This window comes from Treponema porcinum (assembly GCF_900167145.1).
GTDB classification, from domain to species: Bacteria; Spirochaetota; Spirochaetia; order Treponematales; family Treponemataceae; genus Treponema_D; species Treponema_D porcinum.
Genome location: NZ_FUWG01000014.1, coordinates 1 through 57,671 on the forward strand (window position 1 = coordinate 1; position 57,671 = coordinate 57,671).

Sequence of the window (57,671 nt, forward strand, 5' to 3'; positions counted from 1 at the left end):
CTGCACGGCGCGCTTCTTTATCTGACTCCGGAAGATTATTTTGCAGGAAGAAAAGAAGAAAGACTTGCAGACAGGAGAAATAAGCTTCATAATGCAGATATAAAAAGAAGAGCTTATTGGTTAGCTCAACAGGCTTAAACCACCTTATTAGCTTTTATAAAAAAGTCCAAGTTCACTTTGGGCAGAACACTTCTGAGTTCTCATAATTTTCCGTATATCCATAATAATTTAACGCTATGCTGCTTCTGTTTACGTTATATGAATAATCCCATACATTTATTCCGTGCAATGTAAAATCATAGTTGCCTGCATTTCCTTCTATTTCATTTTCTAGCGAGCCGTCAAGAACGCTTTTTCCCCATTTATAAAATGCCGTATAAAAATCATCATTTTTGCCTGTTTGTTTTAGTGCGAAAGTTACAGCCTCCTCATTTATTTTTCCGCACTGTGCAAGCGCCCGTATAAAATCAATACCGCCGTATGAATGCGCAAGATAAGAGCCGAAAAGGTAAGCATTTCCATATCCTGCAGATTCATTATTGTTCCAGTCATAAAAACCTAAATTATGATACAGATTGCACCAGCTCATTCTTCCAGGAAGAAAACTATCTTCATATTTTATTCCTAGATAAGAAATAAGAATATCCTCTGCAAGCTGCGACATCATTTCCGTATACCACGTTTCATAAACAGCAGCACCTTCATTCACGGCAGTATTTATAAATCCAAGCAGATGCTGAAACTCATGCACCAAAGTTTCATATATTTTATCTGGTCTGTTTTTCAAAAAATATGCATCAATGTAAAAACATTCAGCCTGATTCGTCCTGTATCCGGCAGATTCTTTTTCATTCAGTCTGTTTACAGGCTCTTCCGTATAAATGTCAACTATATTGAAAAAGCCGTATGTTCCGCCGCCGTTCGCAGAAGAACGGGCATCATTTTCAAGGTCAAAAATAAGAATGTCGATTTTTTCAGGCGTAGAAATAAACGCACCGTTTTTGTTTTCTATTTCATAGCTCCCAAAAACAGTCTGTTCTACATAAAAAACAGAATCAAATTTTTCTGCAAGTACGTCAAAAGTTTCATCCAGAGCGGATTCACTTACGTCTAAAGAAACATCACTTATATCGTCATAATACCAGATATTGCAGTTTTCGCCTGACGCTTCAAGCGTAAACTCAACTTCCTGATACGTTCTTTCGTCATAGCTGATATAAAAAGCGGCTGTTTCTCCAACAGTACAAGTTCGTCTCAATTGCACAGCTTCTACAGAACGTATACCTGCTGTCTGTTCCAGAGACAGATTCTGAAGTTTCCGGGCAATTTCACAGTTCTGCTGAATATAAAAATCTGAATTATTTTCCTGAATGCCAGTGTAATGTTCACTATTTGCGCAAGTCTGGAATTCATTTTCTACTTCTGCAGAAAGTGAAGAAATATTATAAAGATACGCACCGCCTGTATTTTCAGAAGAAATAGATTCCGCACCTGTGTTATAGGCAATAAGATATGCAGTTTTTTCTACGTTACTCTCAGAAATTCGCGTAAGGTCAGCGGAAACAAGAAGAAAATCATCGCCGGAAACCTTACAGGCGGCAGCATCAGATGACGTCGCCTCAAAAACAGTTTTTTCAGAAGATGAAGATTCTTCAAAAAATCCACAACCGGTAATAATGCAGACTGCAGCAAAAATAACAGCATCTGTTCTTATTTTATTTTTTATCGTCTGCATAATTTTCTACTTGCTTGTAAGATTCATAATACCGTCCCAGTCTTCAGGAACGCCTTTCTGCATATAACTCTTGCACCGATCTGCAAAAACAAGAGCCGCCTGATCTTCCGGAAGCATTGCATTTGCCTGAACGAACATCTTTCCTGCCTCACTGAATTTCCTGTTAAGATACAAGTCCAGTGCTTCATGGAACAGTTCGATTTCTTCAAGCTGATTTGAACTTACTTCAGAACGGAAACCGATAACGTTATACAGCTGAACAGGAACTGTTTTTCCCACAACACGAACCCTGTCAAGTTTACGCACGACAATTTCTCCTTTATGCTCGCCGTAATCGGCTTCCTTCCACGTCTGCTCGGAACACAAAATCCAGGTACCGTATACTTTGTTTACGCCCTCAAGACGGCTCGCAAGGTTTACGTTGTCACCCATCATAGTGTAGTTCTTTTTAAGCGAAGTACCCATATTACCGACAATCATATCGCCGGTGTTAATGCCGATTCGCGTATATAGTTCACGCGGAACATCTCCCGTCAGCATATGATTTCTATTGAATTCGCCCTCAGTCTGTTTCATTCTGATTGCCGCCGCACACGCCGCATACGCATGATTTTCAATGCGGATAGGCGCACCGAACAGGCTGACAATTGAATCACCAATGTATTTGTCAATAGTTCCGCTATGTTCAAGAATATTATCGCTCAAAGCACCCAGATATTCGTTCAGAATATTTACAAGCTGCTCTGGCGTTACAAGTTCACTGAACGATGAAAACGATTTTATGTCGCTGAATAATGCCGTTATATGTTCGTTTCTTCCTCCAAGATTAGCTTTTTCCGGGTCTTTTATAATCTCATCAACAACTTCTTTTGCAACGAACTGCGAGAATGTCCGGCGGATAAATTCTTTTTCCTTTGAACTGTTGAAAAAGCGGATTACGACTCCGCCAAGATAATTAACAAGAACAAATAATGCAAGTCCTACAAACGGAATGTATATTTTAAAGCCTGCCATAAGAATCACAGGAACAAAAATTACAATTCCGCCGAAAACACCGTTTAGAATATTCTGGCATTTGTTTCCAGTCCTGTGAACAAGCAGAAGGATAACGCCGGTAAAGAGAATTGCAACGGCATATCCGTAATACCATGCAACAGGCGTAATAAAATCTTTCTGCAATATTGTATTGAGAACATTTGCATGCGTTCCTACATTCGGATAAATTCTAACGAAAGGAGTAGCTCCGTTATCCGTAGTACTTGACGCAACGTTTCCTATAATGCAGATTGCGCCGGCACAATTTTCCTTCATATCAGACATATACGTTTGATATGTTGAAATGTTTGCCGCAATTTTTTTCATTTCTTCCGTGAATAATGAAAGAAATTCCTCACGCTGCTCCTCTGAAAAATATGACTGAAGTTCATCTAGCCTTTCTTCTACGTCAGAAATAAAGTCAGTAGCCGAAAATTCTGCAACATAATCAAAATATTCAGAACGCATTGTAAAGTAAGATTCATACTGTTCCTCAGAAATTCCGCCGAGCAGTACGCCGTCACTGTCATACCCCTTGCATAAATCAAGAAGATTTTTCCTTTCTTCGCAAATATTCTGATACATCTCCACAAGTTCACGTGCGGCAGAATAATAAGGCAGCGGATATCCTTCGCTATCACGCAACTCAAGAACAAGAAAATTTTTCAAATTCGTTTCAATATCATCTTCAAGAACATCAAGCTGCTTGAAAAAAGACATTGATTCGTGCCTGAAAGATTCTCCGAAAGGACAGTGAAGCCAGTTAATTAGCATACGTCCGTGTTCGTCAAGAGGAATGACGACATCTTCCGGTGCAGAAGCTCCCGGATAAAATGCGTTGTGAAGAATAAGCCTGTTTCGTTCGCGCACAAACGATTCCACATTCAGATAGTCCATAAGAGGAGCAAATACAAGCTGCCCCAAATAATTACCGTTGTGGTTGAAAAGCAATTCTACCCTGCGCCGGCTTCCGTCAGAATCAATGATAACGTTCGTAAAACCAACGCCTTTTGCGCGCTTTAAAAGCGTATGAAGTGCAGGAGAAAAGCCGGATTCATCGCCGTTATACTGTTCGTTTGATGTAAAAACATTATTCGCCGTTATATAATTTTTGGGATCAGAAACGTTTTTTAAAAGAAAACGGCTGTCTACATACGCAATGTCTTCCGGTGATGTCTTTATCTTTACGTCACGCGTATTCACCGTAAGCCACGCATTCCCGAAAAACTGAAGCGCCTTTCCAAAATATTCATCATTATCCGTAGAAACGTTTTCAAAAACGGTGTTCTTGCAGTTGTCAATCGAAGGATATACATAACCTGCCATAAGTTCTTCCTTGAATGCAGGAACTTCTTTTGGCAGAATATAGCCTTTTTCTATAGAACCAGCAAATTCTTCTATCAATCCCTGAAGTTCGGCTTCCTGAACAGCAAATGCCTCTCCAATATTTTGAAGAGAATCAGAAGGAACTCCAAGAGCCGAAGGAGAAAGATACTCAACATCGAATACAACTCGTTCTGCTCCAAGTTCCTTAAGGCGGATAATGTTATCGGCAATAATGTTGCGGCTCCAAGGCCATTCACCAAATTCTGCGATGGAATCATCGTCAATATTTATGTGAACTATATTTTCCGCACGCGCAGGTTCTTTTACACACCCAAGCAAAAAATCATACAAACGAAAATCAAGTTTCGTAAACACTCCGGTTGCAGTAAAAACAAAAAACAACAGTCCGAGTGCTGCAAACACGATATAATCGGCTTTCTTTAAAATACCATTTTTTTCCATAAATAATATTATATCACAGGATTATAAGACTATCTATTGAAAAAAATTCTGTTTTCAACGGATTGCCTCATAGGCAGCTTTTGCAACATTTTGTTCCGCTTCTTTTTTTGACTTTCCAGATTCCGGTCCGTATGTAACGCCGCCTAATTCAACGCAAACCTTAAAAGTCTGATCGTGATCCGGCCCTGAAACTTCAACTGTTTTATAGACAGGACACTGCTTTGATTTTTTCTGATACAGTTCCTGAAGGAGCGTTTTATAATCTTTTCCGCCGTCGTGCTGAACTTTCCGGACGGCAGGAATAATGAAAGACAGAATGTATTTTTCCGCAGCCTCAAATCCCTGGTCGATATAATAAGCTCCGATAATCGCTTCCATACAGTCGGCAAGAATGGCAGGCTTGTTCCGCCCTCCGCTAAGTTCTTCGCCGCGACCTAAGACAAGCATTTTGTCTATTCCAAATTCAAGGGCAACAGGGGAAAGGCTTTTTTCCGAAACTACGACAGACTTTATTTTTGCAAGATCCCCTTCCTGATTTTTCCTCATATCATTATAGAGAAAAGATGCCGTAGCAAGACCAAGAACGGAATCGCCAAGAAATTCAAGGCGTTCGTTGTTATAATGCTTATGAGAAATATTTTCATTTGAATATGAACGGTGATGAAAAGCCAGATCAAGCAGCTCAAGGTTCTTGAAATGGAGATTTCTTTCTTTACAGAATAAAACAAGCTGACGCTTTCGCTCATTTGAAAATGTATTGCTCATACAATAACTATAATCAAACAAAAAAAAAACACAAGCCTTTAAGCTTGTGTTTTTTCATCAGATTGCAGAAAATTATTTAGACTGTTCTGACTTGATGAAGTCGTATGCATCACGAACTGTCTCGAATTCGTTAGCTTTCTCATCAGGAATGCTTACGCCGAGATTTTCTTCGATTGCATACACAAGTTCATACGTATCAAGGCTGTCTGCGCCAAGATCGCCACGGAAAGAAGAATCCAAAGTAATCTTGCTTTCATCGATTTCCAGTTTTTCAGCGATAAGCTTCTGGATTTTTTCAAACAATTCGTCCATTTCGATTGCTCCCTTTTATTAGCCGTTTGATTCTGGTGTGATAATCTGACGTCCGCGATAGAAACCGCATTTAGGACATACTCGATGAGACTGAATAAGGTTACCGCAGTTGCTGCATTCAGTAAGCTGCGGAGCTTTCAATTTCATATTGATGCTCTGACGCCTTTTTGTAACGGCTTTAGATGTTTTCGATCTAGGTACTGCCATGTATAAAACCTCACTATATTAGATATTCTATCTGATTTACTGCGGTTTATAATACAACAGTTCCAATCAGTGTGTCAATTATTATAACAGAATAATCCTTTTTGTCAAACACTTTTAACAAAAATGTCAAAATCAAAATGTTCCTGCAAAGAACGCAATTCCGCCGCCCCTGCTCCGCACGGACAAAAAAACTGCGGTCAGCCCTGCCTGTACTTTCGCTCAAGGGCCTTCTTTACGTTCTCTGGAACCATTCCCGAAACATCTCCGCCAAGCTTTGCAAGTTCCTTGATTGCGCTTGACTTTAAAAGAAGAAATTTCTGGTCAGTCGGAATGTAAAGCGTTTCCACCTCCGGATTAAGATTATGATTCATAAGCGAAAGGTCAAACTCATAGGAAAAATCGTTCATATTCCTGATTCCGCGGATAAGGACTTTTGCCCCGGTCTGTTTTGCATACTCAACAATAAGACCATCCCACGTGTGGACAGCAACATTTCTGAACGGCATTATAAGTTCCTGAACGAGAGAAAGCCGCTCCTCTGTTGAAAAAAGATATTTTTTGTCGTCATTTACGGCAATTACAACGTCAATCTCATCAAAAAGCTTTGCCGCCCTCTGAATGATATTTATGTGTCCGTTCGTCATCGGATCAAACGAACCGGGAAAAACAGCTTTTGTCATAAAGCCAATATTACTTTGTTTGACGAAAAGACTCAAGCATTGTATATTAGAAGAATGAAGAAGTTAATTTTTACCCTGTTATGCTTCATTACGATTTCTGCATTCTCATGCAAATCAACGGAAGTAAAGAACGCTACGGACGAGATAAAGACGGAAGAAGCCCTTGCCGAGGACGAAGAATTTTCACGCTCAACGCAGGACGTTCTCATTACAAAGGAAACTTTTTATGCGGACAAAGCCGCAATACTCCAGATTATATCGGAACTTTCGGATGTAATGGCAAGACACGACTTCAACGCCTGGCTTACCTACATTGAACCGGAATCCATAGAATACTGGTCTTCGCCGCGCAATCTGCTGCAGGCATCAAAACGGCTTCCGTACAAGAACAAGCGCCTTAATACGCTGAACGATTATTTTGACCTCGTATTCGTTCCGTCAAGAAAAGGCAGGCAAATAGATGAAATCCGCTACATTTCGGTAGATTCGGTAAAAGCAGTCCAGATGCAGGAAGAACAGGACATCGTTTACTATAATTTCATCAAAATGAACGGAAAATGGATGGTAAAAATTCCTCCGCTCCAGCAGCAGTAAAAACAGACTGTTTTATGCAGATGCGGCACAAGAAATATTAAGTTGATTTTTTACCATAAGTATTCTATAATTAGTCATTACATTATTTCTTTTATAAAAAGATATGTTTCACGGAGGAACATTCAATGAAAATGACAAAAAAGATTGTATGTGCTTTCAGCTGCATTATGCTGAGCGCGGCTCTTTTTGCTCAGGAACAGGCAGTTCAGAAACAACAGACATCTTCCGCAAAATCAGAAAGTTCTGTTGAGGACGAATATCTCAGCGACGTAGACGGAATAGTCATTCTTGGTCTTGCAGCCTCTGACGAATATGAGAATAAACTGTATGCCATGCAGATGCTTGAAGCTGCTGTTGATGGCGGAAACACAAATCCAGACGTTATGAAGGCGCTGAACCAGCTTGCCGGAGAAGGCATCAATACACAGTCCCGTACAAACGGAAGGCTTATAAACAACTTCCCGGACATTCGCCGTCGTGCCTGTCTTGCACTTGGAAAAGTAAAGACAGAAGAATCAAAGAATTATCTAATGCAGATAACTCTTGCAGAAAATGAGCCGATGGTTATTGCCGCAGCCGTAAATTCACTCGGCGAAATAGGAATCAATAACAATGATGAAGTCGTAAATGCAATTGCATTTGCAAACAGACGCAATCAGATTCTGAATCCGACAAGTTCCCTTGCTGCCGAAGTAATTGATTGCTATGCAAAACTTGCAGAATCAACAGAAAACAAGAAATCTTTAATAGATTCACTCACGCAGATTGCAGCAGACTATCATTACAACAAAACAGTTAGAAACAATGCGCTGAAACTCCTGAAGACAATTTCCAGTTCATCAAGTTCTTCAAGCAGCGAAGCAAAATAATTTTATTTTGAAAGAAGGGATTGTTTATAAAGCGGCAGTTTTTTTTTCTGCCGTTCTTCTAAGAACAATTCCTTTTTTTATAAATTTCAGAGACTTCTATGGAACCAATAATTTTAGCATCTTCCTCACCGCGCAGGCAGGACATTCTTAAAATGCTCGGCATTCCGTTTCAGGTAATAATGCCTAATATAGACGAAGCTATTGCCGCTGCAACCGTTGATACGGAAGAGATGCCGGAACTGCTTGCAAGGGAAAAGGTTGCGGAAGTACTGCACTCCCTGCCGCCGGCGCAGAAAATCCCGTGGATTTTAGGAGCAGATACCGTAATCGTAAAAAACGGGAAAATATACGGAAAGCCGGAAAACCAGGAGCAGGCAGAAGAATTCCTGCACGATTTTCAGGGAAGCACTCATACGGTAATTACTGCACTCGCCCTTTACAACGGGCGGACAAAGACAACTACATCAAAAACAGCACACACAAAAGTCACGTTTGCACCGATGAGCGATGCGGAAATTCAATGGTATCTTGATACCGGAGAATGGCACGGAGCTGCAGGCGGCTACAGAATTCAAAGCCTTGCTTCTATATTTATCAGTAAAATAGAAGGCTCGCAGAGCTGTGTAACGGGGTTGCCTATTTCTGAACTTTATGCTATTTTGAACGAACAGGGCTATACAATTTTGGAATAGCCTTGCAAAGATATTTTTATATCTTTATCTTCCGTGCACGCCGCGTATGCGTCCGTGTATCGAGAAAAAGAGTACGGGGTAAGAAAAAATCTTACCAGTGAAGGAGTCAATCATGGCAGTTGTAACCATGAAAAACCTGCTTGAATCAGGAGTACACTTCGGTCATCAGGTAAAACGCTGGGATCCGCGTATGAAGAAGTATATCTTCGCAGAACGCAACGGAATCCACATCATCGACTTGCAGAAAACTATTGCTGCAATCAAAGACAGCTACGAAGCTGTAAGAAAAATCACTGCTTCTGGCAAATCAGTGCTGTTCGTAGGAACAAAGAAGCAGGCTCAGCAGGCGATTCAGAAAGAAGCTGAACGCTGCGGAATGTTCTATGTAAACAACCGCTGGCTTGGCGGTATGCTTACAAACTTCGCTACAATTAAAAAATCACTTCTTCGTCTTAAGAAAATCGAAAAGATGGAAATTGACGGAACTTTCGACAATCTTACAAAGAAAGAAGTTTCTTCCCTTCAGAAAGAAAAATCAAAGCTTGAGAAAAACCTCGGCGGAATCAAGGAAATGAAAGAACTTCCGGGCGCTGTATTCATCATTGATACGCACAAGGAACAGATTGCCGTTGCAGAAGCACGCAGAATGGGTATTCCGATTATTGCAGTTGTTGATACAAACTGTAATCCTGAGGGAATTGACTACCCTATTCCAGGAAACGATGATGCTATCCGCGCTATTTCTCTGTTTACTTCAATCATTGCAAATGCTGTAATTGAATCAGACAACGAGAACGGTCTTAAAATTCTTGACAATCTTGATGATGATGATTCTGTTCAGACAGATGCAGCAAACAAGAATGAAGACGAAGAAATCGTAGATTATTCTAACTATCAGCCGACTGAAATAAAGGAAGAAGATGCTGAGGCTGACGAAAAGGATGCTCAGGATCAGCTTGTTGATGAAGACAAAATCTACAGCGACAAATAATTTTTTTTTACTAAGGAATAAAAAATGGAAATCAAAGCATCAGACATCAAGGCATTGCGTGATACTACAGGTGCAGGCCTGATGGATTGTAAAAAAGCCCTTACGGAATGTAACGGCGATGTTGCCGCAGCAGAAAAATACCTGCGTGAAAAGGGTCTGGCTGCAATGGCAAAACGCTCTGACCGTGCAACAGCAGAAGGCCGTATCTTTGTAAAACAGGACGGCAACAAGGTTGCAATGGTTGAAGTTGTATGCGAAACAGACTTCGTTGCAAAAAATGATGATTTTATTGCACTTGGAAACAAGCTTACTGAACTTACTCTTGCAAAAGGTCTTAAAGAAGTTACAGAAGAGCACACTGCCCTTCTTAACGAACTTGCAATCAAAATCCGCGAGAATATGTCAGTCCGCCGCCTTGCATACATTGAAGTTCCGGCAGGCTGCGTTGTATCAACATACGTACACCACAACTTCAAAATCGGTTCTCTTGTTGTAATAAAGGGTTCTGAGGATGAAAAAATAAAGGATTTTGCACACGTATGCTGCCTTCACCTTGCTTCAAAGACACCTTCTTACATTACAAAAGATGAAGTTCCGCAGTCTTATATCGACGAGCAGAAAGAAATCTTCAAGGCTCAGATGGATCAGGATGAAAAAATGGCATCAAAGCCTGACAATGTAAAAGAAGGAATCCTTCAGGGTAAAATCAACAAGCATCTTGCAGAAATCTGCTTTATGGATCAGATGTACCTTGATGACGAGAAAAAATCAGTTACGGCAGTTCTTTCTGAAATGGGAAAATCTGTTGGCGCTGAACTTTCTTTTGAAAAAGTCGTTCTTTTCCTTCTTGGAAAATAAAAACGCAGCTGCTGCCTGAATAAACAACGGAATGCAGCAACTGACTGTCAGCTGCTGCATTCCGTATTTTCAGGCAGACTGATTTACACCGTGGAGGTAAATATGGCAGAAACATGCGAAGTTAGAATGGAAAAAACAATTGCCGCTCTTAAAGATTCATATAATGCAATCAGAACAGGACGTGCCTCTGCGGCGATTTTTGACAAAGTACGCGTAGACTATTACGGCACAAAAACACCTTTAAATCAGGTTGCGACAATTTCTATTCCGGAAGCACGGACTGTAGTCATACAGCCGTTTGACAAGTCGCTTATTACAGAAATTGAAAAGTCAATTTTAACTGCTGATTTAGGATTAAATCCTTCAAATGACGGCAAAGTCATCAGAATTTCAATTCCGCCGCTCACTGCTGACCGCAGAAAGGAACTTGTAAAACAGGCAAAAGCCATTGCAGAGACATCTAGAACTGCAATCAGAAATATCCGCCGCGACGGAAATGACGAACTGAAAAAACAGCAGAAAGCCGGAGAACTTACCGAAGACGGTCTGAAACAGGAAGAAGACAAACTTCAGAAACTGACTGATTCATTTATCGCAGAAATCGGTAAAGTATACGATTCTAAAGAAAAAGAAATATTAGAATAATGATAGATGTATCTGCACTTCCCGTTCATATCGGAATTATTATGGACGGGAACGGTCGTTGGGCAAAACAGCGAAATCTTCCCAGAACTAGCGGACATAAAGAAGGTCTGACTGCCGCAAAGGCTGTTGTATCTGCTGCTGCGGAACTGGGAATAAAGTTCGTTACGCTCTATACATTTTCTACGGAAAACTGGAAACGGACGGAAGAAGAGGTCGGGTATCTTATGGGACTTATCCGCCGTCATCTTAGGGCAGAATTTGATTTTTACAAGAAAAAAGGAATAAAAATAAAACATATCGGAGATATAGACGGTCTTCCGGATGACGTCCGGGCAGAAATTATAAAAGCATCGGAAGAAACTGCTCATTTTACGGGAATGACCGTTGTCCTTGCAATAAATTACGGCGGGCGAAATGAAATTGTCCGCGGCGTAAAGAAAATGATTGCAGACGGAACTTCAGCTGATGACATAACGGAAGACAAGCTCTGTAAATCATTTGATATACCAGATTTACCGGATGTTGATTTGATGATACGAACCGGCGGAGAACTGCGGCTGAGTAATTTTCTGCTTTGGCACGCAGCGTATGCAGAATTGCTGTTTACAGATACTCTATGGCCGGATTATAATAAAGAAGAATTTTTAAGTGATATAGAGAAATTCCAGCATAGAACCAGACGGTTTGGCGGAGTTCTTAATCCATAAATCAGGTTTATATGAATAAAGTAGCGCAAAGATTATTAGTATTTTTTATCGGAATTCCAATTGTACTCGGTATAGTCCTGCTGGATTTTTATAATTATCTTCCTCTTAATCTTATTCTGGTCATCTGCTCTGCAACAGCGGCCGCAGAACTGTACAAACTGTTTTCTGCAAAAACAGAGCTGCTACCGAAATTTCTTGTATGCACCCTAAGTGCGCTCCTTCCGCTGTTATCATACCTTCTAGTTTTTTTGAAAAAAGACATTGACTATTCAAACTGGGCTTTTCTTGTTGCCGCAATGATTCTTATGGCAGCAGAAGTATTCACGCATAAAACATTTGAAACTTCAAATGTCCGTATTGCATCAAGCATTTTCATTGTCTTTTACAGCGGTTTTCTGTTCACTTTCATTACAAGAATGACAATTCAGGAAAATGCAACTGTTCTTATCTGCGTTTTTCTTTTTACTGTTTTTATAACAGATTCCCTTGCCTGGCTTTTCGGAGTCCTGCTTGGAAAAAATAACCGCGGTGTCATTGCCGCAAGTCCGAACAAAAGTATTGCAGGATTTGCCGGTGGCTTCATCGGTGCTATTGCAACCTGTATTCTGGCACAGTATTTATGGCCGGCTGTTTTTTCCGGCTCTTACGTAAAGGGACTGGTTCTGGGCATTTTGTGTGCGGCAAGCGGAATTACTGGAGATTTAATAGAATCAGTTTTCAAGCGCTCGGCAGAAATAAAGGACAGCGGTTCTGTCATTCCGGGACGCGGCGGCTTATTGGATTCAATCGACTCGATTTTGTTTACTGCACCAATATATTACGTAGCAGTTTATTTTCTTTTTTAATCAGTAAAACTACAGGACTGCTATAGAGGCGCTTATGAAAAGAATTTTAGTTTTAGGGTGCACCGGCTCAATCGGAACAAGCACGCTTGAAATCGTACGGAATATGGGTGATGATTTTCAGATTTGCGGACTTACAGCCCATTCGAACAAAGAACGTCTTTCTGCCCTTACTACTGAATTCAACTGCAAAAGCGTACTCACCTCAGAAAACAATCCTGATGCAATAAAGAACTTACTGGAAGAAACAAAACCTGACATTGTTGTAAACGGCATTGCAGGAGCGGCAGGACTTCTCCCCTCTAAAACAGTTCTTGATGCAGGAATTAACCTTGCCCTTGCAAACAAGGAAACTGTAGTAATGGCGTGGCCGCTGATAAAACAGCTTGCTGAAAAAAACAATGCTGCAGTTATTCCGGTAGATTCAGAACATTCCGCAATTTTTAATCTTGTTCATCAGGTAAATCAGAAAAATGTAGATAAAATCATCATAACGGCAAGCGGCGGACCATTCAGGACATTCACCAGGGAGCAGCTTGAAAACGTAACGGTTGAACAGGCGCTAAATCACCCTACTTGGAAAATGGGAAGAAAAATAACCATTGATTCCGCATCGCTTGCAAATAAAGGGCTTGAAGTTATTGAAGCCGTACGACTGTTCGACATAAGTGCGGATGATATTCAGGTTGTCGTTCATCCGCAAAGCCTTATTCATTCACTTGTACGAACAAAAGACGGAATGCTGTATGCACAGATTTCTGACCCGGATATGAAACATCCGATTTTTTCTGCACTTACCTGGCCGGAAAACAAAGAAACGTATCTTTCACCGTTTGATTTATTTGACAGCACGATGACGTTTTTCAGGCCGCGAATAAATGATTTTCCGATGCTTGGCTATGCTTTTGAAGCAGCAAAAAAATCAAAATCATATACAATTGCCTATAATGCGGCAAATGAAGAAGCCGTTGCGGCTTTTCTTGATAAAAAAACAGGCTTTACGGCTATACCGCGCATTGTCCGTTCAGTACTCGACAAAGACTGGACTTATGAACCTCGTTCATTTGATGACGTCTTTGAACAGGACAAAAAAGCGCGTAAACTGGCTCAGGAAATGATATGAACATTGTCTACGGATTTTTATGCCTGTTTTTTCTGATTTTGTTTCACGAATTCGGACATTTTCTTGCCGCAAAAAAATTCGGAGTAAAAGTAGAAAGTTTTTCCATCGGATTCGGACCTGTTCTGCTTCATAAAAAATATAAAGGAACGGATTATCGTCTTTCTCTTATTCCTCTTGGCGGCTACTGCGGTATGAAAGGAGAAAAAGATTTCCAGAAATCGCTTGAAGCAAAACTGGATCACATAGAGGCAGAAGAAGATTCCCTGTATGGAATTCACCCTGTAAAGCGCGCAGTAATTGCATTTGCAGGACCGTTCTTCAATTTATTCTTCACTTTCTTCGCATTTTTTCTTATAGCGCTCATTGGTTACACCTACTATTCATATTCTGCAAAAGTCATTATGGCAGACGAAGTTTACGAAAACGTAAAAAGCGCGGCAAAACAGGCAGGAATGCAGACCGGAGATGTCATAACAAGAATAAACGGCAAAGAAATCCTTAATTTTTCAGATATCGTGACAGAAATTTCTTCCCGTCCTGATGAATACGTTATAATTGAAGTAAACAGAAATGATACGCCGCTCAAGTTCACCGTCCGCACAGAGCTTGACAAGGCTTCCGGAACAGGAAAAATCGGAGTTACGGCAGATACGGAAACTGCCGCACAATATACGGTGGAAAGCCTTTCTTTTTTTCCTGCGATATGGAAAGGAATTACGGAAACGGCAGATGCACTCAGGCTTACCGTTACAGGTCTCTCCACCTTATTTAAAGGCGTTGACATTAAGGAAACTGTTTCCGGACCTGCACGCATTGCAGATATGCTTGGAACGACGGCAGTCCAGAGTTTTTCAGAAAGTTTCATAACAGGAATAATCAATATGTTCAGTTTTCTTGCGTATATAAGCATTTCGCTTTTCATTATGAATCTTCTTCCTGTTCCGATTCTTGACGGCGGATTGATTTTATTCGCATTGATTGAACTTGTTACCAGAAAAAAAATTCCTCCGAAAGTCCTGTACTACATTCAGTTCATTGGGCTTGCATTTCTAATCGCCCTCTTTTGTATCGGTTTTTCGGGGGATATGGCATATTTTTTCAATAATTTCAGAGGTATTCAAAAATGAAAAAAGCTCTTGTTTCAATTCTATTGATTTCTGCATCAGTATGCAGTATAAGCGCTCAGTCACATATTTCAACGCAGGCGCATCAGGAAGCTGTTTCTGCAATAGCGACGGTAAGCGACAGCGCAGGTCTTGAAAAATCTTATTTCAGCGCAGGAAAAGACGGTTTTCTTGTAAAGTGGACAGACGACAATCAGGGCGAACATTACCAGATTTCCGACCTTGAGATAAAACTTGTAGCCGTTGCGCCGGGCGGAGATGAAATTGCCGTTTACGAAACGGACGGCGGTCTTGTAAACAGAATAAGCGTATGGAACTGGAACACGCTTTCCAGAAAATTCGCGCGTCGTTTTTCAGATTCAATAACATCACTTTCTTATTCGGAAAAGGGAACTTACCTGATTGTAGGAACGGCGACTGTCGACGGAGCAGTTTTTATCCGCGCCGCAAACGGAACTGTAGTCAACAAACTGTCCGACAATACAGGCATTGTTTCTATGATTCAGACAAGCGCAACTGAAAAAACAGCCGTTATGTACTCGCCGGCAGGAAACCTGAGCTACTATAATCTTCTTACGGGAAAAACAAAGCAGCGCTTTTCTGTGGAGCAGGGACTTGAACAGCCGGTTATGTTCAGCAATTCGCTTTTTCTTGCCGGAGTGCGCGACAACATCATATATATTATTCACGCCCTTACGGGAAAGACGATTGCAACTGTAAAATGCGAAAATCCGATTCTGCTAAATGAAAAAAATCCGCAGAATTTGCATTATCTTTCAAATGACGGAAAAGGCACGTACGTTCTTAATATGATTGAGAACGTTAACAATAATTCTGTTTCTACGCCGAAAATACTAAAAACGCTGAAAGGTCCTCGCGGAAATGCGGCGATTGTCTGCGGAACAAAAAACGGTGCAGAAATTATGCTCGGCTCAAAATCAGGCGCTCTTTTCAAAACAACTGCTTTCGCAGAAACAGAAGCAGTTGCTTTGAGTGCAATCACGGAGAACACGTATGATAAAATTCTTGATATGGCGCCTGTCGGCGAAGATTTCTACTTTTTAACGCGCAATGCCGTATTCAAATCTTCTTACGATACAGGAATGGTTGACAGAAAAGGCGATAATCCGGGACAGACGCAGCTTATCACTTACGGCAACAAGCTTATTTTGTGGTCAAAAGGCACTCGCGAACCGGTACAGCTGTTCGATTATTCAGTTCCTGAAACAACGACGCTTTTTACACCGAAAAGTACGCTTCAGTCCGTGCGCTTGTTCGGAAATACGATTATTGAAATGGAAAGCAACTCCGTCGTTCACCGTTTTGATATGGATACGCGCCAGCTTGAAGAAGTTTATACCGGAGCCGGACTTCAGGATGCAGTTATAGGAGGCGACGGAAAACTGTATGTTGCAAAATCATACGCAACAAATCCGCGTTCTTCGCTGCTTTGTGTAGATATAACGACCCGCGAAACTGTGCCTATGAATTTGGGCGGAAACGTTGCCTTCGCACTGAATGTATACGAAAATAATATATACGGTGTTTCCGTTCAGGCAGATGAAGATGCAAAAAGTACGATTGTATTTAAATATAATCCTGTTACAAAAATGAAGTCTACTATTCTGCGTCTGCGTGATGAAGACCCGGAAGCCTTCACCTATCTTCACTTCCCGATTTTGTACACAAACATCGGAAAGGACAACGTCCGCTCCTGTAATCTTGCACAGAACAAGAATTTTATGTTCAAGAGATCTGCTTCCATTCCGGTAAAAGTCTGTCAGAATGCAAACAGAGTTGTCATACTGAACAAAGACGGAAGCATATCATGGTACAACACAGACCTGTCGCAGGTTCTTGCCGACTGGTATTTAACCCGCGACGGTCAGTGGTTTGAGTTCTAGACGCCGGCTTTTTTATAAACCTCAAGATATTTTTCAGCAGCATCATTCCAGGAGAATGTTTTTTTCATTCCCTGCTGCTGCATTTTTTCGTAATGCTCCCTGCGCCTGTAGAATGTATCTACCGCATACTGAACAGTATAGAAAATTGTATCAGGCGTTAAATCTCCGAACGTAAAGCCTGTGCCACAGCCAGTCTGCTCGTCATACTGTTCTACCGTGTCTGCAAGTCCGCCGGTCCGCCGGACAATCGGAAGCGTTCCGTACAGCATAGAATAAATCTGGTTCAGTCCGCACGGCTCGTATTTTGAAGGCATAAGGAAAAAGTCACAGCCCGATTCAACCAGCCGGCTTTTTTCTTCACTGTAGCCGACAAACGCTCTAAGGTTAGGAAGTTTACCTGCAAGAACCTTAATTTCATCTTCACACCAGCGTTCGCCCGATCCTACTACAACAAACTGTGCGCGAAGTTCAGTACACATCCGATACATACAGCCGTACATCGGGGCAAAAACTTCCGCAATTCCCTTCTGCTCTGCAAGCCGGGAAACCATCCCGATAACAGGAACTTCATCGTCAGCAGGAAGACCGAATTCCTGCTGAAGTTTTCTCCGGCAGATTTTCTTTCCCGCCATATTTTCTGCGCTGTAATTCGCAGGAAGAAACGAATCCGAAGCAGGATTCCAGTCAGCAGAATCAGCACCGTTTAAAATACCGAAAAAAGAATCTGCACGCACGCGAATAAGTCCGTCAAGACCAAAACCGCCTGCCTGCGTTTTTACTTCATCAGCATACGTCGGTGAAACAGTAGTCAGAATGTCAGAACAGGTTATTCCGGCTTTCAGAAAATTGATGCAGCCGTACTGTTCAAAGCCGGCCGCCCTGAACTGTTCCTGCGGCAGACCAAGCAGGCTGAACGCACCGGACGGATAGCGTCCCTGATAGCCCATATTATGAATTGTAAGGACAGATTTTGTATTTTTAAAAGGACTGTTTTCCGTACGCATACACTGTTTAAGCAGGACAGGTACCATACAGGAAGACCAGTCATGGGAGTGCATAATATCAGGAATCCAGCCGGTTTCAGTACAAAGCGAGAATGCCGCACGCGCAAGAAGTGAAAAACGGAACGGATTGTCGTGATAGTCAGGTTCAAACGAATTGCCGTACAGACCTTCCCTGCCGAAACATTTCTCATAATCAACAAAATACACCTCAACGGCGGACTTTTCCAGGCGGGCGCAGTAAAAATCTACGGCAACCTCCTGCTGTCCGGTACATACGCATACGCCCTTCTTTAGCAAAGAAACCGTTTTCCTGTCAATTTTATAATAACGGGGCATAACGATTTTTACATCGTTCCCCTTTTCAGAAAGTGCTTTTGCCAGCGCCGCAACTGCATCCGCCAGCCCGCCCGTCTTTGCAAACGGAAACACCTCCGCACTTATCATAAGTATTTTCATTTTGAATGAATCGCCTTATAAAATGCTTCCTTTGAATTTAATATTGTTTTTTCTGCAACGCAGTATGAAATCCTGAACCAGCCTTTTCCACCAAAACCAGTACCCGGCGCACACAGAATATTAAATTTCTTCAAGTGTTCTGTAAATGCCATATCATCGCCGTTCCAACCTTCAGGAACTTTTACAAAAAGATAGAAAGCGCCTTCCGGTTTTGCATACTGAAGCCCGGCGTAATCCATAATCTCCATAATTTCCCTGCATCGTTTTTCGTAAAGAGAATAATCGCATCTGGCATTCCAGCTTCTGGCAATTACTTTCTGGAAAAATGCAGGAGCATTTACAAAGCCTAAAATCCGTGTTGCAAGGATGCACGCCGCTACCATTTCAGAAGCGTCATCAGACGCCGGATTTACGGCAATATAGCCGATTCGCTCACCAGGAACGCTAAGGTTCTTTGCGAATGACGTTACTACTACAGCCTGCCTGTATTCCGGAAAAACCGGCGCAACTTTTTTTCCGCCGTACGTTATCGCGCGGTACGGTTCGTCACAGACAATATACGGATAGCGCCCTGTTTTTTCGCCGTGCGCCGTAAGAACGGCAGAAAGCGCCTGTATTTCTTCCCTGCTGTATATTCTTCCCGTAGGATTATTCGGTGAATTTATGATTACGGCAGCTGTTTTTTCGGTTAAAGCAGCCTTAATTGCGTCAATATCAAGCGAAAAATCATTTTTTGTCGGAACAGGACGGAGCGTTCCACCGTGATTTGCGCAGTAATGACCGTATTCTGCAAAATACGGTGCAGGAACAATCACCTCGTCACCGACGTTCAAAAGCGCCTTGAATACGCAGTTCATTGCACCTGCCGCACCTACAGACATAATTACGCAGTCCGCAGGAACAGCAGTCCCCTGCTCAAGCGATGTTTTTTCTGCCATTGCCTGACGCGCCTGCATATAGCCTGGATTAGGCATATATCCGTGGCACATAGGACTTGTATCAGCAGCAATTTCTTCTATGGCTTCAACAACTTCTGACGGCGGATCTAAATCCGGATTTCCGATACTGAAATCGTACACGTTATCTTCACCGTACTTTTTTTTCAGCAAAGCACCTTCTTCAAACATTTTTCGAATAACACCGTTAGCCGGATTTTCAAGAATTGATTTCATATTTCTAGCTATCATAATACAAACAGTATATCACTTCTTATTGAAAATAAACAGATTTATCAATATACTTTATAATATGTTTAGCACAAATAAATTGATTGCCGCTATAATTTTTGCGGCTGCACTACTTACAGACGCGGCAGCATTGCCGTTTAACAGCAAACTTTCCGAAGCAGACAAAGAAACTTTAAACAAAGGCGAAGTTCTTATAAAAAGCATTGACAAATTCAAGAATGCAGCCATTGAAGGCAACAATCCGGGAATTGCAAGAATTACAGAAGAAATAAAAGAACTTGGACCTAACTATCTTGCCGAAATCATACAGATACGTCCGTATGAAGGAAACGAAGACCTGATGCAGAAGATGCGCATCGTTCTTGAGGATATTCCGAACTACGCAGGAATTCAATATTGGTCTGAACAGCATGAACGGTACTGGGATTTATACAGTTCTGCGTATATCGTCGGACAGGAAAAAATAAGCGATACGGCAGTAAAATACAACGCCGACTTATATATGTCGCCGTTCGGAACAATTCATTCACCTATCCTTATCGAGCAGACAGACGACTATCTTTTTTACGTTTCTGGAAATACAAACGACCTTAAATTTGAAGGAAAATTCACCTGCGTAAAAAAGAACAATATGAAATCTGCAATTTTATTGTTCAGGGACGGTGACAACTGGATTCTTTACGGACTTGGCGGCTGTAAGGCAATGAAAGTTGCAATGTTCCAGGAACGGATTGAACGTTCGTTCATCAACAGAATAAAGACATTCTGTAATTATGTCTTTACAAAAATCTAAACCGGAAGTACAAAATGATCTGGCTCATCGGTGCAAAAGGAATGCTGGGAACGCACGTTGCCAGGCTTTTAACGGAAAAAGACCTCTTCTGGACAGGTTCCGGCAGTGAAGTTGATATTTCAAATCCGGCGGCTGTTGAAAATTTTATAACGTCAACAGAAACAAATTACTATCTTTCTTCACATAAAAAATTCTCAAATCCGAAAGAACGGAAAATCAACTGGATTATTAACTGCGCCGCATATACGGCAGTTGACAATGCGGAAAACGATGAGGAAAAAGCCCGTGCAGTAAACACAACCGGTGCGCTGAACCTTGCCCGTGCGGCACGAAATCACGGTGCAAAACTCATTCACATATCAACAGACTACGTTTTTGACGGAACGTCAAAAGTACCATATACAGAAGCTGACAAAAAAAATCCGACAGGCGTATACGGCAGGACAAAGTCAGACGGAGAAGACGCAATCTGTTCGTCTATGAGCCAGTATTATATTCTGCGCACTGCGTGGCTGTACGGCTTTTACGGCAAGAATTTTGTCTACACGATGACAAAACTGTTCAACTCAAAAGATGAAATAAGAGTTGTGGAAGATCAGTTCGGAACGCCGACGTATTGTGGAGATTTAGCGTCCGCGATTTTGATGATAATAGAAAAATCAGAAAAGGCAACTTCCGTATTCGGTAAAAACAGCGCGCCTGCTTACGGCATATATCATTTTACAAATGAAGGACAGACTTCCTGGCTTGATTTTGCAAAAAAGATTTATGCAATCGGAAAAAAATGCGGACGCGTTACAAAAGACTGTACAATCACAGGCTGCACGACGGCAGAATACGGCGCAAAAGCACCGCGTCCTGCATATTCCGTTTTAAGCAAGGAAAAAATCCAGAAAGAGCTGCGAATAAAAATTCCTGATTGGGAGCAAAGTCTTAAGGAATTTATGAGCGACAAACGTTTTGAAATACAATAGTTCTTCCGTAGATTTACTCAATTTTTCCGTAAGACTGCCGTCTGTTTTTTTATGCTTTCAAAAAACTTTAGTAAAATTCTCACTGAGTTTTCCATAAAAAGTCAGTGAGTTTTTTAAAATTCTCACTGACTTTTAAAAAATTCTCAGTGAGAATTTTCATATTGAATTCCGTGCAGTTAATGAAAACAGACCTCTACTTAAGTTTTTCGTACTGAACTGTACGGCGCATTGTTTCCGTTTCAACAGTATTCCTGCCGTACTCTTCCACCAAAGTCGGAACATTTCTGTACAAAGAGCGCCCCAGCGCAATTCCGTCTTCAGAAAGCGTATTTCCCATCGCCTCTAGAATGGTAGGCATAATATCAAAACTTGAAAACTGTCTGTTTTTCTGCACAGTTTCAGGTACATTCTTTAAGTTCCCGGAAGGATTTATGATAATATTCAAAAAATGCCGTGATTCTTCAACCTGTTCCGGCGGAAGAACGCTCAGTTCTTCTATAAAATTATTTTTCGGTGCGCTCAAATAACAGTGATCACCTAAAATAACGACCGTCGTATTTTCATACCACACCTGCGTCTGCACCCACCGCAGAAAATCCGAAAGCTGCCTGTCTGCACAGGAAAGTACGTTCATCATCTGATGGTCAAATTCATCATCGGTACAGGAAGAACATTTAAAGCCGTACGGAAAATGCGTGTCGACAGTAAGAAACTGATAGCAGAACGGAGCTTCCCCGGAACCGAGAACTTCAAGTTCTTTTTTTGCAATTTCATACAGTTTTACGTCTTCAAAGCCCCAGAAAACCTGATAGTCTTTTGGAATAAAACCGTTTTTCTTATACCAGTTTATATCGTGAACTTCAATAGAATGTGACTCAAAAAAAGCATCGCGGTTTTCAAACTGCTTTTCAGAACCAATTGAAAAAATGGATGTATACCCCTGCTCCGAAAGAATATCAGTCAGCGAAACGGCATTCGGAAGGCAGACTGTTTTTCCGTTTTTTTTCAAAAACGGCGCAAAATACGGAACGGCAGTAAGTTTTGAAAGAAGTCCTGCCACAGTCCAGCTTGTACCTTCAAGATTTATTCCGCCGCCGACATTACCGTTATGACTGAAATTCGTATGCGTTTTGGCAAGTTCCTGCAAGTACGGAACAGGCGTTTTTTCAAATACACCGCCGTTTTCAACGTCCGCATAGGAGGACTCCATTGATTCCATAAAAACGACGATAAGATTGCGCTTTTTTGCAGGCGGAGTTACAGTAACCGATGACGGTTCTATATAATTTTCCTCATAGAATTCTGAGTAAACAGGAGCGGCTTTTACAGAACAGGCAATAAGCGGATAGCGCCACGCCTTGAATATAACAATTGCAGTAAGGAATGTTCCGGCGCATAAAATACCGGAAACAGCGCAGATACGGCGGATTTTTACGTTTACACCGCGTCTGGATAAAAACAGAAGCATAATACGGTATGCTGCAAATATAAAAATTGCAGGAAGCACAAAACCTTTTATTATTGAAAGAGCAGTTCCAGAATCGTGCCCGGAAACGTCAGAAGTCATTACAAAATAGACAGTCCTGTTCTGAGTCATCGGGTAGTTACGGCGCGCCCAGCGGATTGCAAACGCAGTAGCGGCAGAAAGAAGAATGAGTAAGTCAGAGATAATATTATATATGATGATTTTTTTACGTTTATCCAAAAAAAGCCTCCTGTTGCAGAACAAAAATGTATCACAAAGGAGGCTTTATTTCAATTTAATCGTAATTTTTATCTTATCAGCCCTTACAGTCCGATTGATTTCATATATTCCGTAAGTTTTCCGCAGAAGCACTGCATTTCTTCCGGCTGGATGTCGCCGATATTTGCAATGCGGAACGTATTTATGTTTCCAAGTTTTCCCGGATAAATAGTGAACGCATATTCCTTTGCAAAATCATGCAGACCTTCAAAACTGTAGTCAGGAACGTCAGGCTCAAGAATTGCCGTAATAAGATGGCTCTGATTTTCTTCTTTTACGAGCATTTTTAGTCCGAGTTTCTTCACCGTATCAACAAGAATGTTCCAGCAGGCCGTATAGCGTTCCGCACGCTTTTCAACAGTTTCAACTTCTGTTTCAATAATCGCCTGTCGCAGTGCATAGAACGTCTGAACCGGCGGAGTAAAGCGCGTCTGTTTTGTCTTCTGGAAATACTGGTACTGATCCCACAAATTCAGATAGTAATTCCGTATCGGAATATCTTTTGTTGCTTCAAGCGCTTTTTTATTGCAGATAACAAAACCGACTCCTGCCATTCCCTGAATGTTCTTGTTTGAAGTTGAAGCCATAAAATCAATGCCGAGAGTCTTCAAATCCATCGGAATTCCGCAGTATGCACTCACTGCATCAACAATCGTCGTCATTCCGAAAGAATGTGCCATTGTGCAGATTTCTCCGATCGGATTTAAAAGTCCTGTGGTCGTTTCGTGATAAACGGCTGCAAGGTGCGTATATTTTTTTGAAGAAAGAACTTTCTCAAGCGCCTTTAAGTCAATAGGCTCGTATGTAGAACTTTCAAATACGTCAAAATTCAGTTTGTGGACTTTTGCAATCTTTGCAAGGCGGTTTCCGTAGCTTCCGTTGTCTATTACAAGAAGCCTGCCGTCCTCAGGAACAACGGAACAGACCATTGCCTCGTCAGCGCCCGTTCCCGAGCAGCCGAACATAACGGTCGTATATTCATCTGTACTGGCAGCAAAAGAAGTCAGTTTTTCTGCGCACCATTCCATAAGTCCGCCGAATTCAAGTTCGCGCGGACAAATATCGCTCTGTACCTGCGCATATTTTACGCTGTCTGTTGTAGTTGCAGGTCCGGGATTAAGAAGGACTTCACGGCGGATATTCTGAAGTTCCTCATTTTCCTTAATGCGCGGATAAATCTGGTTCAGCGCGCGGTCAAGCATAGACTCATCATCAATTTCAGTCCATGCATAATATTCAACTTTATGAACAAACACAGGCTCGCCGGAAATGCTGACCTGTTTCAGAGCAGATTCATAGTCAAGCTTGATAAGGCTTTTGTCCGATTTATAATACGCCATCATCTTGTCAAGGCAGGATTTTGAAATTCTTGTAATTCCGACAAGTTCTCCGCTTGGATTAGGAATAATCTCCTTGTTCTTGCTGACTTCATACAAAACGCCGTCATCATCTGCGGCAAGATAAACTTCGTCGTGGCTGTTTGATTTTCCGCTTGCAAGAATAACGTTCGGACGCTGTTCGTTCTGAAGAACTTTCAGTCCGACAGAATCATATACAAGATCGCTTTCAAGCAGCAAAAAATCACCTTTTATGTACGGAACGCAGACTTCAAGAGTTCCCATACTGCTTGTGTTCATATAATTGTCATTCCGGACAGTTTTTATAATGTGATATTTTTCTGCAAGTTCGTCATAATATTCACTGCAATGCCCTGTTCCGATAATGATTTCCTCAATTCCTGCGGCAATCAGCTTCTGAACGGAACGCTCCACCATAGGAACGCCGTCAATTTCAATAAATCCTTTCGGCATAAGCTTCGTTCTGTCTCCAAAGCGTGAGCCGAGTCCGCCTGCAACTATAACTGCCTGTCTAATCATAAATAACCTCTTACTGCCAGAAATGCTATTTCAAAAACGCCATCAGGGCATTCTTATTTTCAACTGGAGTTGATTTCGGTCTGCCCAAGTCCTTTCGTGCGCCTTTCGTAACAAGCACTTCAACGAACGTCAGTGTACTCTTTGTATCGTTGTCTTTCAATACTGCATCAAGTTCTTCCGGAGTTTCAACCTTCACGACATTTTCATAGCCGCATCCGGCTGCAACGGCGCATAAATCAATCTGCCTTCCGACAGTCGGCTGTCCGCCTACGCTGTCGTGTGCGCCGTTATTAAGCACAAAATGAACCATATTTGACGGAGAACGCGTACCGATTGTGGCAAGTCCGCCCATCTGCATAATCGCCGCTCCGTCGCCGTCAATGCAATAAACGGAACGGTCTTTTTTCTGCATTGCAATGGAAAGTGCAATCTGGCTTGCGTGTCCCATTGACCCTACAGTAAGAAAATCGCGCTCGTGTCCCATACCGTGCTTTTCGCGAAGCTCGTACAGTTCGCGGCTTGCCATTCCTGTTGTAGAAACAAAAACGGTGCGCTCGTCCGCACTTAACATAATTTTTTCAATTGCCTGTTCGCGGCTCATCGAACCTGCTACGGTAACGTTATTTTTAAGCGTATATTCATCAAAAGTACCTTTTCGTATTACAAGTGCAAACGGCGCGCTGTTCTTCCTGATATATGCGTATGCTTTTTCAAGAACGGCAGGCAAATCCGCCTCGTCCGTGCCTAGCACCTCATACGGAACCTGCATTGCATCAAGCAGGGCGCACGTTACTTTTCCCTGCTTTACGTGCTGAGGTTCGTCGTGTACGCCCGGTTCGCCGCGCCAGCCTATTACGATAAGCATAGGAACGGAGTAAACATCCGGGTCAACAAGAGAAAGCAGCGGATTTATCATATTTCCCTCGCCGGAATTCTGCATATAGATGAGTGGAATTTTTCCTGTGGCAAAATGGTAGCCGGCAGCAAGAGCCGCTGCGCTCCCCTCGTTCGCCGAAATAATGTGCTTTTCTGCAGGTGCATTGTCCGTAATGTATGCGCAGAAATTTTTAAGCAGGGAGTCAGGAACGCCTGCAAAAAAATCCGTTCCGTTCTGTATCAGCATATCATAAAAAGTCGATGGTCTTATCATTTCAGTTTCCTTTGTATTTTTTGAAAAAATTTATTTTGTTCCCGGAATAAGCTCAAGAATCTGCTTTATCGGCATACAGATGTCATTAACCTCAAGTGAACGCTCTGCCTGCAAAATAGTTTCTGCGCACTTCACCATAGCCGGATACGCGGCGCGAAGCATATGGTTTGCATAGATTACTACGTTTGCACCCCAGGAAGCTAGTTCTGCTTCCGTAAACTGATTGTAAGTCGTAGGAACGAGTACAATCGGAATAGATTTGTATTCCGCGCGGAATTTTTCGCAGAATTCCTTTATATCCATACCGGACTTGTCTTTTGAGTGAATCATAATTCCGTCTGCACCGGCTTTTACGGCGGCAAACGCTTTTTTTACAGCTTCGTCCACAGAATAGCCGGCAATGATTTCTTCAATACGGGCAATAATCATAAAGTCTTTAGTAACCTGCGCCTTTTTTCCCGCACTGATTTTTTCGCAGAATTCTTCCTCAGTGGCAAGAACCTGCTTTGCCTCTGTTCCGAAAAGCGAATTTTTCTTAAGTCCTTTTTTATCCTCGATGATGACGGCACTTACACCGTTCCGCTCAAGCGTCCGCACCGTGAACACAAAATGCTCTGGTATTCCGCCTGTATCGCCGTCGTAAATAATCGGTTTTGTAGTACATTCAAGTATATCCGTAAGGCTCTGCATTCGCGTCGTAAGGTCTACAGCCTCGATGTCTGGCTTTCCTTTGTCCGTAGAATCGGTAAGTGATGACGACCACATTCCGTCAAATTGATGAAGTCCGTCTTCTTTCTGAATCTGCGTATTTTCAATGATAAGTCCCGTAAGCCCGGAATGAGCTTCCATAATCCTGACAATCGGTTTTGCGGCAATCAGGCGGCGGAGCGTTGCACGGCGGACATCAGGCGTCGTTCCGATGATGTTTGCATTTTCAACAAGAGCCGTAGAGTTTATTCCCTGCGTATACGGAATTTCTATGACCTGACCGCCCCATTCCTTCATAACTTCAAGGACTTCCTCTCGAATTCCGCTCAGGTAGTTTGTCTTCCAGTCGTCGCCGTGAATCATAAATTCGGGCTTCAGTTTCTGAAGATTAGGAACGTAGCTCCAGTCATTCTGAGGAATTACCTCTGAAACGTTCTTTATGTTTTCTACAACGTCCTTGCGCTGTTCGTATGAAAGATACGGAAGCCGCTTGTGATTTACAATTGCCTTGTCAGTTAAAAGACCGACGACGACATCTCCGTATTTTGCCCCTTCATTGATAATATTGATAATTCCAGGGTGAATGATGTCACCTGTAAGACCAAGATAGACTTTTTTTGCCAAAATAAACTCCTTTGAACAGCAATTTTGTTCAAAAATATATGATTTTAGATTAGGTATATAAAATATCACCCAGAATGTAAATGGTTTTTGTTCAAAATTACATATTTTTTATTATATTTTGAACATCAAACGGCAAATATATTTACTAAAACGGCAAATTCCTGTACAGTACAAAAGTATCTTCTTATTGGAGGCAGTCATTGCTTGAACTGAAAAACATAAAAAAATCGTTTGACGGTATAACGATTTTGAACGATATTTCTATCTCAATCGGGGATGCAGAGATTGTTTCCATTCTCGGCTCATCAGGAAGCGGAAAGACGACGCTTCTCAATTTGATTTTGGGCATAACTCAGCCGGACTCAGGAACGATTTTGTTCAACGGTGAAGACATAACGAAAAAGCCGATGGAACTGCGCGACTTCAATATTGTTTTTCAGGACTACGCGCTTTTCCCTAATCTTAACGCCTATAAAAACATCACCTACGGCTTGAGGAATTTCCCGGACCGCTCAACAAAAGAAGAAGTTGATTCTCTGATAGAACTTCTGGGACTGAAAGACCAGCTTGATAAAAAAATCGACAAGCTTTCCGGCGGACAGAAGCAGCGCGTAGCACTTGCGCGGACAATGGTTATGAAACCGAAAATTCTTCTTCTTGACGAACCGCTTTCTGCTCTTGACGGAGTAATAAAGGAATCAATAAAAGAAAAAATCGTTACAATCGCAAAAGATTTTCATCTGACAACGATTATCGTAACGCACGACCCGGAAGAAGCACTTACAATAAGCGACAAAGTGCTCATCATAAACAAAGGAAACATAGAGCAGTTCGGAACTCCTGACGAAATAATAAACAGTCCGGCAAGCGATTTTGTAAATGATTTTATACTCAAACAGCTTACAATAAAGAAAAACAATATTTTCAAGCTTTTTGACGAAAAAAGGAACGGAAATGCGCAACAAGCAGATTAATACAGTATATGCAGTCGTCCTGCTTTTTTTCACACTGTTTATCGTTCTTCCGGCGTTTTTTATTTTCAAAAACGCTTTCTCCGTACCGGGCGGCCTGTCGCTCGTCCATTTCCGGGACGTTTTCGTACAGGGAAAACTGGCTCAGGCATTCTGGAACAGCACAAAAGTGTCGGCTGTAAGTGCAGTAATCACTACTTTCCTTGCATTCATTCTTGCCTACACAGAAAACTTTACCAATCTTCCGTCCGCCCTCAAAAAACTGCTCCGGACATGCGCCGTTTTTCCAATGCTGCTTCCGACAATCACATACGGTTTTGCAATCATCTACTCGTTTGGAAAAACAGGACTGATTACAAAAGTAATCGGAAGGCAGCTTTTTGATTTCTACGGCTTTAACGGCCTTGTTTTCGGCTACGTAATCTACACGCTTCCTATTTCGTTTACACTTACCAAAAATACGATGGCATACATCGATAAGCGTTATATGGTTGTATGCAGGATTATGGGCGACAGCGCACTTAAATGCTTTTACACCGCCGTACTTCAGCCGCTGTGGGGAACAATCGCCGTTTCTGTAGTGCAGGCATTCTTCCTGTCGTTCACGGACTTCGGTATACCGGCATCAATCGGCGGACGTTATACTGTCATCGCAGAACTTTTGTACAATACGATGCTCGGAAGCCTTCCGAATTTCAATCAGGGCGCAGTCATTGCAATCATAATGCTGCTTCCGTCAATCGTAAGCATTCTTCTTCTGAACTATCTTCAGAAGTTCAACGTACGCTACAACAAAATCACAAAAATCGAAATGAAAAAAAATCCGGCGCGCGATATAATCCTTGCACTTGTTTCAGCGGCAATAATTACCTGCATTCTTTCGATTTTTGCAGTAGTATTCGTTGCACCGTTCGTTCAGGAATGGCCGTACAATATGAACGGAACGCTCAAAAACCTTAAATCAGTATTTGCAGACTCAAATCTGGTACGCGTTTTCACTAATTCGCTCATCATAAGCTTCTTCACCGCACTTTTAGGAACGATGCTTGTTTACGCAAGCGCCCTTGTAACGACCAGAAGCAGGCTTCATCCTCACGGAACGCTTATCATCGAGTCAATCGCGCAGATAACGAACACCATTCCGGGAATGGTTCTTGGAATTGCGTTTCTTCTTACTTTCAAAAAAACATTTCTGCGGAACACTATGGCAATTCTTGTTTTCTGCAATATGATTCACTTTTTTGCAACGCCTTTCCTTATGATGAAAGGCACGCTTGACAAAATGAACGAAAGCTGGGAAACGACGGCGGCAATTCTGGGCGACAACTGGATAAAAACAGTCGTCCGCATAATTACGCCTAACATTCTGCCTACGCTTCTTGAAGTATTCTGCTACCTTTTCATAAACGGAATGGTTACGATAAGCGCAGTAGTTTTCATTGCCGGGGCAAAAACAATGGTAATTACCACAAAAATTCAGGAGCTTCAGCATTTTGCAAAATTCAATGAAATATTCATTCTGTCGCTTCTGATTCTCATAACGAATTTGATTATAAAGACGGTCAAAGGCATCGCACATCAGCAGCCTCACCGGAAGCGACAGGGACTTCCCCTTTCGCACGAATAAAAATTATATACCAAAGAGGTACAGGAAATGAAAAAAATTATTTCAGTTCTTATTTCAGCGGCTGTTCTTCTGTCTTTTGGCGGCTGCCGAAAAAACGGTTCTACAGCGGAAAAACAGGTCATCATCTATTCAAATGCGGACGATGAAGCAGTCGTTTCCATTAAAAAAGCTCTGGACGAAAACGGCTTTGAAGGAAAATACATTCTGCAGTCATTCGGGACAAGCGAACTGGGCGGAAAACTTTTTGCCGAAGGCGCAGACATTGAAGCTGACCTTATTACGATGAGTTCTTTCTATATTGAAAGCGCACAGAAAACAAACAAAATGTTCAGGGATCTTGAATTTGAAACAGCCTGTACGACAGCACATCCGTCTTTTTATACGCCGATGCTTGCAATTCAGGGCGCCGTTATCGTAAATACAAAAATGCTTGCGGACGGCGAACTTTCATATCCTAAAAGCATAAAGGACATCGGAAATCCGGAATACAAGAACAACATCAGCGTAGTTGATCTGCAAGGAAGCACGACTGCCTGGCTTATGGTGCAGGCGCTCATCGAATCTTACGGAGAAGCTGGTGCAAAGGAAGCACTTAAGGCAATATATGAAAACGCAGGTCCGCACCTCGAACTTAGCGGTTCTGGTCCTATAAAGAAAGTTCGTGCAGGTGAAGTAGCAGTAGGTTTCGGTCTGCGCCATCAGGCAGTCCGCGACAAAAAAGCCGGTCTTCCGATTGACTTCATTGACCCGACTGAAGGAAACTACAACCTTACAGAATCTGTTGCCGTCATCAACAAGGCAAAAAAATACAATCCGCTTGCAATGGAAATGGCGCAGACAATTATTGAAAAAGGACGCGAAAATATCATAAAGGATTATCCGGTCGTTCTTTATGAAGGTGAAACTGTAGACAAAGAAAATCAGGCATCAAACAGCAGGACGTATTCAGAACCTCTGACAACAGAACTTCTGAAAGAGCACATTCAGCTTAGCGAAAGCTGTAAATAAAAAACCGTTCAGCCTCCGTAATTTTACGGAAGCTGAACATATAGACACCATACCGATTTTAAATTAAAATCGGTATATATGACTTCTCAAGATTTTATCAAATATTTTAAAAAAACGTATAAGAACCGGACAAGTTCCTTTCTGTCCGGCCTTATGCTGATGATAGTCGACGCAATATCCCTCTTTCTTTGCATAGGTCTTTCTTTCTTCATCATAAACCTGTGCAATCCGTCTGCAATCAATTTCAGGTCATTCATTTACTATGCATATTATTTTCCGCTCATACTCATCGTATACTACGCAGCAGGTCTGTATCCGGGCATTATGATTTCTCCGTCTGAAGAAGTCCGCAAACTTACGACCTGTTCAATTTTCTGCTTTTTCGGAATATGCGCAAGCATCGTCCTTCAGCAGGAAGACGGACTTTTCGCATTTACATACAATATCGTGCGCGACAGTTCAAATTTCGGCGTCATCTGCGCATTCATTCTTGCCATTCCGATTACAGCGATAGGAATGCCGGCGTCCAGGGAAATCGGCAGGCATACTTTCGGAAAAAGCAAATGGTGGGGCGTACCGGCCGTCATTTACTGTACCGGCGACAGCGGTGATGAAGTAATTTCACGACTTATAAAACGCAATGATTTGGGTTACAAGCCGGCCGTCATCATAAACAGCAGGAATACTGACTGCACGATGTATGATGACATTCCTGTATTTCCGGAATCTTCTGACATTCTTGAAGCCATAAAGCAGCTGAACATAAAAGTTGCCATTATGTGTGACTACGAAGGCGACAAGCACCCTATTATGAATTCCTACCGCTACACGATAACGGTTCAGAAAAATCAGGAACTGTCCAGCACAATGCAGCTTCGCGACATAGGAGGAATTCTGGGATTTTCAACCACGCATAACCTCACAAAAAAACTGAACCTGTTTGTAAAGCGGCTTATCGATCTTATTATTATTTTTATTTCCGCACTGTTTGTCATTCCTGTAATGCTTATTATTGCAGTCCTTATAAAAATAACATCAAAAGGACCTGTTTTCTACGGACACAAGCGAGTCGGAAAAAACGGAAAAGAAATTACCTGCTGGAAATTCCGTTCTATGTACGTAAATTCGCAGGAAATGCTTGAAGAAATCCTTAAAAACGATCCGGAACGCAGGGAAGAATGGGAGCGTGACAGAAAATTCGTAAATGATCCGCGCGTAACGAAATTCGGAAAATTCCTGCGGAAAACAAGCCTTGACGAACTTCCGCAGTTTATAAACATTCTTACAGGAAATATGAGTTTTGTAGGACCGCGTCCAGTAACAAAAGAAGAACTTGAAAAATACGGAGAAAACGCAGGTTTCATTCTTTCTGTAACGCCGGGGCTTTCAGGAATGTGGCAGATCTCAGGAAGATCAGATACAGGATACGAAGAGCGGATTTATCTTGATACATTCTACATTCAGAACTGGTCTATATGGCTTGATTTATGGATTATCATACGCACGGTGTGGGTTGTAATAAATGGAAAAGGCGCTTACTAAATGAAAAAAACGATATTACTCGCAGTATTGTTGTGCATATCTTCTGTTGCATTTGCAGACAAATATATTATCAGGGACGTTGAGTACGATGTAAAAGGCATAACGCGCCCCTACGCGATTGAAACAAAAGTTCTTGTAGATAAGAAACTCGTTTTTAAGAATGAAGACGAATTGATGGACTACATAAACGATTATTCCCAAAAACTAGAAAATACGCGCGTTTTTGAAAAGATTTCCGTAGATTTTTCATTAAAAGAACATTCTCAAGAAGAAACAGAGTCCAGCGAAAACACAGAAACGCTGTATGACGTCTATCTTAAAGTCAGCACAAAAGATTCGAAGCATCTGCTTGCCGTTCCCTACCCTAAATATGACTCAAACAACGGATTCAGCCTGAGGCTTAAAGCAAAGGATACGAATTTTCTAGGCTCAATGGAAGAAATGGCAGGAGATTTTAACTTTGCCATTGAACAAGATAATGAGAATGATGATCCGGAATATAAATTCGGTTTCAATATGGAGTTTGCAACTCCGTTCCGACTGTGGAAATTCAATGCTTCCTGGGTAAATGACATTGAAGTGTCCTATACGCTCGGAGAATCAACTCCTGAATGGAACTTGCAAACCGGACTCGACTTAGAACTGCCGTTTGATGCATTTTCCGTTAAGTTTGCCTTCAACCAGTCATTTATCCGTAATTTAGACTACGAAGATTATGATGAGAACGGCACTATGGTACACTACGGAGACGGTACCTATTTTGTAGAAAATGCAAAAGTTTCTGTTCCTATTATTCTCCAGAAAGTCAGGGACTGGGGAAACATCTATTATACGCCGTATATCGAAGCTACATATAACTGGGATTTTGACGGAATATCTGATTTATATCCGAAATACAAATCAGACGACGGACTGCTTGGACCTGCAATGGAAATCGGACAGTCAATTTCCACAGAGCGAATAAACTGGATTGAAAATTTCAGAAACGGAATGAGTGCAAGCTTTACGGAATCAGTTTCCTATAACTTTGAAACATACACATTTTCTCCTGGCATATCAACGGAACTAAAGGCATACAAAGCATTCAAGCACTTTTGCTTTTCAACAGACATCTATGCATTCGCTTATCTTAATTCAAACGTATCTATAGGAAAAAGGCTGCGAGGAATAAGGGACGAACAGTATTTTGATTCCGATACCGGTGATGGCGACAAAAAAGCCTGTTACACTCCGGGTGCAGTAGTAATCAATCTTGACCTACCGATTAGAATATTTAAAGTACATTGGGAAGATGTACCTGTAATCAAGCATATTCCGTATGTCAGATATTTTGATATGGAAGTTCAACTTTCGCCGTTCATAGACATTGCGTTTATCAAAAACCGTTCTACGGGAACGATTTTTGATTACAGGGACGGATTTTTAGCCGGCGGTATAGAAGCTATTGTCTATCCGCTGAAATGGAAGGGAATTCAAGTACGCGGAAGTCTGGGCGTTGATTTGGGAAGAAAAATGCCTTATATCAAGGGCAAATTAAATCAAGACTGGCGGGATTCTGTAAGCGCGTATGAAATCAGCATAGGAATCGGACTGCATTACTAACGCTTAACGGCAGCCGTAATTACATCCAGCCGGACAGAAGCTTCTGCACGCCAGTATTCTTCCGGCGAATGTTCCTTTAAGATCGTATACAATTTTACGGCAAAGACAGGACATTCATTTTTAAAGGTGTTTTCTGCAAAGTCATTAAAACCTTTCCACACATTGTTTTTAATACCCCACTCCACAATGTCAGTGTATTTGCATGCCTCAATAAAAAGGGAAGAAAGTCCTGCATATTCGAATTCAGGATTGCGCTTTGAAACAACATCATACACTTTGGAAAAACCGGTAAGTGCGCCAAGAGCAGCAGTTGTCAGCGCCCTGTCCTTTTCATTTTTTTCCTGATAATATTCTGACAATAAAAAATAAGCATTCAGCAGACGGAAATTTTCCGTGCGATACATCAAAAAGAATTTCTCCATACAATCCGATTTGACGCTTCGTATAGTAGATTTCATAGCATCAATAAGCCTGTTATTCTTAAAAGCCTTGTCCTGAGAAATTATAAGAACAAGATATTCTTCATATTTTTCAAAATTCTTTTTTGTAAAACTGATGTCTGCTAGAGAATACAGAATATCATATTTTTCATCCGGCACATCAAGAATGGAAGAAAACTCGAACGCTTTTAAGAAAAGCTGTTCTGCCACAGAATATTCTCCTTCAAGCTGATATACACATCCGCTAAGATAATCGGCCTCTGGAAATTCACTTCTGTTTTTTATAAAAGCAATCAATTTTTTTGCAGAATTTTCAAAAAAATCCATCGTATATAATTTTTCGTACCGGAAAAAAATCTCCAGAGCATCATAATCCTGTCTCTCTGAAAGAACCGGCAGTATGTCAGGAATAAAATCTCCTGCCCGTTTTACTTCCTCAGGTTTAAGAGAATTTTCCAAAGTATATACTTCCCATTTTACTTTCTGCTTTCGTGCCGCTTTTGCCCGTTCGACTAATTTCAATGCCAGCCCGTAATCCTGCCGGTCAAACGCAATCTGCGCATCTAAAAAAATACGCTTGTCATCAATAATATAATCAGGTTTTGCTATAGTTTCAGAGAAAATGCAGAAAAACTCAAAGAGCGAAATAAATATAAAAAGGAATGTTTTTTTCATTTTAATATCCTACAAAGACTGAATTTCTTCCCTAAAAGCAGTATCGGCATCTTTTTCCGGAACCGTGCGGACAATCTGCCCTTTCTTAAAAATAATTGCCTTTCCGCCGGCACCGGCAATACCGATGTCAGCATGTTTTCCTTCACCAGGACCATTTACAATGCAGCCCATCACCGCTACCGTTATATTTTTATCCATAGCAAGAAGCTCCGGCTGCCAGCGTTCCACAAAGGAATGTACGTCAAAACCTTCCCTTCCGCAGCGAGGACACGAAACAAGAGTTACGCCGCCGGTACGCCTGCCGCATTCCTTCAGAATATTACGGGCTGCAATCACCTCATTTTCAGGAGTTGAAGACAAACTGACACGGATTGTGTCACCAATATTTTCATTCAAAAGAGTTGAGAAAGCCATCGTAGATTTTACGATGCCGTCAATAAGAGGCCCAGCCTCCGTTACGCCAAGATGAAGCGGATTGTGATATTTCTGCGCATAAAAGCGGTTTGACAGCACAGTTTCTTCAACGCTTGACGATTTCATACTTACAACATACTGGTCAAAATGAAGTTCCTCAAACACAGCAGACTCAATAACGGCTGTTTCGCAAAGAGCTTCCGCCCGTGTCATTTCTCCGGCAGCAACTTTTTTCTGAAGTTCTTTAGGATAACTTCCGGAATTAATTCCGATGCGGATTGCAACACCGTTTTCCCGGCATGCCTCCACCACTTTCCGCGTATTTTCAGCAGAACCTATATTTCCTGGATTTATACGGATTGCAGCAACATTACCTTTAAGGCAATCAAGGGCAAGCCTATAATCAAAATGAATATCTGCAACAAGTGGAACTTCAGTATGGGCAGCAATCCGGCAAAGGGAAGCTGCACTTTTCATATCAGGAACTGCAAAACGGATAATATCACAGCCAAGAAACTGAAGATTATTTATTTTTTTCAGTATTAAATCAAGTTTTTCAGAATTATCGTTTACGTCAGTTATGGGTTCTTTCCACATCGTCTGGATAGAAACCGGATTATTACCGCCGATTCCTATACGTTTTGTAATTCCCTTTCCGCCAATAAAAACTTCTTTTGTAGCCATATATACAGTATAGCATATTTTTCCTGGAATTGACTATAATAATTGACTTCAGAAGTCGTTGTCCGTTAATAAGAAAACAAGCCCCGACGAAAATGACGGGGCTTGTTTTTAAGTGCATAAAACAGTTTTTAGCAGACAATCATTGAGAATACCATTGCGAACAAAGCAACTGTTTCGCACAAACCTACAACCATAATGTACTGGGCAAAACCTTTTCCTGTTTCACCAAGAGCATCAGAACCTGCAGCACCGGCTTTTCCCTGCGCAATAGCAGAAAAACACATAGCAAGACCAGAAGCAATACCAAGTCCAAGAAGGAACCAGGAATCTTTCTGTGAAGCAGCCATAGACTGCATAAGAAGGAAACCGTAGATAGTCTGTGTCAAAGGCGCACCGGCAAATACAGTAAGGATAAACGGAGCAGGCTTGTTATTTACATAACAGCGTTTCCAAGCACCGATTGCACCCTGACCTGCAATACCAATTCCGATTGCTGAACCAATAGCAGCAATACCCATACAAACAGCAGCACCAAGCATTCCAAAATTCATAATTAACTCCTTAAAACAATTCTTTTACCAATGTATTTTATTTATCCTTTTCTGCAAAAGGATTATATTTAAAGCCAGACCATGACATACCAAGATGCGTTGAAAATTCCAGCGTATTCAATCGTACACCATGAACAATAACAGAAAGAAGGTTTAGAATCATATTCAAACCGTGACCGAACAGCACAAGTGCTGCAAATGCAACAAACAGAATTGCATGACCTAGCAAAGGTCCTGCCATCTCGTTTACGGTACCTGAAATAGCAGCACCGGCAAGACCGACAGCCCACAAGCGAATGTAGGAAACAATATCAGAAAATACGTTTACGACGCCGAGCAATACGGAAATAATGCTCTTGCAGCTTTCCAGAACTGACTTACCGATACTTCCTTCATAATTACTGAACACAAAACTCAGGACAAATCCGAAAGCAACAAGTCCAATTGAAATAAGACCTATCGGAATAGCGTATACGATTTCTGAGAAACTGAACAGAGAAGAACTTACAACCATTGAAAGAACAACATAGTACATACCCCAAAGCTGTAGCATTGAACCGAATTCTCCCAATACTTTCAAAGACTTCCTGTATCTGATCATTCCCTTTATATGAGCAACAGACAGCTGCAGGAACGCCAGCGTAAAGCAGAATATCTGGAGATTTTGTGCCGTTGTAAGCATTTCTTTTGACGCATCATCAGACCAGAACGGCAGCCACCCTACATCTGCATACGCATTTGAAATCTGCGGAATTGAAAGGTGAACAAGCCACTGCGGAAGCTGCTCCGGCTGCAAGCCGAACCAGGTACAAGTAACCGTTCCCCAGCACACTGTAGACAGACCCAAAAGAAGCATCAATCCTGACATAGGAGAAATGCCTTTTTTTGAAGCCAGCCCTTTCAAAATCATAACAATGGCTGCAAAAGTAACGATTAAACCGTATCCGCCGTCGCCGAAAATCATTCCGAAGAATATCGTAAAGAACAGAAGGAACCAGCCGGAAATATCATATTCATGATATCCTGGAACAGTACCCAAAAAGTCAGTAAGCGGATAAATCAAGCTTACCAGTTTATTGTTCTTTAACTTAGTCGGAACTTCATCTTCCTCATCCGGATCGCAGTATGCCATAGCCCAGGAATTTTCTTTTACGGCGTTCTGAAGAACCTCCATAGAATCTACCGGCACAAATCCGGAAATCCAGGCCAGGTCAGAAATTTTACCGTCCTCTTCTTTTCCCATTCCAGAATAAACAGTTTCAAACTGAATATCACTTTCAAGCGATTTTTTGAAACCGTCAATCATATCCTTATAAATTGCCTCTTCCAAAAGCGCCTTGTCTATGCCGGCAATTTTAGCCTCGTCATCTTCAATGCGCCGTGCAATTTCAGCTGTAGAAACAGCAGGCATAGGAACTTCGTATGCTTCCGGCGGAATAGCAGCAGGACGTTCGTCACCACCGTTTACCAGAAGAAAGCGGACAGTCTTTTTTGCACGGTTCACGCTGATTGTTACAGCAGAACTGTCAACCAACGAATATTTATCTTCCGGAATTTCAAACAGCCGCAGGCTGATATTCTTTTCTTTCAGATATGCAAAGTCATCAGGATTAACTTCACCCCATAGTGCAAAACGGTCAAGTTCAACGGAATCATTCGAAATTTCTTCCAGAAGCCTTTTTTTCTGCTCTGTCAGAGAAATAACATTAACGCATTTCTCTGCAATTTCCTGATTTGAAAGAGATGCAGGCTGTCCGTGCTTTTTAGGTACTTTTACCTCTGCAAGAACAGCACTTGCATTCATAGCGTTATTCGAAGCCTCTTTGTACGCGGCAAATTTTTCACCGTTTCCTTCAAGTTGCTCCAAATGAACGACACCTATTTTCTTCAGCTGCTCCAATGCCTGCCTGCGTTCCTTATTAAGAACGACAATGGAGACTTTTTTCATTGGTACAATCATTCAGCAGCCTCCTGTGCAGCATCGGCATTCGCCTGAAGTTTTTTCTTTGAAATCTTGCTCCGTACAACGGAAGCAACCTGCTCGTCACCAAGATATACAGAAATCTTCTTGATATTCGCTTTTGTTTCAGGAATCTTTACTTTCTCAAACAGATTGACACGCTGTGTAGTCGTGCGCAGTTCCTGAGAAAGAAGCCTGACCTGCTCATCAAGAACATCAGCCTCCAGATCAAGCGACAAAGCCTTTTCCATCCTGTCAGCAGCCAGGTCAATCCATAAAGGAGTTTCGTACAAATCATAGTCGCCGCGGCTGAAATCAGCACCTTCGTAGACCGGAATCGTAACGCCCGCAATGTTTCCAAAACCTTTCTTTATATTGCTGACTGTAACCATATCCGGCTTAAACGCGTCCTCTTCACCGAAAACGGAAATCCATTCACTGAACTCCTTTTCCAAAGCAACGCGCTGTGCCCTTACTTCCCTAGCCTTAGCTTCAATAGTACGAATTTCTGTCTGGAGCTGCTGTTTTTTAAGCGTTAAAGTCGGAAGGTACCGCTGGTACATTTTCAGCGCATCTTTCTGAACTTTCTGCTCATTTTTAGTCAGCTTTATTTTTGCCATACAGTTTCCTTACCGCTTAGTTCTTTTTTGGCCAGTATTTTTCAACCAAAGCAGATTTTATACCTGTCTCGGAAGGTTCAAAACAGTCTGCAAGAATCTTCCAGCCAAGGTCGAGCGCATCCTCCAAAGGTATATTCTTTGAAAGATCCATCATCTCATCTTCAAACTCCTTGCCGAATGCAAGCAGTTTTTCATCCCAGGCACTCATATTGAAACCCATTGATTTTTTCTCAAGGGTATCTTTATAGTTTGCATACAGACGGATCATTCCGTCCATAAGGGCACGATGATCATCGCGTGTAGAATTATTAACATTCTGCTTCAAGCGAGACAGAGAACCGAACGGCTCAATGCGTCCGCCTTTTAGGTAATACTGACCTTCAGTAATATAACCAGTGTTATCCGGAACCGGATGAGTAACGTCATCACCAGGCATTGTCGTAACGGCAAGAACAGTTACAGAACCGGCATTATCAAAGTCAACAGCCTTTTCATAGCGGCTTGCCAGCTGAGAATACAAATCTCCAGGATAACCGCGATTTGAAGGAACCTGCTCCTGTGTGATAGCGATTTCTTTCATAGAATCCGCAAAGTTCGTCATATCAGTAAGAAGAACAAGAACGTCCTTTCCCTGAAGAGCAAACTGTTCGGCAACCGCAAGCGAAAGGTCAGGAATTTTCTGACATTCTACAGTCGGATCGGCAGCCGTATGAATGAACATAACAGTTCTTGAAAGCGCACCACCATTTTCAAGCGTATTCTTAAAATACAGGTAGTCATCATATTTTAGACCCATACCGCCAAGAACGATTACGTCAACTTCCGCCTGCATAGCAATACGCGCAAGCAACTGGTTGTACGGTTCACCTGAAATAGAGAAAATCGGCAGCTTCTGAGAAACAACCAGTGTATTAAATACATCTATCATCGGAATACCAGTTCTTATCATACGGCGCGCCATGATACGCTTAGAAGGGTTTACTGACGGACCACCAATCGGCACAAGGTTATCAGCAAGTGAAGGACCGTTATCGCGTGGCTCGGCAGAACCGTTGAAGATGCGTCCAAGAAGATTATCACTGAAGCTGACTTCCATTCGGTGTCCAAGGAATCGTATGTGGTCACCGGTATTAACACCGCGTCCGCCGGCAAAAACCTGCAATGAAACAATATCGCCGTCAATTTTATTTACTTCCGCCAGTGATTTTCCGTACACTGTCTCGATTTCTGCAAGCTCGCCGTATGCAACGTTTGTTGCACGTACTGTAATAACGCTGCCGACGATGGATTCAATTCTACTATATACTTTATTCATTATTCACCATCCTTGAGCAATGCCGCTGCCTCAGCCTGAAGAGTACCTTTCTTTGACGCATACAGTGCATCAATTTCAGCCTCTTTAGTCTTGAAATCAGCTGAATTCCATTCGATATAATTCCAGTCAAGGAACTTCTGGCGAATCTGGTTGAAGAATGTACGTGCAGAATCCTTATCCTCAAGGTCAAAATCAGAACCAAGAACAGCAAGGACTTTATTGAACGTATAATTCTGGCGTTCAACAGTAACAGCAGCGTCAACTTCATCAAACGAGTTCTGCTGGAAATAAACGTAATCCAGGAATTCACTCTTCATATAATAGATAAAGTCTTCGGTAGAAGTTCCTTCCTCACCTACAACTTTCATCATCTGGTTTACTTCAACTCCGCGTTTATAGACATTGCGCGAGAATGCAACCTTAGGCTCAACTACGACGCCATTGTACTTTGACCACGATGCAATCGGATCAATTGAAGGGAATTTTCGCGCATCAGAACGCTCACGTGTAAGACCGTGGAATGCACCAACAACTTTTAGTGTTGCCTGAGTAACAGGTTCTTCAAAGTTACCGCCGGCAGGAGATACAGTGCCGCCGATAGTTACAGAACCGAACGAACCGTCGCGAAGGCGTACATATCCTGCACGCTCGTAGAATGCAGCAATATATGATTCAAGATAAGCCGGGAATGCTTCTTCGCCTGGAATTTCCTCAAGGCGACCTGACATTTCGCGCAAGGCCTGAGCCCAACGAGATGTTGAGTCTGCAAGAAGAAGGACATGAAGTCCCATCTGGCGATAATACTCCGCCAATGTAACGGATGTATAAACAGAAGCCTCGCGTGAAGCAACAGGCATCGATGAAGTATTACAGATAATAATAGTACGTTTCATCAAAGATTCACCTGTACGAGGATCTTTCAATTCTGGAAATTCCTTGATTGTTTCTACAACTTCACCGGCACGTTCACCGCAGGCTGCAATAATAACAATATCAACGTCCGCATTGCGAGAAGTCGTATGCTGAATGACGGTTTTTCCGGCACCGAACGGTCCAGGAATACAGTATGTACCCCCTTTTGCGACAGGAAAGAACGTATCAATAAGCCTTGTTTTCGTAACCATTGTTTCTGTAGGAGCAAGACGCTCTGCATAGCAGTCAACAGCACGCTTAACAGGCCATTCAAAGCACATTGTAAGCTTGTACTCAGTTCCCTTCTCGTCCGTAATGACAGCCATCGTATCATTGATTGTATACGAACCGGCCGGCGTTACTTCCTTAACCGTATAAGTTCCAAGAAATCCGAACGGAACTAAAATCTTATGGGTAAACGGACCTTCAGGAACAGAACCGATAGAATCGCCGCGAAGAACTGTATCACCCGGATTAACGGACGGAGTCCATTCCCATTTTACAGTTTTTGAAAGAGAATCAACGTATACACCCCTTTCAAGGAAGAATCCTGCCTGTTCCGCAACAAGCGGCAGCGGATTTTGCAAACCGTCATACACCTGACCAAGAAGTCCCGGTCCCAGCAAAGCAGAAAGCAGATTTCCTGTAAACTCTACAACATCGCCGGCTTTTATCCCCTGCGTCATTTCATAAATCTGCATCTGGGCAACGTTTCCGCGAATACGGATTACTTCACCCTTTAATTTTTTGCCCTCAACGTTTACGTAGGCAACTTCGTTCATGGAAATGTTTCCGTCAAATTCAACGGAAACCATATTACCATTGATACCGACTACTTTTCCTTTTGTATCCGTCATATCGTTTCTCCAAGTATAGTATCATAGATTTTGTGATAAGAATCCGTGCCTTTTTCCTTATCAAATTTCTTCATCCGTTCAACGAGCATCAGCCTGATTCCGTAGGCAAAGACGGCATCTACTGAAAAACTGTCCAAAGGCTGAATATCATTCAATACATTTATTCTGTATTCAAAAAGAAATTGTTCTGCAGACAAAGGACTGTCCATACCGACAGCAGTTCTAGCAGCCTGAATAATATCCTGTGTACAAGAAACAGGTATCGGTCCAAAATCTTTCTTCATTTTCTGTGCACGAACCTGGCACAATGCATAGCGCAGGCAACGCTCAAACTCATACCATTTGTCAAGAAAAGCAGAGCCTGTTTTTACAGCAGTTCTAGGCGCTTCCAGAGAAAGCTGATTTAAAACGGCCAGACTTTCACTGTCAAGAAATCGGGAACATAAATCCCGGTAATATTTTTCTGTTATCGGCAGCGTTGATTTTTCCCCAGCAGCAGAAATATCAGGAAGCTGTGAAACAAGATAATATTGATTTGCCACTAATTATTTCCTTTTGCAGCGTTTTTCATAAGGGCTGCAACACGAGGATTAAGATAAGCCGTGAACAGATCTGCAACGGCTTCTGCTGAATAATCATAATAAGCAGCACCATTGTTCACGCCGATGCGGAAACCGGCAGAAAGAGTTTTGTCTGCCTTAACTTCCATTCCTTTTGAAAGTTCTGCCTTCAAGGCAGCCTTGAACTCACCTTCCAGCTCCTTGCAGTCTTTTTCGCTGAGAAGAACGGAAAGTTCGGAAGCATCGCTGTTTTTGCACCACGCTTTTACAGTTTCAGGAACAAGCGTCTTGAGCATATCTGCTGAATATGCTTTTGCACACTCCGACTGCACGAACGAATCGAGTTCAGAAACAAGTGAATCCCTGAATTCCAGAAGCATATTTCGACACGCCTGAGTTACGGCATCATCGCTTGCTTTTTCAAGCCGTGCAATTTCTGCCTTAGAATTCTTTACTAATTCATCTGATTTTTTCTGTGCATCTTCGATTATTGCAACAGCCTTTTTTTCAGCTTCTTCTATAATCTTGGAAGCCTGCTGTTCAGCGGTTGCAACACCATCTTTTTTAATCTTGTCAATTAACTCTTGTAATTGGATATCCATTTCTACCCCACTTAAGTCATTCAAAAATGTATACAATAACGATAATACTAAAAACCCGATTTTTCAACAGAAATAAAAAAATTTTATAAATAAAAAATCCTGTCAGAAAAATGAAAATTTATACTCTGTTATGCCTGTATAAATCTGTCCCGGATTTAAAATGACTGACGGAAATTCCGGTCTGTTCGGGGAATCAGGAAAATTCTGCGTTTCAAGACAGACTGCATTGAACGGCATATAGCAGGCACCATATTTTCCGGGAAGATATTTTACAAATTGCGCCGTATACAGCTGGACGCCCTCTGCATTTGAAGAAACGGACATTTTTATACGGGAAGAAAAATCACTAAGTTCTGCAACGCGGACAAGCGGAGACTGTGCAGACGGAATTCCGGAATCAGGAGAAAAAGCATCAGTTACAAAACAGTCATCGTATCCTTCGGGCATTTTGTCAAAATCTGCGCCAATTTCTTTAGGTTCAAGGAAATCATAAGGCGTATTCCGTACGTCAATCATTGTTCCTGTAGGAATGTTTCCGTCCGCTGTTTCAAGAACTTTTGAGCAGAATAACTGAAGTACGTTTTTACGGATATCGCCTGCACTGCTTAAATTAAAATACGAATGATTTGTTATGCTCACAGGAGTAGCCTTGTCTGTTTCTGCGCGGAAACACATCGTAAGGACGGCATTTTTATCTATAAGATATTCCACCGTAACAGAAAGAGTACCAGGAAATCCCTGATAGCCGTCAGAAAATACATTCCTAAACTGAATGCCGGAAGCACCCTTCCGCCTGATGAATTTTCCCTTCCATAGAGTATTTTCCCAGCGCGGAAAACCGCCGTGCAGGCAGCTGCCGCCGCAGTTGTCAAAAAGCTGGAATTTCTTACCGTTCAGCGAAAATGATGCACCGCTTATTTTATTTGAATACCGCCCGATAACAGCGCCGAAACTTCCCCAGCTGCGCGCATATCCGTCAAGAGTAGAAAATCCAAGCACTACGTCAGTCTGCTTTCCGTGCGGATCGGTAATGACAAGCGATGTCAGGGCACAGCCAAAATCAGTGGCAGACATAGAAACACCGCCTTCGCAAACGGTGAACAAACTGGCTTTCTGACCATCAGAAAGAGTCCCGAAAAACTGTTTTTTAAAACGCATTAAACATCTCTCTCCACAGATAAAGCAAACTGAACTTCAGTAGTTGAACAGAAAAGCTTTTGCGCAATCTGCTCTACAGACATACCGGAGTCAAAAAGAGCAAGCATTTCTGATTTTAAATCAGTTTTTGAAAGCGGAACCGGCTTCTCCCTGACAAAAACATCTGGAGTCACTACAGGAATTTCTGCATAGGAAGCACCGTCCGGCGTTACAGTTACCGCCGTGTCTGCACGCACAGGATTTTCCTGCGGCTCGTCATCAAAAAGCGTTTTCTGGGCAACGGCATTAAGTTCATTCCGTCCGCTTTCCGTAATGGAAACAGTTTTTTCGGAAACGGCAGCAGCATTTCCCAGACCTGAAAATCCCGGCGCTCCCGGAACTTTTGCCTTTCCGTAGGCATCAAGCGCTTTTTTCAATGCGCCCCCGGATCTTGCCGCAGACTGAGCACCTGACAGTTTACTCTGAAATTCAGAAAGTTCAGCACCCTGCTTTTCCAGATCCATAAGCAGCCTGATTTTTCTATCCGCTTCTTTTATAAGTCCCTGAAGATTATTTATTTTTCCGTCAATTAAAGTTATGTTTCTGTCTGCGTTGCGATTTAAATCCGTAACAATTTTATTGCATTCGCTTTTTGCAGCCTCGATGATGCCGTCCGTCGTAAAAAGTTTTTTAAAATTCCTGAGAAAAAGCAGCCACGTTACAATATTGAACACACAGAGAAAAACTACAAGATACACCATAAACTACCTCGTTATATCAATATGCTGACCCAAATATGATTCTTTCAGCCTGTTCTGAGCTGTATTCTCCGCTTCAGAGTCCTGTTCGTCCGGACTTTTTTCCTTTTTTTTCTGCTGCTGCCCGGAGTTATTCTTGCCGTTCTGATTTATTCCGCCCAACTTTGACTGTTCTTCTGCCTGTTGTACTTTTTCTGCCTGTTCCTGATTTTGACGGATAATTCCTGCCTGCTGCATTGATTCAGAAAGTTGTACTCCCTGCTGCTGATGTGCAGCCTGACGTGCCACATTTGAAAGCTGAGAATACATCGTCTGAAGGTCAATCGGCTGCAGTCCCATCAGTTATATCCTTCCGGTCCTTTTGAAACGTCAAGTACAGGCGGCTCATATTTTGCGCGCTTTGCAAATGACGCTTCATAATAAAACGTACAGTTTTTCACTTCCGTATGAATTTCATCAAGGACGTCACGCACGTAGATTTTTGTTCCCGGATATGTAATTCCTTCAACCTTTACCCTGCCGGCAGCCTTCAATTCCCTTAAATGCTCCTGCAAAGATTCGATTTCCTTAGACATCGACTTGGACTCTCCGATAATCTCGTGTTTACGCGTGACGAGTTTCTGAAGGTTTGCCTCTTTGTCTTTTGGAAGGGAACGCCTGATTTTTTTCTGATTTTCAAGAGTAGCAATGTCAAGATCAAGATTTTCCAGTTCCTTGACAAGAACGCTCTGACTTTCAAGAAGTTCGTCAAGTTTTTTCTTTGCACGCGGATCTACGCCTACCGTCAAAGTAGTCGTCGTTCCTCCGCCGGCAGAACCAACCGTACGCGCACAGATTTCCTCCGTAGCAAACAGGTTTCCGCCTGTTATCTGGGCTTTTTTTCCATAAACAACAATATTTTTCATTGCAGAAACATCACAGTTCATAAGGGAATCTGTCGCAACAAGATTTTCCTCAACGTCAATCTTCATTTCCTGCACGAATTTTACCCAAAGTGACTTTCCGCACTTGATATGCCCTTCGTTTTTTCCAAAAACACCCTGATGAATGATGATGTTTCCGTCCGCCTCTATAACGGATTTTCCGACCGTTCCGCCGATGTCAATATCACCGGAAGCCTTTACGCTGAATCCGTCCTCAACATTTCCGCGGATAATGACAGTTCCAAGAAAATTAACATTTCCTGATTTTATGTTCACCGCATCAAGATTTAAAATCGGCTCGACAGTTATCTTGCCGTTCACAAGAAGAACCTGACCGTCTTCTTTTGCAACTATCGTTACGCCATCTTTTTCAAAATCAACATTCTGACCAAGCTGAACGGGAATATCCTTGCCGTTTTTCGCTTCAAGATACCTTCCAAACAAAGTTTTTCCGCCGTGTCCGCGCGTTGCAAGAACTTTTGTTGCAAGCACCTGCCCTTTTACAACATTCTGAATGCGGTTCAGCTCCTTAAAATCAACTTTTCCTTCAGCAGATTCACGCGCCTTAAGCTTAGACTGGTCGATTTCAAAATTATACGAAAGATATGAATCCTTGCCGTCTTCCGGCAAGATAGCAGAAGCCACCTCAAAAGGAGAAGAATATATAGGATTGTCAACAAACTCATTTATTCTGTCCATATTTATTCCGGCGACAATTCCCTGCGCTTTCAACGCAGCCTCAATCTGTTCGGCAGAAACATCTGCACCGCTCATTGCAGGCGGATCGACAACTATCGTACCGTGCATTTCATCCTTTGAAATATCAACGGAAATAGAGGCATCCGAAGCGGAAATATGCTTGTACAGTCCGATTTCTTCGTATTTTTCGTCCGTACCTTTTTTCAAGAATTTCTCTATTTTTTTCTGGTCAAAAAATTCAGTGTCAGCACGCTGAACAAGGGCAAGAACGTCTTTTTCATCAATAGGACGACCTTTACCGACGGGAAGAAGAACTTTCAGCATTATGGAAGTACCGAATCTCCGCACATAGAAAAGTCCGTCACGAGATTCATCACGGTCAGCTTCTCCGGAAGTTCCTGAAGCAAACAAGTCGTCTTCAGAAGCAGCCTTTGCCTTCATAATTGACTCTGGATTTTGATAAATCCTCAGTTTCCAGGGCTTTTTTCCTATTCCCAGAAATCCGTTGCTGCCGCGTTCAACTACTTCGTATTCAAGGCAGCTGGTCTTCATATCAAGCTGAACGGATGCATCAGCCAGCGCTTCATCTATCGTAGAGGCATTGACTTCCACGTGATGAAGTTCCGAATCTATGCTGAGACGCTTCTGCATTTCTTCACGGATTTTCTCAATAGAAACCATTGTTACATAATTCCTTTGCGGACGTTCGTAAGTTTTGCCCGGAGCCGCAGATTCGCCTTTGTATGAAGCTGTGAAATTCTTGATTCGCTTACATCAAGAACTTCGCCGATTTCTTTAAACGTCAAATCTTCATGATAATACAGAACTATTACCATTTTTTCCTTTTCAGGAAGTTCGTTTATTGCCTGAATAATGACTTTACGGATTTCCTCGCGCTCGGCAATGACATCAGGATTCATACTAGAAGGAGATTCTATGCTGTCACCGATAGACATACTGTCAGAATCATCGCCGGAATACCACACTTCATTTAGGGAAAGAATACTAGTACCGGAAACTTTCATTACGGTGCGGTGATATTCGTCCTCGCTCATCTTAAGCGACTGCGCAATCTCCGCATCAGTAGCCGTTCGTCCAAGTCGGGCTTCAAGAGAAACAATTGCGTCCTCAATCTCGCGCGATTTCTGACGGACAGAACGCGGAACCCAGTCAATCTGGCGAAGTTCATCAAAAATCGCTCCGCGAATTCTTGTTACCGCATATGTTTTAAACTTAACGCCTTTATCCGGATCATATTTATTGATTGCATCAAGTAATCCGAACTGTCCGAATCCGACTAAATCATCAAATTCAACGCTGTTCGGCATTCCTACTGCAATCTTGCCGGCAACATATTTCACCAAAGGCATATACTGGCGGATAAATTTATCCCGTAATTTTGAAGATTTAGTTTTCTTGAATTCTTCCCAAAGCAAATCTTCTTCTTTCTCATCATTCACAGATTTCAATTCAATATCTTCTTCCATACGTTCCTTACCTTAACCAGAATCTGGAATTAATTATCTTTAGCAAGCAGGGTACTTATTGCTTTTGCCATTACCGCAGCGTCCTGCCCTTCCGCAATTTCATCAGCGCTTTTTTCCTGACCGGAATGACCGGAAGGATTAAATGCTCCGTCAGCATCAGGTTCAGAATTTTCCGAAACAGATACACTGGAAATGCCCGACGTTGAAATTGATTCAAGATCAGGCAATATATCCAGAGGTTCATTATCATCCGAAGACGGAGATGCTTCAAAACTGTCAGACACTTCCGCTTTTTTCTCATTGCTTTTTATTTCATTCATTGATTTTGCTTCCGTACCGGAAAGCGTATCAGGTTTTTCCACAAGCGACACAGGAACAAAACCGGCGGAATCTCCGTTCTGGCGGGCAATTTCTTCCTGCAGGGAAGAATCTTCCTGTTCAGCAGACGGATTTTTGTTTTCAGGAGAAACATCGTCATCATAAAGCATCTGATGATTGTTTCCTACAAAAAACTGGGCGTCATTATCATCATCAGAAAGTTCCTCGTCTTCTACATAAAAATCAACGGAATGTTTTTCAGAGCCAGTTCCGGAAGCAGACACAGCCTCCGTACCGGCAGACTGATCCGCCTGACAGTCAATATCAAGTACTTTTTCAAAGACAAACTGGAGTCCCACTGCAAGAAAAGCAAAGACAAGCGCAAAAATCAATGCGTGCAGGAAAATTACTCCTGCCGGCGAAGAATGAGAAATCAATCCGGAAATAAGGGAAAGCAGAAAACCGAAAATTGAAAATCCGGCTATAAATTTTACATTTTTCATTTCCACCTCCCGTCTAAAATCAATACAAAATAGTATATATCAATTCTTTTCAAAAATACAGTCTTTTTTTCTATTTACTCTTTTTTGAAAGGAATTTCTTGAGAAAATTCGATACTCCATCATTTCCTGACGTATCAGTTTTTTCTATGCGTCCGACAATATGCTTAAGGCAGACTGACGGCTTTGCAGTCGGATTAACTACGATAAACGGCTTCTGCCTGATTACAGACGCCTGTACAACAGGATCATCATACACAAAGCCGATATAATCCACCTTATAGCCGAGGAACTGACCTACAATAGTAATAATCCGGTCAGAAATACGCTTTCCCTCGTCGGCAGAATGTACGCGGTTTACCAGAAGCTTAAGGTTTACAGGACGGTCAACAATCTCCGTCGTAATTATTTTTATAATTCCGTACGCATCGGTAATAGCAGTAGGCTCAGGCGTCGTTACGACATACACTTCATCTGCCGCCGCAACGAACTGAAGTACGTTATTCGCAATTCCTGCGCCGGTATCGATAATGATAATATCTGCATTTCCAAGAGTACTGAACTGCTTTGCAAAATACCCGAGTTCCTCAACGCTCAGATTGGCAATTTTAGAAAAACCGTTTGCACCTGCAATAAATTTAATTCCGAACTCGGTATCAAGGATAATTTCCTTCATCGTTTTCTTCTTGTTGATTACGTGCATCAGGTTGAACTGCGGAACTACATTCAGAAGAACATTAACGTTTGCCATACCCAGGTCACCGTCAATCAGAATGACTTTTTTTCCAAGCTGAGCATAGGCAATCGCCATATTGACAGCAACATTTGTCTTTCCTACGCCGCCCTTTCCGCTGGTTATCGCAATAATACGCGTCTTGTGGTTACTGTCAGCCGAATTTCTAGATTCTGTACTTATTGCATCTGAAAAATCGCTGTTCATCAATTCTCTTAGATCGTCTGCCTGCTCTTCCATTACTGTTCTCCAAGTATATCATCTTTATTGAATTTGTCCTCAATATGAACTCTGTCTATTGCAAAGCCTTCAAGGCGCTTTAGAAATTCCACAACGTCCGCTTTCGCGATTGTCTGAGTTATCTTCTGTCCGTTCGTTATGTATGAAATGCTTTTATGGCGCTCGTGAAGCACGCTGATTACGTTGCCGTACTGCTCCGATTCGTCGCATTTCGTAATTATTACAGACTGATACCCGAACGGCTCATAATTCTGCATAATCGTATTAAGGTCGCGTGCTTTTGTAGAAGCTGTCACCGTCAGATACACATCAGGGTTCATTCCCTGAACGGAAAGCATAGTTTTCATATCAGCAAGATGCTGTGCGTCATTCGGACCGTAGCCGCCGGTGTCTATAAAAATCGCATCGGAATAATCCTTGTATTCTTCGTACAATTTCTGCACATCCTCATTCGTCTGCGCCTTGAGTACGTTCTTGCCTATAACCTCGCCGAATCTGGAAAGCTGTTCCATCGCACCGACACGCATTGTATCTGTCGTAATAAAGCAGAAATTCAAAGTCTTATTGTTTTTCTTTGCCGCACGCATAAACATTGTCGCAAGTTTTACAAGAGTAGTTGTTTTTCCAACGCCGGTAGGTCCTACAAGAATAACGACATGCGGCTTACGGTGAACTTTTTCGGGCGCAATCGAAATTGACTCGCCAATCCAATCCACTACGGCACGCTGAACTTTTGAAAAATCTTCAAGATCATCCCAGGGAAAAGTTTTTTTGAGTTTCTCAGTGATTTCCTGAATATAGCCGAATGTAAATTCATTATCACCGAGCAGTTCCTGTATACGCTGTATTGACGGATGAATGTCACTGCCTGCAACGGCAGTACCGGATTTTACACGTTCGGCAAGTTCCTCTATCTGCTTTGACAAATTGCTTATCTGCGTACTGACAATAGCATTTTCTACAGAACCAGTATTCTTTTTGAGAATTTCGTCTCTGTTTCGTAAAAAATCATCGTTTTTTGCAATGCCGGTTTCGTCAACAGAAGGCGCAAATAACCTGTCCGCCTGCGGAGGAACAGCAGAATTCCTGTTTTTTACAATATATGACACTTCAATAATCTCTTTCTGGCGAATAAGCCCCCACAAACCAGTCTGCGGAATGCTACGCTTGCTGATGATGGAATAATCGTTACCGTACTCATTCCAAAGCTGAGCACGGGCTTCCTCAATATTTTTTGCCCTGATAGTAAGCACTGTTTCACCCTTATCGTTATTCATCATCTTTACACAAATCCTTACCGTTCAGTTTTTTCACCAGGCACTTCAGACCGATAATTAACGGCATTACTTTCGCCTTCACCAGAATAACCGTTTTGTTCAGTTATTTCACCAAGAACTACAACCCCTATGCTGTTTCCTGCCGCAAGAATTTCCTTTTCGGAAATAACAACAACACCCGGCATTTCCCTTTCTATTGAAGAACGAACCAGCTGCCTTATGACAGACGAACACATAATGACCGGCATATACCCCTGACTGCGGCTTTCCTGAAGCGCAGAACTTGCACACTGAATCCACGCCCTGCCGTCAACCGGGTCAAACGCGGCAAACGGCTTTGAACCGTCAGAAGGAAACTGCGCATGGTCAAGGAATTTCTGCGACCAGCCCTGCGACAAATTGACAACGCGAATTTTTCTGTCGGCATCTGCATACTGAAGGCATATCTGCAAGCCAAGCGATTCCCGGACTTTTTCAACCAGTTCCCAGGTATTTGTCGTTATAGAACCGTAGTTTGCAATAGTTTCAAGAATGACGACCATATTCCTGATAGAAACCTGCTCATCCAGCAGACCCTTCAATATTTTTTCTATATCGCCGTAAGAGAACTTGAATTTATCGCCGTTCATCACCTCATCAACGACAATCGGATTAGTTTTCTTAACTTCATTTACCAAAAGCGAAACTTCCTGCCGTCCTAAAATCTCGGAAGCGTGTGCGCGGATTGTTTCAGTTAAATGCGTAGCGATAATCGTAGGCGGATCTACAACTGCATAACCAGCCTGTTCCGCCTCGCTCCGCTGCTCTTCAGGAACCCAGATTGCCGGCATACCGAACGCAGGATCTTTTGTAGTCTCGCCCTTAAGTTCCTCCGTTACCGAGCCGGTATTCATACACATATAATAGCCCAGCCGGATTTTGCTTTTTCCTGCCTCAATTCCACGGATTTTAAAACTGTATTCGTTAGGGTCAAGATTCATATTGTCAATAATCCTGATTTTAGGAACTGGAAGACCGATATCAAGCGCGGCTTCCCGGCGGATACGCGATATGCGCTCAAGCAGTTCGGCACCTTTCTCCTTGTCAACAAGCGGAATAAGCGCATATCCAAGCTCAAGTGAAAGAGGATCAAGCGGTGCAACAGAATCATTTTCCGTGCTTCCGGCAGTTTTTGCACCTTCAGCTTTTGCCGCAGCCTCCGCAGCAGCAGCTTTTGCAAGTTCGGCAGATTTCTGCTTTGAAAGGCGGAAACCGTAATAAATCAAAAGACCGCCCACTGGCAGCAGATATATCATCGTATTATTATGGAATACAACGCCCATTACAACGAGCGCCGCTCCGACAATCTCATAAACAGTACCGTCAATAGTAAATTCCTTGATGATTTTTTCACCAAGACTCTCCTCCGATTTATCGCCGGTTACAAGAATACCAGTTGCAAACGAAAGCATAAGCGACGGCAGCTGACTGAGAAGTCCGTCACCAATAGTAAGATGCGCATACAGATTAAGGGATTCCGTAAACGACAGATTGTTCTGCACCATTCCGACGATAAAACCGCCGACAAGGTTTATTACCGTAATGAAAATACCGGCCTTCACGTTTCCTGAAACAAACTTGGATGAACCGTCCATATTGGAGTAAAAGTCGATGTCGCGGCGGATTTCATCTTTTAAGTGCTTCGCCTCATCTTCCGTAATGTAGCCGGAGTTAAGCTGGTTATCAATATCAAAGAGTTTTTGATTCATTGAATCAAGGGTGAAGCGCGCGGCAACTTCACTTACGCGGCCTGCACCTTTTGTGATTACAAGAACCTGAACGACAATAAGAATAATAAAAATTACAAAACCGATGACAATGTTGTCACCGGCAACAATATTCGCAAATGCCTGCACCATTGCGCTCTGATTACTGCGGAGCGCATTTATTCCGCGCGATCCGTCCGCCGCAAGAATAAGCCTTGTTGATGAAATGTTAATTCCAAGACCGAAAAGCGTTACAAAAAGAATTATCTGTGGAAAAGAAGAAAAACTTGACGCACGCGGAGTATACACAACAACAAGCAGAATGATTATTGAAAAAGCAAGGTTGAGCGTCATCAGAACGTCAATAAAACTTTTTGGAAGGGGCAAAACGAGCATAAGTATTACGACAACAGCCACAACACCTATAAAATTCTGCATTAAAAATTGTAAAAACGATCTCCTATTTTCGTTTGCCATTAAGTCCCCACCCATTGCAAATTCTAATATTTCTTCGAGTTATATTTCATAATTTCTGCGTATACGTCTGCAAGTACACGTAGATACTTATCAGGTATTATATCACCAACTTCCGTATCTGTATAGAGTCCGCGCGCCAAAGGTCTGTTCTCCACAACCGGAACATTATTTTCCGCTGCAATGCGCCTGATTTGAAATGCAATTTCATCCGCCCCTTTCGCCGTTACTTTAGGAGCATCATCAACGCCGCGCTCATACTTCATCGAAACGGCAAAATGCGTCGGGTTAGTGATTACGACATCGGACTCACGTACGGCTTTCGGCATATTCTGCGTCATCATCTGCCTCTGCGCCTGTTCAAGACGTCCCTTAACCTCCGGGTCCCCCTCCATCTCCTTGTACTCCTGCTTAACTTCGTACTTAGTCATCTTCATAGATTCCATAAACTCACGGCGGTTCACAAAATAATCCGGAATGGAAATCAGAATGAAAATTACGGCGGCAATGACAATCAGCTGTGCTGCCATTTCTGCAATTTTTGTAACGGCAAGAGAAATTGAAGCAGACTTAATTGCCATAAGAAGATCCGGAATGTCTTTTTTCAAAAGTAAATAGGCAATAACGACAATCACAGCAACTTTTCCAAGTGACTTTACAATATTAAATACGCCTTTTACGGAAAAAAGCGTATTCTTAAAATATTCACCGAATTTCGGGATAATCTTGCTGAATTTCGGAGTAATCGTCTTGAACGTAAACAGAAATCCCTTATTCTGAATAATATTGCTTAAAACCGCTGCTGTAATTCCAGAAAGAGAAACGGGAAGAATAATTTTCATAAAATAACGGAAAAAAACATACGCAAAAAAAGGAGAAGCAACGTTATTTTCCGTACAGCGCGTAAAAAAAATCCTCATAATCTCCGTACAGGAAATAAAAATTGATTTTGCAAGAAATATCAGAAGAATGACCGTTACAAAAAAAACGACAGAACTGTTCAAGTCCTGACTTTTAGGAATCCTTCCTTCTTCGCGGGCTTTGCGTAATTTATATTCCGACGGTTCCTCAGTCCGTCCTTCGTCCTCAGCGGCAAACCACTGAAGGTCAATATCCTGAAAACTCACTGACTGCCGCCTCCTATGTCAGAAATCACCTGCATAAGTTCGTCAATTCCCGTTGAAAACGACTCTATAAAAAAATCACATAGTGACGGAAACAACAGCCATATAATAAGAAACGCAAGAAGAATCATAATCGGAAACCCCTCTGACAGAAGATTCATCTGCGGAGCGGCTTTTGAAAGAAGTCCCGTGCAGACCGTTATCAAAAGAAGCGTTCCCATTATCGGAAGTGCAATCAGAAGCGCATCTGCAAAAAGATTTGAAAGTCCTTTCAGAAGGAACGAAACAAGCCTTTCCCTGCCGGAAACAAGTTCAAACACATTCAGGCTTGTCAGGCTGCCTGCAAGACCTTTTAAAAACAGTTTCTGAAACCACTGAGTCTGCATAAACACAAGCATTGCAATCAAATTCAAATACTGACCCATAAGCGGATTTTCAACCTGAGAAAGCGCATCATAGGCAGAAGCTGCGCTAAATCCCATCTGGAACGCAAAGAACTGTCCGGCCGTACTGAACGCCGCAAAAATCATAGAAACGAAAAAACCGATTATAACACCGATAAGTGCCTCACCCGCAAGCAGCATAATGTAATACAAACTGAATGCGCCGTCCTCCACAGAAAGAACCGCGCCGTATGCAGAATAATCAGCGCTCCCCATCAGAAAGAACGCCATATACCCTGCAAGAGCAATTTTTGCAGCCTTTGGAACTGTCCGCATAGAAAAAAGAGGAAGCGTAAAAAGCAGCGCAGCGCATCTGGCTGAAACAAGCAGAAAAAGAGGCGCTTTGCTTACGATTTCATCAAGCATATCTGTTTTCCTTACAAACGCCGGGCGTCATTCAAAAATCATTTTGCCAGTTCGGGAATCATCTCAAACAGCTTCACCGTATAATCGCGCAGTTCAGAAAACATCCAGCCGCTAAGCAGTGCAAGCACAAGAAGAATGACTATCAGCTTCGGAAGAAAAGTCAGGGTCTGCTCCTGAATTGATGTCGTCGCCTGAAAAATTGCTACAATCAGACCGATAATCAGTGCCGCGCTCAAGACAGGCAAAATCAGAATGAAAATCTGAAAAATTCCGCTGCGCATTACATTAACAACAGTTCCTATACTCATACGTTCCTCCCGGCACCGCTTACTTCAGAACAGAATTAAACAGCTGGGTCGTCAAAAGCCCCCAGCCGTCAACAAGAACAAAAAGCATCAGCTTGAACGGCATAGAAATCTGTACTGGCGGAAGCATCATCATACCCATACTCATAAGAATGCTTGCAACAACCATATCTATGATAATAAACGGAATATACAGAATAACGCCTATCTTGAATGCAACAGTAAGTTCGTGAAGAATATACGACGGAATAAGCACGTATGTCGGAACGTCAGACCAGTTGTTCGGTTTTGGAAGTTTTGCCATTCCCATAAACATATTCAGAGAACTTGTATCCCTGCCAATCTGCCGTTCCATAAACACGCGGATAGGTTCTTCCGCATTGCGAATTGCAGTTTCTATCTCAATCTCACCGTCAGAAAGAGGCTTGAACGAATTATTATATATCTGCGAGAACGTCGGCCACATAATAAAAAGCGTCATAAAAAAAGCAATTCCGTTAAGAACTGCCGTCGGCGGAACCTGCTGCAAGGAAAGCGCGCGCTTAATAAAATCAAGAACAATTGAAAAACGAAGAAAACACGTAACAAGAATAAGAAGGCTCGGTGCAAGAGTAAGAACCGTAAGGATGACAAGAAGCCGCACGGAAAAAGCAACTTCCTGACCGGAACGCGGCTCTGCAATCTGAATGCTAACATTAGGAATTTCAGCAGGGCGGACGTTGCGGCTCATCTGCGCAGTACCTTCGGCAGAACCGTTTGGAAAAGTGCCGGACTGAGCAACAACAGGGCGGACAGCGCATATCAGCAAAAAGAAAAATACAAGCGGAAGCCTGAACTGTAATTTCTTCATATTATTCTCCGCCGTTCAAACGGTCGTGCTGTCTTTTCAAAAGTTCGGAAACTTTTGCCTGAGTGCCGGAAAGGATGCCGCCGTTATCCTTAGGTCCGTTCGGCATAAAAATGTCAAGAATATCAGAGAAAGTACGCGGCTTTTTTACATTCTGCTGTTCATCCGCGTATAAATTCATAGCATCAACAAGTTCCTTGTCAGAAACTTCCCCTATAAGATTTACGGAATTGTCAGAAACACCCACGATATAAGCGTGATCAAGAAGAGTTACAACCTGTACGGACTTGCCGACTGCCAGATCAACGGAAGAAACTTTCCTTAAAAACGGATCGTCCGCCGCAGAATCGCCGCGAATGCTTTTTTTCATAAACCACATAACGGCATATATACACGCAACGACAATGCCAAGAACGATAATCATCCGCAAAAACAGAAAAAACGTACCGAACCGGGAAGACCTTTCCTGCTGACCGTCCGCAGTTTCGCCAAACGGAATTGCATTCTCCGCACTGGCATCATCAGACGGAAATGACTCTTCCGCAGAATTTTCGGTCAAAAGCGGAA

Annotated in this window: 53 protein-coding genes (1 of these 53 running past the window's edge); 18 read left to right on the forward strand and 35 right to left on the reverse strand. The window is 42.3% G+C overall.

Annotated elements, in window-relative coordinates; all coding sequences use genetic code 11:
* Nucleotides 1-172: 172 nt before the first annotated feature.
* From B5D55_RS09130 to coaD, 6 genes are all read right to left on the reverse strand, one after another.
* Nucleotides 173-1,735: a hypothetical protein gene (locus tag B5D55_RS09130; RefSeq protein WP_078933709.1), complete on the reverse strand. Its 1,563-nt coding sequence runs from the start codon at nt 1,733-1,735 to the stop codon at nt 173-175.
* A gap of 6 nt (nt 1,736-1,741) precedes the next feature.
* On the reverse strand, nt 1,742-4,558 hold the full coding sequence (locus B5D55_RS09135) for a CHASE2 domain-containing protein (protein ID WP_078933710.1): 2,817 nt from the start codon (nt 4,556-4,558) through the stop codon (nt 1,742-1,744).
* Nucleotides 4,559-4,612: 54 nt separating this feature from the next.
* A complete protein-coding gene (rnc, locus tag B5D55_RS09140) occupies nt 4,613-5,323 on the reverse strand; it encodes a ribonuclease III (protein ID WP_078933711.1) in 711 nt (236 codons plus the stop codon).
* A gap of 72 nt (nt 5,324-5,395) precedes the next feature.
* A complete protein-coding gene (gene acpP / locus B5D55_RS09145; protein ID WP_078933712.1) occupies nt 5,396-5,635 on the reverse strand; it encodes an acyl carrier protein in 240 nt (79 codons plus the stop codon).
* 18 nt (nt 5,636-5,653) lie between these two features.
* On the reverse strand, nt 5,654-5,842 hold the full coding sequence (gene rpmF, locus B5D55_RS09150; protein ID WP_078933713.1) for a 50S ribosomal protein L32: 189 nt from the start codon (nt 5,840-5,842) through the stop codon (nt 5,654-5,656).
* A gap of 197 nt (nt 5,843-6,039) precedes the next feature.
* Nucleotides 6,040-6,522 (reverse strand): pantetheine-phosphate adenylyltransferase, encoded by a 483-nt coding sequence (gene coaD, locus B5D55_RS09155; RefSeq protein WP_078933714.1) that lies wholly within the window; start codon nt 6,520-6,522, stop codon nt 6,040-6,042.
* Nucleotides 6,523-6,576: 54 nt separating this feature from the next.
* Here coaD and B5D55_RS09160 point away from each other — a divergent pair, with 54 nt between their 5' ends.
* From B5D55_RS09160 to B5D55_RS09210, 11 genes are all read left to right on the forward strand, one after another.
* Nucleotides 6,577-7,116 carry a hypothetical protein gene (locus B5D55_RS09160; RefSeq protein ID WP_078933715.1) on the forward strand — a complete coding sequence of 180 codons (540 nt, stop codon included), beginning with the start codon at nt 6,577-6,579 and terminating at the stop codon, nt 7,114-7,116.
* Nucleotides 7,117-7,241: 125 nt separating this feature from the next.
* A complete protein-coding gene (locus B5D55_RS09165) occupies nt 7,242-7,985 on the forward strand; it encodes a HEAT repeat domain-containing protein (RefSeq protein WP_078933716.1) in 744 nt (247 codons plus the stop codon).
* A 98-nt stretch (nt 7,986-8,083) separates the two neighbouring features.
* A complete protein-coding gene (locus B5D55_RS09170) occupies nt 8,084-8,677 on the forward strand; it encodes a Maf family protein (protein ID WP_078933717.1) in 594 nt (197 codons plus the stop codon).
* Between the two features lie 112 nt (nt 8,678-8,789).
* Nucleotides 8,790-9,668: a 30S ribosomal protein S2 gene (rpsB, locus tag B5D55_RS09175; protein WP_078933718.1), complete on the forward strand. Its 879-nt coding sequence runs from the start codon at nt 8,790-8,792 to the stop codon at nt 9,666-9,668.
* A 24-nt stretch (nt 9,669-9,692) separates the two neighbouring features.
* Nucleotides 9,693-10,526, forward strand: coding sequence for a translation elongation factor Ts (tsf, locus tag B5D55_RS09180; protein WP_078933719.1), 834 nt, complete (start codon nt 9,693-9,695; stop codon nt 10,524-10,526).
* A 102-nt stretch (nt 10,527-10,628) separates the two neighbouring features.
* On the forward strand, nt 10,629-11,171 hold the full coding sequence (gene frr / locus B5D55_RS09185; RefSeq protein WP_078933720.1) for a ribosome recycling factor: 543 nt from the start codon (nt 10,629-10,631) through the stop codon (nt 11,169-11,171).
* Complete coding sequence (gene uppS, locus B5D55_RS09190; protein WP_078933721.1) at nt 11,171-11,878, forward strand: polyprenyl diphosphate synthase; 708 nt, start codon at nt 11,171-11,173, stop codon at nt 11,876-11,878. Before frr ends, uppS begins: the two co-directional genes overlap by 1 nt.
* Nucleotides 11,879-11,889: 11 nt before the next feature.
* Nucleotides 11,890-12,723, forward strand: coding sequence for a phosphatidate cytidylyltransferase (locus B5D55_RS09195; RefSeq protein WP_078933722.1), 834 nt, complete (start codon nt 11,890-11,892; stop codon nt 12,721-12,723).
* A 34-nt stretch (nt 12,724-12,757) separates the two neighbouring features.
* Nucleotides 12,758-13,843 (forward strand): 1-deoxy-D-xylulose-5-phosphate reductoisomerase, encoded by a 1,086-nt coding sequence (gene dxr / locus B5D55_RS09200; RefSeq protein WP_078933723.1) that lies wholly within the window; start codon nt 12,758-12,760, stop codon nt 13,841-13,843.
* The gene (gene rseP / locus B5D55_RS09205) at nt 13,840-14,970 is read left to right on the forward strand and encodes an RIP metalloprotease RseP (protein ID WP_078933724.1); all 1,131 of its coding nucleotides are present in this window, start codon (nt 13,840-13,842) and stop codon (nt 14,968-14,970) included. Before dxr ends, rseP begins: the two co-directional genes overlap by 4 nt.
* On the forward strand, nt 14,967-16,871 hold the full coding sequence (locus B5D55_RS09210) for a WD40 repeat domain-containing protein (RefSeq protein ID WP_078933725.1): 1,905 nt from the start codon (nt 14,967-14,969) through the stop codon (nt 16,869-16,871). Before rseP ends, B5D55_RS09210 begins: the two co-directional genes overlap by 4 nt.
* On the opposite strand, the gene B5D55_RS09215 is transcribed toward B5D55_RS09210, so the two are convergent.
* On the reverse strand, nt 16,868-18,331 hold the full coding sequence (locus B5D55_RS09215) for a glycogen synthase (RefSeq protein ID WP_078933726.1): 1,464 nt from the start codon (nt 18,329-18,331) through the stop codon (nt 16,868-16,870). The genes B5D55_RS09210 and B5D55_RS09215 overlap by 4 nt on opposite strands.
* The gene (locus B5D55_RS09220) at nt 18,328-19,518 is read right to left on the reverse strand and encodes a pyridoxal phosphate-dependent aminotransferase (RefSeq protein ID WP_078933727.1); all 1,191 of its coding nucleotides are present in this window, start codon (nt 19,516-19,518) and stop codon (nt 18,328-18,330) included. The genes B5D55_RS09215 and B5D55_RS09220 overlap by 4 nt, the downstream gene beginning before the upstream one ends.
* 61 nt (nt 19,519-19,579) lie before the next feature.
* On the opposite strand from B5D55_RS09220, the gene B5D55_RS09225 reads away from it, so the two are divergent.
* A complete protein-coding gene (locus B5D55_RS09225) occupies nt 19,580-20,311 on the forward strand; it encodes a DUF6675 family protein (RefSeq protein ID WP_078933728.1) in 732 nt (243 codons plus the stop codon).
* 14 nt (nt 20,312-20,325) lie between these two features.
* The gene (rfbD, locus tag B5D55_RS09230; protein ID WP_078933729.1) at nt 20,326-21,285 is read left to right on the forward strand and encodes a dTDP-4-dehydrorhamnose reductase; all 960 of its coding nucleotides are present in this window, start codon (nt 20,326-20,328) and stop codon (nt 21,283-21,285) included.
* A 193-nt stretch (nt 21,286-21,478) separates the two neighbouring features.
* On the opposite strand, the gene B5D55_RS09235 is transcribed toward rfbD, so the two are convergent.
* The 4 genes from B5D55_RS09235 to aepX all read right to left on the reverse strand — a co-directional run bounded on the left by B5D55_RS09235 (nt 21,479) and on the right by aepX (nt 27,388).
* Complete coding sequence (locus tag B5D55_RS09235) at nt 21,479-22,990, reverse strand: LTA synthase family protein (RefSeq protein ID WP_078933730.1); 1,512 nt, start codon at nt 22,988-22,990, stop codon at nt 21,479-21,481.
* Nucleotides 22,991-23,073: 83 nt separating this feature from the next.
* Nucleotides 23,074-24,906: a 2-aminoethylphosphonate aminotransferase gene (locus tag B5D55_RS09240; protein ID WP_078933731.1), complete on the reverse strand. Its 1,833-nt coding sequence runs from the start codon at nt 24,904-24,906 to the stop codon at nt 23,074-23,076.
* Nucleotides 24,907-24,931: 25 nt separating this feature from the next.
* Nucleotides 24,932-26,056: a phosphonopyruvate decarboxylase gene (gene aepY, locus B5D55_RS09245; RefSeq protein ID WP_078933732.1), complete on the reverse strand. Its 1,125-nt coding sequence runs from the start codon at nt 26,054-26,056 to the stop codon at nt 24,932-24,934.
* A 30-nt stretch (nt 26,057-26,086) separates the two neighbouring features.
* Nucleotides 26,087-27,388 (reverse strand): phosphoenolpyruvate mutase, encoded by a 1,302-nt coding sequence (gene aepX, locus B5D55_RS09250; RefSeq protein ID WP_078933733.1) that lies wholly within the window; start codon nt 27,386-27,388, stop codon nt 26,087-26,089.
* A 200-nt stretch (nt 27,389-27,588) separates the two neighbouring features.
* On the opposite strand from aepX, the gene B5D55_RS09255 reads away from it, so the two are divergent.
* From B5D55_RS09255 to B5D55_RS09275, 5 genes are all read left to right on the forward strand, one after another.
* Nucleotides 27,589-28,362, forward strand: a complete 774-nt coding sequence (locus B5D55_RS09255) for an ABC transporter ATP-binding protein (RefSeq protein ID WP_078933734.1) — start codon at nt 27,589-27,591, stop codon at nt 28,360-28,362.
* Nucleotides 28,322-29,986 (forward strand): ABC transporter permease subunit, encoded by a 1,665-nt coding sequence (locus tag B5D55_RS09260; RefSeq protein WP_200805313.1) that lies wholly within the window; start codon nt 28,322-28,324, stop codon nt 29,984-29,986. The genes B5D55_RS09255 and B5D55_RS09260 overlap by 41 nt, the downstream gene beginning before the upstream one ends.
* Nucleotides 29,987-30,013: 27 nt before the next feature.
* Nucleotides 30,014-30,994 carry an ABC transporter substrate-binding protein gene (locus tag B5D55_RS09265; RefSeq protein ID WP_078933736.1) on the forward strand — a complete coding sequence of 327 codons (981 nt, stop codon included), beginning with the start codon at nt 30,014-30,016 and terminating at the stop codon, nt 30,992-30,994.
* Between the two features lie 159 nt (nt 30,995-31,153).
* On the forward strand, nt 31,154-32,536 hold the full coding sequence (locus tag B5D55_RS09270) for a sugar transferase (protein ID WP_234975418.1): 1,383 nt from the start codon (nt 31,154-31,156) through the stop codon (nt 32,534-32,536).
* Nucleotides 32,537-34,138, forward strand: a complete 1,602-nt coding sequence (locus tag B5D55_RS09275; protein WP_078933738.1) for a hypothetical protein — start codon at nt 32,537-32,539, stop codon at nt 34,136-34,138. It begins immediately after the preceding gene.
* Here the strand turns inward: B5D55_RS09275 and B5D55_RS09280 are convergent.
* The 23 genes from B5D55_RS09280 to B5D55_RS09390 form a co-directional block, all read right to left on the reverse strand.
* Complete coding sequence (locus B5D55_RS09280; protein ID WP_078933739.1) at nt 34,135-35,253, reverse strand: hypothetical protein; 1,119 nt, start codon at nt 35,251-35,253, stop codon at nt 34,135-34,137. The genes B5D55_RS09275 and B5D55_RS09280 overlap by 4 nt on opposite strands.
* 9 nt (nt 35,254-35,262) lie before the next feature.
* Nucleotides 35,263-36,351, reverse strand: coding sequence for a flavodoxin-dependent (E)-4-hydroxy-3-methylbut-2-enyl-diphosphate synthase (ispG, locus tag B5D55_RS09285; RefSeq protein ID WP_078933740.1), 1,089 nt, complete (start codon nt 36,349-36,351; stop codon nt 35,263-35,265).
* A gap of 128 nt (nt 36,352-36,479) precedes the next feature.
* Nucleotides 36,480-36,902 (reverse strand): V-type ATP synthase subunit K, encoded by a 423-nt coding sequence (locus tag B5D55_RS09290; RefSeq protein ID WP_078933741.1) that lies wholly within the window; start codon nt 36,900-36,902, stop codon nt 36,480-36,482.
* A gap of 37 nt (nt 36,903-36,939) precedes the next feature.
* Nucleotides 36,940-38,862, reverse strand: coding sequence for a V-type ATP synthase subunit I (locus B5D55_RS09295; RefSeq protein ID WP_078933742.1), 1,923 nt, complete (start codon nt 38,860-38,862; stop codon nt 36,940-36,942).
* Nucleotides 38,859-39,482, reverse strand: a complete 624-nt coding sequence (locus B5D55_RS09300) for a V-type ATP synthase subunit D (RefSeq protein WP_078933743.1) — start codon at nt 39,480-39,482, stop codon at nt 38,859-38,861. The genes B5D55_RS09295 and B5D55_RS09300 overlap by 4 nt, the downstream gene beginning before the upstream one ends.
* Before the next feature lie 16 nt (nt 39,483-39,498).
* Nucleotides 39,499-40,797 (reverse strand): V-type ATP synthase subunit B, encoded by a 1,299-nt coding sequence (locus tag B5D55_RS09305; protein ID WP_078933744.1) that lies wholly within the window; start codon nt 40,795-40,797, stop codon nt 39,499-39,501.
* Nucleotides 40,797-42,566: a V-type ATP synthase subunit A gene (locus B5D55_RS09310; protein ID WP_078933745.1), complete on the reverse strand. Its 1,770-nt coding sequence runs from the start codon at nt 42,564-42,566 to the stop codon at nt 40,797-40,799. The genes B5D55_RS09305 and B5D55_RS09310 overlap by 1 nt, the downstream gene beginning before the upstream one ends.
* A complete protein-coding gene (locus B5D55_RS09315; protein WP_078933746.1) occupies nt 42,563-43,108 on the reverse strand; it encodes a DUF2764 family protein in 546 nt (181 codons plus the stop codon). The genes B5D55_RS09310 and B5D55_RS09315 overlap by 4 nt, the downstream gene beginning before the upstream one ends.
* Nucleotides 43,108-43,728 (reverse strand): V-type ATP synthase subunit E, encoded by a 621-nt coding sequence (locus tag B5D55_RS09320; RefSeq protein WP_078933747.1) that lies wholly within the window; start codon nt 43,726-43,728, stop codon nt 43,108-43,110. Before B5D55_RS09320 ends, B5D55_RS09315 begins: the two co-directional genes overlap by 1 nt.
* A 102-nt stretch (nt 43,729-43,830) precedes the next feature.
* Nucleotides 43,831-44,886, reverse strand: coding sequence for an aldose epimerase family protein (locus B5D55_RS09325; RefSeq protein WP_078933748.1), 1,056 nt, complete (start codon nt 44,884-44,886; stop codon nt 43,831-43,833).
* Nucleotides 44,886-45,626 carry a hypothetical protein gene (locus B5D55_RS09330; RefSeq protein ID WP_078933749.1) on the reverse strand — a complete coding sequence of 247 codons (741 nt, stop codon included), beginning with the start codon at nt 45,624-45,626 and terminating at the stop codon, nt 44,886-44,888. The genes B5D55_RS09325 and B5D55_RS09330 overlap by 1 nt, the downstream gene beginning before the upstream one ends.
* Before the next feature lie 3 nt (nt 45,627-45,629).
* On the reverse strand, nt 45,630-45,962 hold the full coding sequence (locus B5D55_RS09335; protein ID WP_078933750.1) for a hypothetical protein: 333 nt from the start codon (nt 45,960-45,962) through the stop codon (nt 45,630-45,632).
* On the reverse strand, nt 45,962-47,926 hold the full coding sequence (locus B5D55_RS09340; protein WP_078933751.1) for a FapA family protein: 1,965 nt from the start codon (nt 47,924-47,926) through the stop codon (nt 45,962-45,964). The genes B5D55_RS09335 and B5D55_RS09340 overlap by 1 nt, the downstream gene beginning before the upstream one ends.
* A 2-nt stretch (nt 47,927-47,928) precedes the next feature.
* Entirely contained in the window at nt 47,929-48,732 is an 804-nt protein-coding gene (gene whiG / locus B5D55_RS09345) for an RNA polymerase sigma factor WhiG (protein WP_078933752.1), read from the reverse strand.
* 29 nt (nt 48,733-48,761) lie between these two features.
* Nucleotides 48,762-49,553, reverse strand: a complete 792-nt coding sequence (locus tag B5D55_RS09350; protein WP_078933753.1) for a hypothetical protein — start codon at nt 49,551-49,553, stop codon at nt 48,762-48,764.
* 70 nt (nt 49,554-49,623) lie between these two features.
* Nucleotides 49,624-50,523 (reverse strand): MinD/ParA family protein, encoded by a 900-nt coding sequence (locus B5D55_RS09355; protein WP_078933754.1) that lies wholly within the window; start codon nt 50,521-50,523, stop codon nt 49,624-49,626.
* A complete protein-coding gene (locus tag B5D55_RS09360; RefSeq protein WP_078933755.1) occupies nt 50,523-51,803 on the reverse strand; it encodes a flagellar biosynthesis protein FlhF in 1,281 nt (426 codons plus the stop codon). Before B5D55_RS09360 ends, B5D55_RS09355 begins: the two co-directional genes overlap by 1 nt.
* A gap of 14 nt (nt 51,804-51,817) precedes the next feature.
* Nucleotides 51,818-54,022 carry a flagellar biosynthesis protein FlhA gene (locus tag B5D55_RS09365; protein ID WP_078933756.1) on the reverse strand — a complete coding sequence of 735 codons (2,205 nt, stop codon included), beginning with the start codon at nt 54,020-54,022 and terminating at the stop codon, nt 51,818-51,820.
* A 23-nt stretch (nt 54,023-54,045) separates the two neighbouring features.
* A complete protein-coding gene (flhB, locus tag B5D55_RS09370) occupies nt 54,046-55,146 on the reverse strand; it encodes a flagellar biosynthesis protein FlhB (protein ID WP_234975419.1) in 1,101 nt (366 codons plus the stop codon).
* A complete protein-coding gene (gene fliR / locus B5D55_RS09375) occupies nt 55,143-55,952 on the reverse strand; it encodes a flagellar biosynthetic protein FliR (protein WP_078933757.1) in 810 nt (269 codons plus the stop codon). Before fliR ends, flhB begins: the two co-directional genes overlap by 4 nt.
* A 38-nt stretch (nt 55,953-55,990) precedes the next feature.
* Nucleotides 55,991-56,260, reverse strand: coding sequence for a flagellar biosynthesis protein FliQ (gene fliQ / locus B5D55_RS09380; RefSeq protein ID WP_078933758.1), 270 nt, complete (start codon nt 56,258-56,260; stop codon nt 55,991-55,993).
* A gap of 19 nt (nt 56,261-56,279) precedes the next feature.
* Complete coding sequence (gene fliP, locus B5D55_RS09385) at nt 56,280-57,107, reverse strand: flagellar type III secretion system pore protein FliP (protein ID WP_078933759.1); 828 nt, start codon at nt 57,105-57,107, stop codon at nt 56,280-56,282.
* A gap of 1 nt (nt 57,108) precedes the next feature.
* Nucleotides 57,109-57,671, reverse strand: partial view of a FliO/MopB family protein gene (locus B5D55_RS09390; protein ID WP_078933760.1) — the 3' portion only. The gene runs 91 nt beyond the window's last position; the window shows 563 of its 654 coding nt (coding positions 92-654); the start codon falls outside the window, past its right edge — the gene reads right to left on this strand; its stop codon occupies nt 57,109-57,111.

Excerpts from the sequence above, each read along its gene's own strand:
- B5D55_RS09265 (WP_078933736.1), top strand. The coding sequence starts at position 30,014 with ATGAAAAAAATTATTTCAGTTCTTATTTCAGCGGCTGTTCTTCTGTCT.
- B5D55_RS09335 (WP_078933750.1), bottom strand. The coding sequence starts at position 45,962 with ATGGGACTGCAGCCGATTGACCTTCAGACGATGTATTCTCAGCTTTCA.
- frr (WP_078933720.1), top strand. The coding sequence starts at position 10,629 with ATGGCAGAAACATGCGAAGTTAGAATGGAAAAAACAATTGCCGCTCTT.
- acpP (WP_078933712.1), bottom strand. The coding sequence starts at position 5,635 with ATGGACGAATTGTTTGAAAAAATCCAGAAGCTTATCGCTGAAAAACTG.
- B5D55_RS09325 (WP_078933748.1), bottom strand. The coding sequence starts at position 44,886 with ATGCGTTTTAAAAAACAGTTTTTCGGGACTCTTTCTGATGGTCAGAAA.
- B5D55_RS09210 (WP_078933725.1), top strand. The coding sequence starts at position 14,967 with ATGAAAAAAGCTCTTGTTTCAATTCTATTGATTTCTGCATCAGTATGC.
- B5D55_RS09130 (WP_078933709.1), bottom strand. The coding sequence starts at position 1,735 with ATGCAGACGATAAAAAATAAAATAAGAACAGATGCTGTTATTTTTGCT.
- dxr (WP_078933723.1), top strand. The coding sequence starts at position 12,758 with ATGAAAAGAATTTTAGTTTTAGGGTGCACCGGCTCAATCGGAACAAGC.
- aepY (WP_078933732.1), bottom strand. The coding sequence starts at position 26,056 with ATGATAAGACCATCGACTTTTTATGATATGCTGATACAGAACGGAACG.
- B5D55_RS09240 (WP_078933731.1), bottom strand. The coding sequence starts at position 24,906 with ATGATTAGACAGGCAGTTATAGTTGCAGGCGGACTCGGCTCACGCTTT.
- B5D55_RS09360 (WP_078933755.1), bottom strand. The coding sequence starts at position 51,803 with ATGATGAATAACGATAAGGGTGAAACAGTGCTTACTATCAGGGCAAAA.
- rpmF (WP_078933713.1), bottom strand. The coding sequence starts at position 5,842 with ATGGCAGTACCTAGATCGAAAACATCTAAAGCCGTTACAAAAAGGCGT.
- rnc (WP_078933711.1), bottom strand. The coding sequence starts at position 5,323 with ATGAGCAATACATTTTCAAATGAGCGAAAGCGTCAGCTTGTTTTATTC.
- B5D55_RS09290 (WP_078933741.1), bottom strand. The coding sequence starts at position 36,902 with ATGAATTTTGGAATGCTTGGTGCTGCTGTTTGTATGGGTATTGCTGCT.
- B5D55_RS09195 (WP_078933722.1), top strand. The coding sequence starts at position 11,890 with ATGAATAAAGTAGCGCAAAGATTATTAGTATTTTTTATCGGAATTCCA.
- B5D55_RS09160 (WP_078933715.1), top strand. The coding sequence starts at position 6,577 with ATGAAGAAGTTAATTTTTACCCTGTTATGCTTCATTACGATTTCTGCA.
- whiG (WP_078933752.1), bottom strand. The coding sequence starts at position 48,732 with ATGGAAGAAGATATTGAATTGAAATCTGTGAATGATGAGAAAGAAGAA.
- B5D55_RS09215 (WP_078933726.1), bottom strand. The coding sequence starts at position 18,331 with ATGAAAATACTTATGATAAGTGCGGAGGTGTTTCCGTTTGCAAAGACG.
- fliQ (WP_078933758.1), bottom strand. The coding sequence starts at position 56,260 with ATGAGTATAGGAACTGTTGTTAATGTAATGCGCAGCGGAATTTTTCAG.
- B5D55_RS09220 (WP_078933727.1), bottom strand. The coding sequence starts at position 19,518 with ATGATAGCTAGAAATATGAAATCAATTCTTGAAAATCCGGCTAACGGT.
- B5D55_RS09165 (WP_078933716.1), top strand. The coding sequence starts at position 7,242 with ATGAAAATGACAAAAAAGATTGTATGTGCTTTCAGCTGCATTATGCTG.
- fliP (WP_078933759.1), bottom strand. The coding sequence starts at position 57,107 with ATGAAGAAATTACAGTTCAGGCTTCCGCTTGTATTTTTCTTTTTGCTG.
- B5D55_RS09340 (WP_078933751.1), bottom strand. The coding sequence starts at position 47,926 with ATGGTTTCTATTGAGAAAATCCGTGAAGAAATGCAGAAGCGTCTCAGC.
- B5D55_RS09310 (WP_078933745.1), bottom strand. The coding sequence starts at position 42,566 with ATGACGGATACAAAAGGAAAAGTAGTCGGTATCAATGGTAATATGGTT.
- B5D55_RS09365 (WP_078933756.1), bottom strand. The coding sequence starts at position 54,022 with ATGGCAAACGAAAATAGGAGATCGTTTTTACAATTTTTAATGCAGAAT.
- ispG (WP_078933740.1), bottom strand. The coding sequence starts at position 36,351 with ATGGCTACAAAAGAAGTTTTTATTGGCGGAAAGGGAATTACAAAACGT.
- B5D55_RS09280 (WP_078933739.1), bottom strand. The coding sequence starts at position 35,253 with ATGAAAAAAACATTCCTTTTTATATTTATTTCGCTCTTTGAGTTTTTC.
- tsf (WP_078933719.1), top strand. The coding sequence starts at position 9,693 with ATGGAAATCAAAGCATCAGACATCAAGGCATTGCGTGATACTACAGGT.
- B5D55_RS09170 (WP_078933717.1), top strand. The coding sequence starts at position 8,084 with ATGGAACCAATAATTTTAGCATCTTCCTCACCGCGCAGGCAGGACATT.
- B5D55_RS09305 (WP_078933744.1), bottom strand. The coding sequence starts at position 40,797 with ATGAATAAAGTATATAGTAGAATTGAATCCATCGTCGGCAGCGTTATT.
- B5D55_RS09275 (WP_078933738.1), top strand. The coding sequence starts at position 32,537 with ATGAAAAAAACGATATTACTCGCAGTATTGTTGTGCATATCTTCTGTT.
- B5D55_RS09300 (WP_078933743.1), bottom strand. The coding sequence starts at position 39,482 with ATGGCAAAAATAAAGCTGACTAAAAATGAGCAGAAAGTTCAGAAAGAT.
- B5D55_RS09270 (WP_234975418.1), top strand. The coding sequence starts at position 31,154 with ATGATAGTCGACGCAATATCCCTCTTTCTTTGCATAGGTCTTTCTTTC.
- B5D55_RS09135 (WP_078933710.1), bottom strand. The coding sequence starts at position 4,558 with ATGGAAAAAAATGGTATTTTAAAGAAAGCCGATTATATCGTGTTTGCA.
- coaD (WP_078933714.1), bottom strand. The coding sequence starts at position 6,522 with ATGACAAAAGCTGTTTTTCCCGGTTCGTTTGATCCGATGACGAACGGA.
- rfbD (WP_078933729.1), top strand. The coding sequence starts at position 20,326 with ATGATCTGGCTCATCGGTGCAAAAGGAATGCTGGGAACGCACGTTGCC.
- rpsB (WP_078933718.1), top strand. The coding sequence starts at position 8,790 with ATGGCAGTTGTAACCATGAAAAACCTGCTTGAATCAGGAGTACACTTC.
- B5D55_RS09330 (WP_078933749.1), bottom strand. The coding sequence starts at position 45,626 with ATGGTGTATCTTGTAGTTTTTCTCTGTGTGTTCAATATTGTAACGTGG.
- B5D55_RS09320 (WP_078933747.1), bottom strand. The coding sequence starts at position 43,728 with ATGGATATCCAATTACAAGAGTTAATTGACAAGATTAAAAAAGATGGT.
- B5D55_RS09225 (WP_078933728.1), top strand. The coding sequence starts at position 19,580 with ATGTTTAGCACAAATAAATTGATTGCCGCTATAATTTTTGCGGCTGCA.
- B5D55_RS09350 (WP_078933753.1), bottom strand. The coding sequence starts at position 49,553 with ATGAAAAATGTAAAATTTATAGCCGGATTTTCAATTTTCGGTTTTCTG.
- rseP (WP_078933724.1), top strand. The coding sequence starts at position 13,840 with ATGAACATTGTCTACGGATTTTTATGCCTGTTTTTTCTGATTTTGTTT.
- fliR (WP_078933757.1), bottom strand. The coding sequence starts at position 55,952 with ATGCTTGATGAAATCGTAAGCAAAGCGCCTCTTTTTCTGCTTGTTTCA.
- B5D55_RS09355 (WP_078933754.1), bottom strand. The coding sequence starts at position 50,523 with ATGGAAGAGCAGGCAGACGATCTAAGAGAATTGATGAACAGCGATTTT.
- B5D55_RS09295 (WP_078933742.1), bottom strand. The coding sequence starts at position 38,862 with ATGATTGTACCAATGAAAAAAGTCTCCATTGTCGTTCTTAATAAGGAA.
- uppS (WP_078933721.1), top strand. The coding sequence starts at position 11,171 with ATGATAGATGTATCTGCACTTCCCGTTCATATCGGAATTATTATGGAC.